Raw genomic sequence first — 57,671 nt, 5'->3', positions numbered from 1 at the left:
GTATTCGGCGACGATGCGGTCATAGACGCTCTGATCGTAGTTGACCAGATCCATTTTATTGACCGCAACGATCACATGTTCAATCTTGAGTAAATGGGCGATCGTTGAATGGCGTTTGGTTTGCACCAGCAGATCAACGCTGCCATCCGCATTCAGCTTCACTTTCGAGACATCGACCAGAATAATGACGGCATCTGCCGTCGATGCACCTGTCACCATGTTACGAGTGTATTGCTCGTGACCCGGTGTGTCAGCGATGATGAATTTACGTTTAGGGGTTGCGAAATAACGGTAGGCGACATCAATCGTAATGCCTTGTTCACGTTCCGCTTCCAGTCCGTCCGTCAGCAAAGAAAGGTCTATCGTATCTCCCACGGTGCGCTTATGTTTGGCGCGTGAAATCGCATCGAGCTGATCCGCAAAAATACCTTTGCTGTCAAACAGCAGGCGACCAATTAAAGTACTTTTACCATCATCCACCGATCCTGCCGTGATGAAACGTAACAAGCCACGTTCTTTGTTGACATTGGCGTTTATTTGTTCAACGGCACTCATTAGAAATATCCTTCTTTTTTACGTTTTTCCATCGATGCTTCTGATGTCTGGTCATCCATGCGGGTTGCGCCGCGTTCGGTAATTTGTGTGATCGCTGTTTCAGCAATAATCGCTTCGACTGTCGCGGCATCAGAAGAGACCGGGCAGGTGCAGGAGATATCGCCGACAGTACGGAAACGTACGATCTGCGTTTCTACAGTTTCGCCTTCACGCGGCGGCGTCAGATCGGTCAGCGGCACCAGCAAGCCGTTACGCGGAATGACCTGGCGTTCGTGGGCGAAATAAATTTGCGGCAGTTCGAGTTTTTCACGCGCGATGTATTGCCAGACGTCGAGCTCGGTCCAGTTTGAAATCGGGAAGACGCGCATGTTTTCACCCGGATGTACGCGGGTGTTATACAAATCCCATAATTCAGGGCGTTGCGCTTTCGGGTTCCATTGACCGAACTCATCACGGAAAGAAAAAATACGTTCTTTCGCACGTGCTTTTTCTTCATCGCGGCGGGCACCACCAATGCAGGCGTCGAATTTGTGTTCAGCGATCGTTTCCAGCAGCGTGACCGCCTGGGCCGCATTACGTGAGTCGGTCGCCGGATTACGCAAACGCACGGTGCCACGCTTGATGGAGTCCTCGACAGAACCAACGATCAGTCGCTCACCGAGTTCCGCAACGCGCTTGTCGCGAAAAGCGATCACTTCTGGAAAATTATGACCCGTGTCGATATGCACGAGAGGAAACGGAAATTTACCCGGGCGGAATGCTTTTTCCGCCAGACGCAGTAATACGATGGAGTCTTTGCCACCGGAAAATAAGAGGGCAGGGTTACTGCACTCAGCAGCGACTTCGCGCATGATGTGGATGGCTTCAGACTCCAGCCAGTCCAGATGGCGATTACTCGCAGCATCAATAAAATGGTTTTCGACGACAGTATTCATGATCACTTCTCGTTTCTTTGTAAACTCAGGGTCTGCAATTTCAGTCCGCTTGCTTAATTTGTTTAGTTTGCCTGTTTTATGCGGATTAGTTTGCCATCAACGATATGCAAACCACATTCTTTTGACTCAGGATTTTCCCACCACCAGCGACCGGCGCGTACATCTTCACCTGGCTGTATCGCCCGTGTGCAAGGCTCACAGCCTATCGAAGGATAGCCTTTGTCATGCAAAGGATTGTACGGCACCTGATTGCTGCGGATATAGTGCCAGACATCTTCCTCAGACCAGTCTGCGAGCGGATTGAATTTCTGCATAGCGTGGGCAATATCATCTTCCTGTACCGCCAGTTCGGTACGGGTCGCTGCTTGCGCACGGCGTTGTCCGGTCACCCAGGCTTTGTTTCCTGCAAGCGCACGATTCAGCGGTTCGACTTTACGAATACGGCAGCATTCTTTACGCATTTCCACGCTGTCATAAAATGCATTCAAGCCGTGTTGCTGGACATAAGCGTCAACGGCTGCGGCCTCCGGCTTGAATAGCGTGATCGCAGTACCGTAAGTATTTTTAACTGCATCCTGCATCCCCAATGTTTCTGCGTGAAGGCGACCGGTTTCCAGAGAAAATATACCGATGTTCAGTTGATTGCGCAAAATGAGATCGGTCAGCACCATGTCTTCTGCTGCCAGACTCGATGCGAAAACTGCCGGCGTAAATTCAGCTGCAATTTCTTCCAGCGTTGCTTTGGTTGCGGCCAGACGTGCCTCAAAATCACTCATTTGGCAACTCCGGTACGTTCAGCACGACGGAACAAGGGATTTTTCTCATCCCATGAAGTCTGATATTTTTCAGAGAAGTCGGTCAGACCTTTAATCGCGTCATGGATATTTTTGTCGGCACGTACGGCAAAGGCATTGATGCCTACGCGCTGCATGTAGAACAACTGGTCACGCAGGACATCGCCGATCGCGCGCAATTCACCGTTAAAGCCAAAGCGTGAACGCAGGTTATAAGCGATGGAATAACCGCGCCCGTCAGAGAATTTAGGGAAATCCACCGCGAGCAGGCTGAAGCGAGCAATGTCGCCCTCTAAATCTTTTGCCTGTTCGTCGCTGGAAAACCAAACCCCAATATCTGCGCGCTTTTCGAGCACGTTTCGTTGTAACAGCCAGACTTTGAGCGGTACTATGACTTTGCCTGCAGGTACATCGACTGCATCCGGTGTTTCATTTTCTGCCAGCCGTAATACTGCCCAGTCATCCTGAACGATGGCTTTGTCTTTGATAATTTCTTGCATCATCTACTTTCGTCTATCGCAGTTTAATAAGCCACCGGCGTACCAGCGTCTTCACCATAGTGTTCGGTTGTTTTGATCGGTGTCGCATACACAAAGTCTTTGAATGGCGTGATGCCCAGGCGTTGTGCAGTGTCTATGAATCGCTCGTTATCAACGCGGTCACGGATATAGACCTGAATGATGCGATCGATCACTTCTGGCATTTGCCCTGCAGAGAACGATGGCCCGATGATTTTACCGATTGCTGCATTATTGCCCTGGGCACCACCGATGGATACCTGATACCACTCGCTGCCATCTTTATCGACGCCGAGGATACCAATATTGCCGACATGATGATGACCGCAGGCGTTGATGCAACCGGACATATTTAATTCAAGGTCACCGATATCATGCAGATAATCAAGGTCATTGAAACGATCCGTGATATCGAGTGCGATAGGAATTGATTTCGCATTTGCCAGCGCGCAGAAATCGCCGCCCGGGCAGCAGATCATATCGGTCAGCAGACCAATATTCGGTGTGGCCAGACCATGCGCTTTCGCCTCTTGCCACAAATCGAACAGCTCTGATTGCTGCACGTCGGCCAGCACCAGATTTTGCTCATGTGTGACGCGCAGTTCGCCAAAGCTGTAACGATCAGCCAGATCTGCCACAAAGTCCATCTGATCTGCCGTGGCATCGCCGGGCGGAACGCCAGGCTTTTTCAGTGACAGCACAACGCTCGCGTAACCCGCGACTTTATGCGGTTTTACATTGCGTTTGACCCAGTTAGCGAAGGCCGTGTTATCTGCTTGATGTTGTTCGTAAGCAGCATCGCTTACCGGCAGGCTGGCGTATTCAGGTGCCGTGAAAAAGGACGAAACGCGGCGGAACTCAGTCTCGGTCAGGGTCGCCGGGCCATCTTTAATTTGCGCCCATTCTTCTTCTACTTGCTGTGCAAAGACATCCGCACCAATGGCTTTTACCAGTATCTTGATGCGTGCCTTATATTTGTTGTCGCGGCGACCGTATTGATTGTAAATACGCAGTATCGCTTCCAGATATGTCATCACATGCTGCCATGGCAGAAACTCACGAATGACGGTACCGAGGATAGGTGTGCGGCCCATGCCGCCGCCGACCATGACTTTAAAGCCGATCTCACCGGCATCGTTCTGAACTACTGTCAGGCCGATGTCATGCACCGCAATCGCTGCGCGGTCTTCTTTCGCACCATTAATCGCAATTTTGAATTTACGCGGCAAATAGGCAAATTCCGGATGAAACGTGGTCCATTGACGCAGAATTTCAGCATACGGACGCGGATCAATCAGCTCATCCGCTGCCACACCGGAAAATTCGTCGGACGTGATATTGCGCATGCAGTTGCCGGAAGTTTGAATTGCGTGCATTTCAACGGTCGCTAATTCTTCCAGTATGTCCGGTGAGTCTTCCAGATTAATCCAGTTGAACTGAATGTTCTGACGTGTCGTGAAGTGGCCATAACCACGATCATATTGACGGGCAATAAACGCAAACTTGCGCAGCTGATCTGAAGACAGCATGCCATACGGAACCGCAATACGCAGCATGTACGCATGGCGCTGATGGTATAAACCATTTTGTAAACGTAAAGGCAGAAACTCTTCTTCTGTCAATTCGTTGGCGAGACGGCGACGTACCTGATCGCGATATTGCGCAATACGTTCTTTGATGATTTGGTGATCGTGTTGGTCGTAACGATACATCTTTATTATCCTTAAAATACGCTTTGGATCGCGCTGTCTGAATGATTGATTACAGTATGAGTTTGGCGGCAACCAGCGTCAGCGTTGTCGCGAGTATGCCACGTAACAATTTTTCCGGTACCGCCCGTGCAGCGAGCGAGCCTATGGTGATGCCGGGGAGGGAGCCGATCAGTAATGCTCCCAGCAATGCCCAGTCTATCGATCCCAGCCACCAGTGCCCGAATGCCGCAATTGCGGTCAGCGGAACGGCATAGGCGATATCTGTACCGGCAATATGTGCTGACGACATTCGCGGATACAGCATCACCAACAAGGTTGCGCCAATGGCGCCTGCACCGATGGAAGAAATGGTGACCAGTGTGCCTAGCAGTGCACCGGAAAGTATGGTGGCCACATCCAGTTTGCGCCCATGTAATTGTTTTTCCGGATGATCATTCAGCCAGGCTAGCATTTTGCTTTTGAATAGCAGCGCAACCACAGTCAATAATACTGAGCCCGCGATAGAGTAACGGATGACCTGGCCAATTTCTTTGTTCAGTCCGCCAAAATACTTGAGGCCGAAGGTAGCCAGGATCGCTGCAGGCAACGCACCTAAGCACAGCAGGCGCACAACGCGCCATTCAACAGTGCTGCGGAAGCGGTGGGCGAATGTGCCGGTGGCCTTGGTAATCGAGGCAAATGCCAGGTCGGTACCCACCGCAACAGTAGGGGACACGCCAAACAACAGGGTCAGCAGAGGCGTCATCAATGAGCCTCCACCTACGCCAGTCAGTCCGACCAGTGTGCCAACCACAAAACCGGAAAATATATAAGTTAAATTCATGTCGCCCCACGTTAAGTACATGTGATCGTAATGAAATTCAGCTCTATTCCAAACTACTTAGTATTTATTTGCTTATATGTTGTTTTGATATATCGATATTTGCTGAGGTTTGATGGTGATTTTGCTATGTCTCTTAAATGTAACGTGAAAATGCAGATAGAAGCAGGGAGAATGAAGGTGGCTAGTGTTTTATTGCTGTCACGGTATGCCTTCAGATTGTCTGAGGCTTTCCAGAGCGCGTTGGAATTCCGGAGATTGCCGCAACACGTCGCGCCCGGCTGCTTGTAGCTGTTCGACGTAATCTGGCGTAATCGTGAATGCTGTCGGTACTTGCAGCAGCGACTGACGCAAATGACGATCTTTAATGTCGCGCAGGCTGACGTTAATCAGATGCAGTTCCGCATCGGCTGAAAAAGGGCTGTCTTTTTTTCCTCGATTTTCGATAATTTCCCGCTTCCAGCGGGCAACGTCATCGTTTAACATTCCCAGTGTGATCTTGGTATCCCGGGAACCGACGCCAAATAACAAGGCGTCTGCGACTTGTCCTGTTGTCGGTACTTTATCGCTCTGATCTATCTTTTCACCTAAGTCGCGCTCGGAATTAATCGAGATCAGAATCATGCGTCGTATCGAGCCGGGCGGGGCTTTACGAAAACTCTCCTGTACTGAACCATCAGCGACGATGCGATCCAGCATTGCTCTTACCCCCAGATTATCAGTCAGCCCGCCATCGACCAGATGCAAATACGGACGCGCTGCGGCGTCTTTATAACTGGCTTCGTTGGCTTTCAGTATGCGTGAGCGGTAATTGCCTTCATCCTCGTTTTTTTTCTCAGTGGAAGCGTTGACGGGCTGTGCCGGACAATTATTCGCGTAATTGCGCAAGGTCAGCGGTGTCAGCACAATCGGTACCGCGGATGAGGATGCCACTGCGAAAGAGAGCGGCACACTGTCGAGATCGGAACAAATCAAGGCAAACTGTTCCGGTGTGAATTCAAATCCAGCACCCGTTGTCAGATCCGTCGCGGTGACCAGTAATTCATTGACATGCTGTTTCTTCTGTAAATCGCCAAAAGTCATACCGCGGTACAGGTGATCGAGCTGCTCACCTAAAATATGACTGCGGCCATACCATGGCGAGCCGAGCTGATACATCTGTCTGGGAGAAAATACAGTCTGAATCAGACCTTTTTCAAAATTTGACAGCAAAAACTCAGACTCAAAGCGAGTGAATGTTTCATCGCCAAAAGCGGCGTAGTAGGTTGCCAGAATACTGCCGCCGGAAACGCCACTGATCAGACCGACCTTATCGAGTATCGTCGTTCTTTTACCTTCCCACAGAAAACTGGTGTCCTTCAATTCTCGCATCACGCCAAGACCAAAAGCGGCAGCGCGGGCACCGCCACCGGATAAGGTCACCGCCGCGACGATAGAGGGGCGGTTTGCCAGCAGGTCTTCTCGTTGTGCCACGGCAGAGCCTGATTTGGCGACTTCATTTTGCCAAGGATGAAAAGTGGAGCATGCACTTAACAACGCAAGCACGCAAGTCAGTAAGCAACGTTTGATGATCGGAAATAGTGTCATATTTATTCCAGATGAATTTCCGGAATTGTACTACTCAGTCGATACTGTTCGGCAACATCACCATGGCTGTTTTGCGTAAGAGCGTTAAGTTTTGTTTGATGGCCGAAACGATGTATACCATGTTGTCGTGGCGTTTTTTGATTTCCGAACGCTTTTTTGACTGGATCAGCGTCAGATCTGGCGGCAATATTTTTTTGCAAATCAGTTCGTAATCGCCGTCTTTCCGTTTTGCCGCGCCAATCTCAGACCATAGGGCATCGTAGTCGGACAATACCTTTCCCTGCTTAATCGATCGATGAACAACACGGTGTGTGTTTGCAACCAGGCGCAGGGTGTCGCAACCGAATTGAATTCCCACCTGTTCAACGAGTCTGATCAGTAAATTTTTAGGGCGCATGCCATAAATATCGCGCGTGCTGCTGCGGATCAACTGCACGGCGTTCTGTTCGCGGGATCCTTGTATGCAGCCAATATAAATATGCATGCATCCGCTTTCCCGGAAAAAAGTGAATGCGCATGAGTAAATCAATACCTGATTTTGTGATAACTGCAGTACGAGTTCCCCCTCGCGTTCCATAGGATCAATCGCGCGTAAATGTATACCGTAGGTGTTTCCCGTTTTTCCTGTGAAGCACGCCAGATCAACAGGTTCTCTGGAGGCTTTCCTGATCATTTCGTGTAAGCCTTGTTCCAGGATAAATGCGTAGTGCTGCTGTATAACCTGAAAGCGTGCATCGTGATTCAATAGTGTCGAAATATACGGACGGTAGGGCTTATTAATAAATCGTGACCTGACGCTGACAAGATCGCTGTATAGCTGCTGTGAATTCAATAAGTGCAGCCACTGATGCGTCAGGTTTGACCATAAGACGGCCCTTCCATATAGCTTCAGCATTGCACGGAAGCGCACCGTGCCACTTAATCCAGCGAGACAGTCGGCCAAGGTAACGAGTGAGGTTTCAACCGGAACAGATTGGTGTTCGCCCACCTGAATAGTGGTATCAAATGCATTCATTATTCGTCCAGTACGCCACCACCCAGGGATTTATAAAGCGCAACGGTATTGCTGTACTCTTGCTTACGGAGTTCCAATAACGATCGTTGAGCCGTGTACAGTGTCCGTTGCGCATCCAGTAATTGCAATCGGCTGTCTTGTCCGGCGTGATATCTGATACGGGTCAGCTCCAGATTTTTTCTGGCACTGTCGGAAAAACGCTGTTGCGCTTCGATCTGGCTGGCGTACGTCGCTTGACCCGCGAGTGCGTCTGCCACCTCACGGAATGCGGTCTGTATCGCGCGTTCATAGTCTGCAATGGCTGATGATTTTCGTATCTCGGCCAGCTTTAATTCCGAACGCAAACGTCCATGTTGAAAGATTGCTTGTGTCATTTGCGGTGCGAATGACCATGCGTGTTGATTGCCACCAAACAGATTGCTCAGCGAGGAGCTGCTGTATCCGACTGAGGTCGTCAGCGATATACGTGGGAAAAAAGCTGCTCTGGCAGCGCCTATGTCGGCGTTGGCTGCAATCAGATTTTGTTCCGCCTGTAAGATGTCCGGGCGCAAGCTTAACAGGTCGGAAGGAAGGCCTGCGGGTATCTGTGGCGGTAAAGCGCTATCGCTAAAACGGTCAGAATTCGCCTCGTCATGGACAAAGTCGCTACCTGTCAGCAAACGCAATGCATTGTGGGTTTTGCTGAGCTGACGTTGCCGCTCCGATAAATCCGCCTCGGCGCTGGCGACTTGCCCTTCGGCGACTGTCACGTCAGCACTACTGACTTGCCCCGCCGTTTTTAAGCTACGTGTGAGTTTCAGTGACGTGCGCCAGTCGGCTAAGGTCTTTTCCGTCAGATCGAGTTGTTGCCTCGCCAGCAGATTTTCGTAATAAGCGTCAGCCACCGTGCCGATCAGCGATATTTTCGCGGAACGTTGCCCTTGTTCGCTGGCCAGATATCTCGCGAATGCCGCATCGCTTAATGATTTCACGCGGCCAAAAAAATCCAGCTCGAAAGCAGTGATCGTTAATCCCGCCGTGTGCTGTGTGTTGATGCTTGCTGCTGCACTATCTGTCATCGCGGTACGCTGGCGGATACTCCCGGCAGTGGCATCTATTGTTGGCAAACGAGCGCTATTCTGTATCTGAAATTGTGCACGCACAGCTTCTACGTTCAGACTTGCGATGCGCAGATCACGATTGTTTTCCAACGCGAGTTGGATCAGATATTGCAACTGTGCGTCAGCAAAGACACGGCGCCAACCGGTTTCAGCGATGCTCTTGCCTTGCATTGGCTGTTGTGTAGAGTAGGTGTCCGGTATCGGCGCGGCCGGCCTGACCAGATCAGGTGTCAGCGAGCAGGCGGACAGTACCAGAATTAATGCTGAAAAAATGATGTACTTCATATTAACTTTCAATCACTGGAGCAGAACTGGCCGTTTTGTCAGCATCTGGCTTTTTATTGAACCGTTTTGCTATACCTTGCGCTGCACTTAGCACCACCACAAAGAAAACGGGCGTGAAAAAGATCGCCAGCACAGTGGCGCTGATCATGCCGCCGAGTACGCCGGTACTGATGGCGTGTTGAGTCTCTGCGCTGGCACCAGTGGCAATGACGAGCGGGAATACGCCCAGACCGAATGCCAGTGAGGTCATCAGAATAGGCCGTAAGCGTAATCTCGCCGCTTGCAGCGCCGCGTCAGACAGGCTCATGCCTTGCCCGACCAGTTGCTTGGCAAATTCAACAATCAGAATCGCATTTTTGGCAGACAAACCAATGATCGTGATCAGCCCGACTTTAAAGAAAACATCGTTTGGCAACTCGCGCAGGACTACGGCGAGGATGGCACCAATCAGACCGAGTGGGACAACCAGCATGACTGACAACGGAATCGACCAGCTTTCGTACAATGCTGCCAGTACCAAAAAAACGACCAGCATGGAAAGTGCCATCAGCATAGGTGCCTGCGATGCCGACTGACGTTCCTGCAAGGATTGACCAACCCACTCAAGAGTAAAGCCAGGTGGCAATTGCGCCGCAAGGCGTTCCATTTCATTCATCGCATCGCCGCTGGAAATGCCAGGTGCAGCACTGCCTGAAATCCGCGCCGATGGATAGCCCTGAAATCGCACTAATTGAAGAGCTGCCTTGCCCCAGACCGGCGTGACGAGTTCTGCGAGTGGCACTACCTGACCAGCGTTGCCACGTACATACAGTTTCAAGACGTCATCAAGCTGCATCCGTGATTTGGCGTCTGCCTGAACGATGACTTGCTGTACGCGTCCTGCATTCACGAAGTCATTTACATAAGCAGAGCCCATTGCCGTCGACAATGTGTCACTGATACTGGTAAACGATACGCCCAGTGTTTCGGCTTTCTTTCGGTTGATATCGAGTCTGACATTGCTGCCTGGTTGCACTCCATCGGGGTAGACGGCGGTTACCAATTTGCTTTGTGATGCTAGCTTCAACAAGGTATTTTGCGCATCACGTAAAGCGTCTTCACCTTTGTTTGAACGATCCTGCAGGCGTAGCGTAAAGCCAGAAGAGGTGCCGAGTTCATCAATCGCCGGTGGCATCAGGCTGAAAACTGTGCCTTCTGTAATACCGGACATCGCAAGCTGCGCCCGGCTTAGTTCGTCTGCCGCTGTCGCGCCATTCCGTTGTGACCAGTCTTTTAACATCGTAAAGGCCATTGCCGTATTGGTTCCGGCACCGGAGAAACTGAATCCGAGGATAGACTGATTCGCATCGATTCCCGGACGGGAAGCGACATGCTTTTCAAAGACCTTCACCACATCCAACGTGCGTTCCGTCGTTGCGTCGGAAGGCAGCTGGAATGAGGTCATGAAGTATCCCTGATCTTCTTCCGGCAAAAATGAGCTGGGGAGCAGGCCAAATGAAAACACCAGTGCAATAACGATAGCGGTGAACATCAGCATGGTTCTGCCAGTTCGCTTCAGCAGAGTAACGACCCATGCAGCATAGCCGCGGGTCATGCGTTCGAACTGGCGGTTGAACCAGCCGAAGAAGCCTGAGCTTGCATGAGCATCAGCGTTAATTGGTTTCAGGATCGTCGCGCACAGCGCGGGTGTCAGGGTCAGTGCAAGAAATGCAGAGAACAGAATCGACACCACCATCGACATTGAAAACTGCCGGTAGATCGCGCCCACAGAACCACTGGCAAGTGCCGTCGGAATAAAGACTGCAGTCAGCACCAGCGTAATACCGACGACTGCTCCGCTGATTTCCTTCATCGCTTTGGCGGTTGCTTCTTTGGGCGATAGACCTTCTGTCGCCATTAATCGCTCTACGTTTTCTACGACAACAATCGCATCATCCACAATGATGCCGATAGCCAGTACCATGCCGAACATCGTCAGTACGTTAATCGAGAAGCCAATTAACAGCATCAGCGCAAATGTACCTAGCAATGCGATAGGGGCGACTATCGCGGGGATCAGCGTGTAGCGCACTTTTTGTAGGAATAAATACATCACCAGAAATACCAGCACCATTGCTTCAAGCAAGGTTTTAATCACTTTTTCGATTGATATTTCAACGAATGGTGCCGTATCAAAAGGAATAGAGTAGTTGATTGCAGCCGGCATCGTCTTTTGCAGTTCCGCCATTCTTGCGCGCACCGCTTTAGCGGTTTTGACCGCGTTTGCTCCCGGCGAGAGTTGAACTGCAGCCGCTGTCGCCACTTTGCCGTTTTCGCGATTTGAAAAGCTATACGATTGTGCGCCGAGTTCAACTTTGGCGATATCAGAAATCGTCACTTTGCTACCATCAGCGTTAGCGCGCAAAACGATAGAGCCAAACTGGGCCGGCGTTTCTAACTGTCCATGTGCTTCCAGCGGAAAGGTGACGCGTTGCCCGGTCATCGCCGGTGAACTTCCGATGGCCCCGGGCGCAATCTGAATGTTTTGTTGTGCGACTGCTGTCGTCACGTCACTCATGGATAAATTATAAGATTGCAGCTTGGCCGGATCGACCCATATCCGCATCGCTTTTTCCGCGCCGAATAACTGCACTTTGCCAACGCCCTCAATCCGGCGCAGTTCCTCCACGATGTTACGGGCGAAATAGTCGCTCAGATCGGCCTCGTTGAGATTACCCTCTTTGGAGCTCAACCCCACGATCATCAGGAATCCCGCTGAGGCCGATTCCACACCGAGCCCATTCTGACGTACGACCTGCGGTAGGCGAGGTTCTACCGTTTTGATCCGGTTTTGCACATCGACCTGTGCCATTGCCGGATCTGTGCCGGGTTTAAAAGTGATGGTGATCTGTGCGCTGCCAGAACTATCAGCAGTGGACTCAAAATAAAGCAGATTTTTAACACCTGAGAGTTCGCGTTCAATCACGCTGACAACGGCATCGTTCAGCGTTTTTGGTGTTGCCCCCGGATAGTTGGCGCTGATGCTGACGCTGGGTGGCGCAATCGAAGGAAAGCGTGCGATCGGCAATTGCGGAATCGCAATGATTCCGGCCAGAGCGATGAAGATGGCAATGACCCAGGCAAAAATCGGGCGATGAATAAAAAATTGCGGCATGATCATTCCCTGTATTTATTTCGAACGCGCCGCAGATGCTGGCGTCGTTTTCCACTGCTGTGCATTGACTTCGCTTCCCGGTTGCAAACGTTCCACACCTTCAACGACGACAAGCTGGCCTGCGCTGATACCGCTGTTGACGACATAGTTCGATCCGACAAGGGCACCCAGTTCAATCGGTTTCTGAGTAACTTTTTTACTGGCTTCCACCACCCACAGATATGCCTTCCCCGCACTGTCACGCTGGACTGCCTGCTGCGGAACTAATACCGACGCGGTTGCTGTTCCTTGTGGAACGCGGGCACGTACATACATTCCGGGTAATAACTGGCGGTCGCGGTTATCTACTTCGATACGCATTACGATCTCACCGCTGCTTGCGTCAACATTCACTCCAGAGAACAACAGTGTGCCGTTGACAGGGTAAGGATGGCCTTCTGCATCCAGCACCTGAACTGGGATTTCCTTTGCTTCGTTGTTCTTATCTTTCGCAAGCAGATAGGACATGGAGCTTAATTTTGATGCAGGCTTTCTGACGTCGACATAGACGCGATCAATTTGCTGAATTTTTGCCATGGGATTGACATCGCTGGCCGTGACCAGCCCGCCTTCAGTCAGCAATTCCTGACCAATGCGTCCGGAAATGGGCGCTTTGATGCTGGCATAGTCAAGATCCAGCCGACGTCGTGCAAGGGTTGCTTTAGCTTGCGCAACATCTGCCGCAGCCTGCGCCGTCGCGGATTGCGCATCGTCCAATACCTGGCTGCTGACCGCATCACTTTCGGCCATCTGTTGCAGTCGTTTGCTTTGCAGTGTGGCGCGCTCAAGAACTGCCTCTGATCGTCTGAGAGCAGCGGCTGCTATATCAAATTCTGCTTTCAGTGGTGCTGCATCAATTTGAAATAGTTGTTGTCCGGCACGCACTTCAGCACCTTGCTGAAACAGACGTTTCAGAACGATGCCGCCGACTTGCGGGCGAATTTCTGCGGTGCGATAGGCAACCACACGGCCTTGCAGCTCATCATGTAAAACGACATTCGCTGTTTGAATTTTCGTTGCTGCCACAATCACGGGCGGGGCTGCTACTTCGGGTGTTGATTTGTTGCATGCGGCGAGCGTAATAGCACTGACAGCAGTGAGCGTCGCTATCATTAATCGCTGTTTAACAAACGTGTGCGTCATGGTGATGTACCTTCTTTAGATATCCAGAGTCAGACTGGTCAGCCGCAAGCTTAATAAAACAGCGTGGGGTTTTCGTGGTGAATTTATGGAGTTATGATGGAGATCGCTATTTTTTCTGAACACTTATGAACCATCCTGCAGTTAATTCCGTTAGCACGAACAAACCAGAGCTTGGTGGCGCCTTAATTCTCATCGCTGAAGATGAGCCGGAAATTGTCGAAATCATCAAGGCTTATCTGCATCGGGATGGCATGCGTACCGCTCATGCAAAAGATGGACGTGCTGCATTAGAGTTGCATCTTGCAATCAAGCCGGATCTGGTTTTACTGGATGTCAAAATGCCCCATGTTGATGGTTGGCAGGTGTTGTCCGAGTTGCGACGAAGAGGGAATACGCCAGTGATTATGTTGACTTCACATGATCAGGATATTGATAAGCTGATTGCATTGCGTGTCGGTGCCGATGACTACGTCGTCAAACCGTTTAATCCGGCGGAGGTCGCCGCACGGGCATTGGCGGTTTTGCGGCGTACGGGTAGTGGCGGCGCGACGGAGCGTGGCCTGTTGCGCTGCGGACCGATAGAAGTCAATCTGGAAACGCATCAGGCTTACGTACAGATGAAGGACGAAGTTCTTCCGCTGCCTCTTACGCTGACCGAATTCCGCTTGCTGGCACACATGGCGCGCGCACCGGCAAGGGTGCATAGCCGCGCGGAATTGCTGGTCAGCTGCCTGCCAGAAGGTGACAGCCTGGAGCGTACCGTTGATAGCCATATCAGCAAATTGCGTAAGAAATTAGAAGCCGCAGATGTACCGCATTTACTGGTCAGCCTGCGCGGCGTCGGTTATTGCCTGAAGAGTCCATCGTGAGCACTGAATCGGATTTCAGCCGACAGATCATTCGCTGGACATCGGCGGTTGTGCTGAGCATCATCGCCATCGTTTTAATCAGTACGTATGTGTTTTATGCTTTACTGATTCAATGGGTTCCCAGTTTGTTTACAGACGTTGATCCAATGTCGCTGCCAACATGGCCGGAATGGATTTATATGGCAACGATTACTGTTGTCGGTCTTGTGTTTGGCATCGCTGCGGCAAGGAAACTGGCCAGGCGCATATTGATTCCGCTTAACTCCATTGCTGACAGTGTTAAACGTATTGCCGACGGCGATCTGTCTGCCCGCGCAGTTGCAGGAGATCGTACCTTGGGCGAAACCGCCGCCCTCGTTGATGGTTTTAATTCTATGGCAGAACGCTTGCAGAGTACTGCGCATGAATTAACGACCTGGAATGCTGCGATTGCGCATGAATTAAGGACGCCGCTGACGATACTACGCGGACGCTTGCAGGGCATGGCTGACGGCGTATTTCCGCCGGAGGAAACGCAGTTTCGTAATCTCTTGAATCAGGTCGATGGGCTTACCCGTCTGGTCGAAGATTTACGCGTCCTCAGTCTGGCCGATGGCGCTTATCTGAGCCTGAGATTGGAAGATGTGGATATTGCATCCGAAGTCAGTCAGGTGCTTGAACTCATGGCGCCATCACTGACTGCTGCCGGGTTTTATCTTGATATGAAGGTAGATAACACTGTCATCGTTTGCGACCCGTCGCGCATACGACAAGTTATCGTTGCTTTGCTTGAAAATGCGCGTCGTTATGCGTCTCCCGGCAAGTTACTGATTGAGTCCAGACTGTCGCAAAACGCATTTCATCTGTTGGTGGCTGATGAAGGACCGGGCATTCCTGAGCATCTGATTCCTTTTATTTTTGAAGCATTTCAACGCGGCGATGATTCCCGTTCGCGCGAAAGTGGCGGCAGCGGGTTGGGTCTGGCGGTGGTGCGTGCGATTGCACAGGCACATAAGGGGCAGGTCAGCTATTCTCAACACGCCGGTGGCGGCTCTGTATTTCAGATCACTTTGCCGAGAGCGCATTGAGGTGTAGGTCAGTGTCGTGGCAGTGTGCCTCTGCCTGACATGATGCCGCTTTCCGGACTTCACTATCATCATCCATTCCTGAACTGAAATACACCGGCAGAGCATTTTGCGTATAATCTGTCCGCCGATTATGTCGGCAGGTCGTACGTCTTCAGGGCGGGGTGTAATTCCCCACCGGCGGTAAAATTTGCCAGATATTTTTGGCAAAACAAGCCCGCGAGCGCTTGCAGTGAATGATCATCGTAGTTGTACTGATGGTGTTGCAAGGTCAGCAGATCTGGTGTGATTCCAGAGCCGACGGTGATAGTCCGGATGAGAGAAGATACGCCTGATATCAGTGCTCGCGCCAGCTTGCGAGCGCTGGCTTTGGGCTATTCAAAAATCCCCTGAAACGTCTTTTGCACATTTTTTTGCGGAGCGTTTCAATTATGTTGAGTAACACAAACAGTCTTACTGCAGTATCCGGTTCAACTACTGCATCATCTTCAGTCGCTACGACTGCACAATCTTCCCGGCGTTTTGTTTATTCCGACAGCCCGTTTGCTGAGCGTTTACAGCGCGCTCTGGCTGACCTTCGGAATGGGCGGCCAGTTTTATTGATGGACGATTTTGATCGTGAAAATGAGGCCGATTTGATCATCGCAGCGGAAAAAATTACTACCGAGAGCATGGCCAGATTGATCCGTGATTGCAGCGGTATCGTTTGCCTGTGCCTGAGCGACGAGCGCTTGCAGCAGCTTGATTTACCACCGATGGTGGCAGCAAATGGCAGTCGTTTTGGTACGGCATTTACGGTCACGATCGAAGCAAAGCATGGTGTGACTACCGGCGTTTCTGCTGCGGATCGGGTCACAACGATTAAGGCTGCTATCGCAGACGGTGCCGTGCCTGGCGACCTGGCGCGGCCCGGGCATGTTTTTCCTTTGCGGGCAGTGCCTGGTGGTGTATTGCAGAGGCGTGGACATACCGAGGGTTCTGTGGATCTGGTGCGTCTGGCTGGAATGCAGGCGGCAGCGGTATTATGCGAACTGATGAATCCGGATGGCAGCATGTCACGTGGTCAGGATATTCTGAATTACGCTGCGGCGCATGATATTGTGATCCTGAGTATTGATGAACTGGCACAGCATATAAGCAATTTACAAGCTAGCTGAGTCACCGCATTTATCAGGCGTTGAAATGATGATTTTTTACGGTGAATGGTCTGTTGATACAACAAAGGATGGGAGGTGTTTTAATGGGTGATCAACACAGTTGTCATAAGCGATCTCTCGTCGCCGTATTGTGTGCATTCCTTTTACTGTGGGTATCGTTTGCAGCATTCGCCGCACCCGCATCCTGGTATAAGTGGAAAAGCAAAATCAAAGATGCAGAGGTTTGTTCGCAGACTTCGCCGGGCGAGGGTTGGGAGCGTACCGCAGGCCCTTATCGTGATGGGCGTTGTGAAAAACTGAAAAATGAATGACTGTTTTTCCTGCCTGTCCGAATAATTTGAAGAAGAAAATCATCTGAAAATAAAGCCTCCGCCAGTCATTAGCGGGGGCTTTTTTACGTGCTTATTCCGGCACTGATCTACGTTCGCTGATTAGTGTCGCCAGCGCGGCGACAGTACCGAAAGAAATCGTTAATCGTTTTTTATATAAATAATCGCGTTTTAATTCGTTTTCCACTCTTAGAGATTTCGCTACAGTTTTGTCATAACGATGTGCGGTAAATACATCGATTGCTTTGAAAGATATTTATGACAGATTCTACGATGACTCCCAACGATGCATTTTCTTCCGCCAGTTTCACGTCTGGTGATCACAGCGATGATGCTGCAAGCCTGCTCTCCCATGCAAAAGAGGATGCCCGCCAACAACAATTGCCTTTTGCCGGCAGTCTGACTCCGGTTGATGCCTGGCGTCTGGTACAACTCGGTGCCGCTACTCTTGTTGATGTCCGCACGAATGAAGAACGTAAGTTTGTTGGTCATGTTCCCGATAGTCAGCACGTTGCCTGGGCAACAGGCACAGCACTGACCCGTAATCCGCGCTTCGTGAAGGAGTTCGAGAGCAAACTCAAAGACAAGGCTGCCGTATTTTTGTTGTTATGTCGTAGCGGTAAGCGTTCGGCGGCAGCGGCTGAAGCATTGAGCAAGGCTGGATTTGTGAACGTCTTCAATATCACCGAGGGGTTTGAAGGTGAGATCAATGAGACGCAGCAACGTGGTCAGCTCGGTGGCTGGCGTTTGCACTCCTTGCCCTGGGTTCAGGATTAAGCACATATCAACGACCACACGGAATTTGCTGGCATTGTGGTCGTCGACTTCTTTTGTCTGCAAGTTGTTTCACACCTGAACTGATCAGAGTTATGACTAACAATAAAATTAATAATCAAGTTCATGCGCCTGCAACACAGCGAGCGTCGTTATTTGGTATAGAGCAGGTCGTCAGTGAACTGGCATCTGTGCGTCAGGCCTGGCGCAGCCGTCAGGTGCGCCCATCGGAACCGGGTGGTCGTGAACTGCCATCGCGGGATGCGCTGACAAAAATACTTGAAGATCTGCGCGGAGCGCTGTTTCCCATGCGTCTTGGGCCACCGGAACTGCGTCAGGAAAGTGAAGATTTTTACGTCGGGCATACCCTTGATTCGGTGCTGCATTCACTGCTGACGCAGGTGCGGTTGGAGCTGAGTTACGCATCGCGCTATAACAATCATCATGAGCTGCATACCGAAGACCGGGCAGTGTCTATCGTGCGTACTTTCTCACGTTCTTTGCCGCAGATACGCAGCCTGCTTGATAGCGATGTGATTGCCGCTTATCAGGGCGATCCTGCCGCCCGCAGTGTCGATGAAGTTTTACTATGCTACCCCGGCGTGCTGGCCATGATTTATCACCGGGTTGCACATCAATTGTATTTGCTGGGCGTGCCTTTACTGGCACGTATCGTCGCAGAAATTGCACACAGCCAGACCGGCATTGATATTCATCCCGGTGCGCAGATTGGCCCCGGCTTTTTCATCGATCACGGTACCGGCGTGGTGATTGGTGAAACCGCAGTAATCGGGCAGCGCGTGCGTATTTATCAGGCCGTGACACTTGGAGCGAAACGTTTTCCCGCCGATGAAGCAGGCAATTTGCAGAAAGGTTTACCGCGCCATCCCATCGTTGAGGATGACGTCGTCATTTATGCCGGTGCGACCGTCTTAGGGCGGATCACGTTGGGACGTGGTGCGACGATTGGTGGCAATGTCTGGGTCACGAATGACGTGGCACCCGGCAGCCATGTCAGTCAGGCGAGTTTGCGCCATGAACAAAATGCCGAAGCGCCTCATCCGGATTGATGATGAAAGAGCTTTGCAATTGCTTTGGCATTGCCGTTCGTCAGGCGCGCGATGCACATCAGTGGTCGCAAGAAGTGCTGGCGGAAAAGGCGAATCTGAATCGGTCTTATATAGGCGAGATTGAGCGCGGAAAAGTGATTCCGTCTTTGGTGACGATGGAAAAACTATCGCAGGCATTAGGCCTCCGTATGTCAGAACTGCTGGCTCGCTGTGAGGACGTGCGCCATGCCCAAGCAATGCAAAAGATGTCCTTGGTGGCGATAGCATGTTGAATGAGGGCGATGGGCATCAGACACTGTCTTATCCGATGAATTGTTTTTTTGTTGTTATTTTTTGCAGTCCGATAAATCCACTTACTCATGGAGTGACCTATGTCTGATGTACCTTCGCCGAATTTTGCACTGGGCGATAATGCTGCCCGTCAGTTAGCCAATGCAACCAAAACCGTTCCGCAGTTATCGACCATTTCTCCACGCTGGCTGGTGCATCTGCTGCAATGGCTGCCGGTTGAAGCAGGTATCTACCGTCTCAATAAAGTAAAAAATCCTAAGGATGTGCGCGTTGCCTGTTCTCAGCGCGACGAATCCGAATTACCACAAACTTTTGTTGATTATGAAGAGCAACCGCGCGAATATTTCCTGAATGCGGTTGCCACGGTACTGGACGTGCATACCCGTATTTCCGATCTGTATAGCAGCCCGCACGATCAGATTAAAGAGCAATTACGTCTGACCGTAGAAACAATCAAAGAGCGTCAGGAAAGCGAGCTGATTAATAACCCGGATTACGGTCTGCTGGCGAATGTGCATGATGATCAGCGCATATCGACGCTGACTGGCGCACCGACACCGGACGATCTGGATGATCTGCTGACCAAGGTATGGAAAGAGCCAGGCTTTTTCCTTGCGCATCCGTTGGCGATTGCTGCGTTCGGCCGCGAATGCACGCGTCGCGGCGTTCCTCCACCGACAGTCAGCCTGTTTGGTTCGCAATTTCTGACTTGGCGCGGCGTTCCTCTGGTTCCATCTGACAAATTACCGATTGAAGATGGCAAAACCAAAATCATTTTGCTGCGCGTTGGTGAAAAACGGCAAGGTGTGGTTGGTCTGTTCCAGCCCGGGCTGGCTGGTGAACAAAGTCCTGGTCTGTCAGTGCGTTTTATGGGCATTAACCGTAATGCGATTGCCTCCTATCTGATTTCTCTTTACTGCTCATTGGCAGTGTTGACGGATGATGCCCTGGCTGTGTTGGACGATGTAGAAATCGGTAAATACCATGACTATCCTGACACCTACAAATAATAGTCAGATGTCTGCGGACGGTGTGCCGGATGAGGCACTGCTGAATCGCATGGCATCTGAATTCTTCGCGCTGGTGCCGGGTGCTGCTCAGGCGGCTTCGCAATTTCTGCCGGGATTGTCGCATCTGAACGAGCCGCAGCCAGCAACGGTGTCTCCTGCCGGGAAAGCACCTGTGATCGAGCCGCAAACCAGTTCGTCTGCACATGTAGCACCAGTGGTGGAGCCGGGCATCGCGCAGGGTGTGCCGTCGGTCTATGCGGCGGCCTTGCCGCACAATGGTGGTAGCAGCATTGCACCATCCCGGCCTCAGGCTGGTGGGGCAGGTTCGCCGTATTATTTTTTAAGCGGGGAACATGCTTATCCATCTGCGGATACGGGGCTGGACAGTCTGGCGACGCAGGCGACAGGAAGCGATCAGGTCAGCGCCCGCGCTTTTGGCTTGCCCGGACAGGATCAGTTGCAGCGTTTGCTAGGAGAGTTGTATCCGGCAAAAACCGCGTCAGCCATACCAGCCGCACCGGCAAATGAATTGTCGGCCACGTATTATTTTCAGCAAGGCGAGCAAAATTATTGGGATGCTGCTCCCCGCGCTGCGAATCCTGCTTTGGCCGCACCATTTGATATTCATGCCGTACGGCGCGATTTTCCGATATTGGCCGAGCGTGTGAATGGTAAACAACTGGTCTGGTTTGATAATGCCGCGACGACGCAAAAGCCGCAATCGGTGATCGACAGGCTCAGCTATTTCTATGCACACGAGAATTCCAATATTCATCGTGCTGCACACGAATTGGCAGCGCGCGCAACCGATGCTTACGAAGGTGCGCGCAATACCGTGGCACGTTTTCTGGGGGCGGCGTCGCCAGAGGAAATTATCTTCGTTCGCGGTGCAACGGAAGCGATTAATCTGGTCGCCAATACTTTCGGTAAAAAGTTTATCGGTGCCGGTGATGAGATCATCGTGTCGCAACTTGAGCATCACGCCAACATCGTTCCCTGGCAACAGCTGGCGGCAGAAAAGGGCGCAGTGATACGGGTGATTCCGGTGGATGACAGCGGCCAGATTCTGCTGGATGAATATCGCAAACTGCTCAACAGCAAGACCCGTCTGGTGTCGGTGACGCAGGTGTCGAATGCACTGGGTACCATCACACCGGTACAGGAAATCATTGCGCTGGCGCATAGTGCCGGAGCCCGCGTATTGGTGGATGGTGCGCAGGCGGTGTCGCACCTGCGCGTCAATGTACAGGCGCTGGATGCCGATTTCTATGTGTTTTCCGGACACAAAGTATTCGGCCCCACCGGCATCGGTGTTGTCTACGGTAAGAAGGCTTTACTGGAGCAATTACCACCGTGGCAGGGTGGCGGCAATATGATTGCGGATGTGACGTTTGAACGCACCCAATATCAACCTGCACCAGCGCGTTTTGAGGCTGGTACCGGCAATATTGCCGATGCCGTAGGTCTGGGGGCTGCGATCGACTATGTGGAACGTATCGGTCTTGAAAAAATTGCTTTGTACGAACATGCTTTGCTTGAGTATGCAACCCATGGCCTGAAAAGCATACCTGGCGTACGCCTGATAGGCACGGCTCACGCGAAGGCGAGTGTCGCATCGTTTGTCCTCGCTGGCTATAAGACCGAAGAAGTCGGACATGCGCTGAATCAGGAAGGCATTGCGGTACGTTCAGGCCATCATTGCGCACAACCGATATTGCGTCGTTTTGGTGTCGAGGCAACCGTGCGTCCTTCGTTTGCGTTTTACAATACTTGCGATGAAATAGACCGCCTGATCGCGGTGGTCAAACGCTTGTCGGCGACCCGCCGGAGTTGAGCAAAAATGACTGACTGCCGTTAATAAATCAGCGTCGCGGCGTCAGTCGATAAGCATGGTTGCTGTAAAAAAAGCCGTATCCTTGTGTCTTTCAGGGATACGGCTTTTATTTATTGTTTCTGTGATGTTGCCGCTGGCAGGTATTCCAGTTTCAATCCAACCGCAGTGCGAGCCGGGAAGCCTTTCCAATACGTATGCTCGGGCTTTTTGTTGCCACTTTCATCTGCGCTCCACTTTCCATCTCTGGCGTTTTCCGTCAGTGCGAGAAAAGCATCCATGCTGTCGTCATGTTTCAGATATTTCCCCAGAAATGCCGTGACAAAATGCTGGGAAATATTATTCATCCGGGTGTTATCCCACACTGCGTCGATATAACTTTCAGCCGGAATACGTTTCAGTGTCGGCACTGCCTGCCATGATTCCTTTGGGGCAGGAATTGGTGCGCCTGCGCTGTGATTGGCATTTTCAAATGTCAGCAGATAACGCCCTGTATTGATGCTGGATTCAAACAGATTACGCACACCGGGCGAATAACCAGAGACATCATCGGCACTGCCGGCAATATAAAAGAGCGGTGTTCTGATGGCGGCCAGGGCCTGCGTATCCCATAAGCCTGCATTCCAGCCCCAGGGGGCAAATGCGACTGCCGCTTTAATTCGTTTGTCGATGGATGCCAGGTAACGTGGATCATTTGCGGCGCGACTCTGTAGCGCGCCATTCGGCACGGTTGGTGCACTCACGCTTTTCGCGCTGACGCCGGCACCTAAACTGTTGAGCACACCGTAACCACCCATGGAATAGCCAATCAGCGCAGTGTTAGTTGCATCAATGATTCCTGTTAATTTCCCGGTTTTGTCCTGTTCGTTTAACAGTGCCATCTGATTTAATACGAATAACTGATCGAGGGAACGATTTAATAAAGTGCTGGAAAAATTTTTAAACTCATGAAACGTACTGTCGGTATGGTCGATGGCCACTACGACATAGCCTTTGCTGGCAAGGTTTTCTGTCAGGTGACTGAGCAGAAAGCGGTTCCCCGGATAACCATGAGAGACGATCACCAATGGAAATACACCTGCATTTTTTTCGGCAGCGGCATCACGTACTGCTTTCCCTGTCAATGTCACCTCTGTTTTTCCATCGCGTAAAAACGTGCGGAATGTTGTCGCCGATGGCGAGTGGTCAGCAGCGACGGCCGGATACCAGATTTCCAGTGTCAGCGGCCGGTTATAGCGAGGGATAGCCTCACCTGGTTTCGCATTCAGAATATCCAGTTGCCCCGGATTGCTGACCTGTAGTGTTGTGACGCCGACAGGATAGCGGCCATACGCAGCCAGTTCTGGTGCGTCTGGGCGGATCTGATCAATCCGGTTATCGATTGCAAAAGCTGGATTGATCTGGGCAAGGCAAACCGCCGCGGTAATCCCAGACAGGGCAATGCAGATGTGTTTTTTGAATGTCATATTTCTGGCAGTAAGCAAAAATGTTTTTACTCGAAATGCCCTGACTCAGGCGGAGTAAAGAGATGTTGAGTTTAAGTAATGCGTGATGCGGTAAATCGTCGGTAGTGACAATGCATGCTGCCATCCTTGTGAACAGCTATTCAGGATGGCAGCATGTGCTGAAGTAGTGATCTCAGACCGCAACCTCAGATGTGTTCAGAATTTCCAGCCATAAGCGACGCCAACTATATTTTCGCTGAGCGAGACATTGGCATTGCCAGCCCCAAAAGATGCGGGGATGGAATTACTGCCATTGACGGTCTTTTTGAAACCATGTGTATATGAAAAACTCAGCTCGCTGCCATTTGCCACTTTGTATGTAGCGCCCAGCGTCAGATGATCCTGCACTACTCCCGGTGCGAGAATATTGAAAAAAGTTTCGCTGGCAGGTACAGGCTGGCCGCCATGATTGTAGCCCGCACGCAGGGTCAGATCCTTGCGGTAATCATAGACTGCTCCCACTTTGACGACAGTGATGTCGCGCCAGCCAAAGCCTGCCCCTTTTTCAGAACCGAGTGGATTTCCAGCAAATAAATTTGCCAGAGGATTGGCGATAGAGCTGATGTCGCCATACTTGATCTGTTGCAGATCGGCTGCCAGCGTTAATTGCGGATGTACTTTGTATGCCAGGCCAATACCGTAATTTTCCGGAATGTCAAAACCACCACCTTGTGCGAACAGACCACGGTATTTTTCAAAATTACCGGTTTTGACTTTTGATGCCCATGTCGCGCCCAGTGTCAGCGCAGGAGTGATTTGTCCACTCCAGCCCAGGCGCAGTCCCCAACCAGTCGAACTGTCATTGCCATTGTCGGTCAGGTTTTTACTGTCGATAGAGGCAGATGAAAAAACACTGACTCCCTTCGCTGAAAAGCGTTGATAAGCAAAATTGATGGCAGCACCAAACGCATGCTGGTCATTGACTTTGTAAGCCAGCGAAGGCGAAATGAACAGCTGTTCCAGATTAACGCCAGCGCTGCCCTTACTGCCAAATCCGGCGTAAGGATTTTTGCCATAATCGGTATTCATGCCGCCATTGCCGTAAGCCGCAATACCAACACTGACATCCTGATTCAACTGTCTGGTGTAGCCCAATTCAGGCAGCCAGAAATTCTTTTTGTCATTCCCTTCGTAGCTGCCATTAACGCCGGGAACACCGTTTCCGGTTATGTCGGTGCTGCGGCTGGGACTAAACCAGCTGAGCCCGCCATCAATACGGTTTCCTGTCCACGCAATGCCTGCAGGATTGCTCGCCGCTGCCAGGCTATCTTGTGGTAACGCGATGCCCACACCGCCAGTGGCTTGAGTTCTGATACCGTAGCCATGAGAAAAATAGCCATCGGTAGCGAAGGCCGTGGATACCGTCAGCAGGCTCAATGCCAGCACGTTGAATTGTAATTTTGCGTGTTTCATAAAAGTCTCATTAGAGATGGAGCAGGCAGATTTCAGTCTGACCGCGCTCCTGGTTGCATGCGGTTTGATGTTCAAATGAGATTTAATCTTCGAAAGGAAAAGCGAGGAACGATTATTTTTAAATTTGCATATATGATTCAGCATCGGCTAATTTCTACGACGACTTCGTCACAGGTAAAACTGAGCAGCGCAATTTTCAGAAGAAAAAATGCGACAAAAATATCCGGAATTTTTGTCGCATAAAAAATACAAGATGCATTGAACTCAGTTATTTCGCATACCGGTTTTTCGGAAACGCCAGACCAAGGTGTTCGCGTAAAGTGGTTCCGGCATAACTGGTACGGAATAAGCCGCGTCTTTGCAATTCGGGTACAACCAACTCTGTGAAATCTTCCAGGCCGCCGGGCAGATATGGCGACATGATGTTGAATCCATCTGCTGCACCATTTTCAAACCAGAGCTGTATCTGGTCAGCGATGTGTTCCGGTGTGCCTATCAGTGTGAAGTGACCGCGCCCGCCAGCGATGCGCAAATACAGTTCACGTATCGTCAGATTTTCACCCTGAGCGAGCTGTGTCAGTAATTTTTGGCGGCTTTGCTGACCGTTATCTGTGAGCGGTAATTCCGGCAATGGTTCATCGACAGGATAAGGTGTCAGGTCGAAATTACCTATCATTCTTCCCAGCAGGGCGATGCCATCTTCCGGCGTGACCAGATCTTGCAGCAGCTGGAATTTCCGTTGTGCTTCTTCCTGTGTTTTTGCAACGACAGGAAACAGACCCGGCATGATTTTCAAGTCGTCACGATGACGTCCGGCTTTTTCCACTCGTGCTTTCAGATCCTGATAAAAGGCTTGCGCTGAGGCGAGTGTGGGATGCGCAGTGAAAACCACGTCGGCAGTTTCAGCGGCCAGATTTTTTCCGGTTTCCGAGCCGCCCGCCTGCACGGTAATCGGCTTTCCCTGCGGGCTGCGGCTGACATTGAGCGGTCCTGCGACAGAAAAGTGTTTGCCGTGATGCTGCAAGGTATGCAGTTTTTGCGGATCAAACTGGATAGCAGTTTGCTTATCGTTCAGAATCGCATCATCTTCCCAGCTATCCCACAAACCTTGTACTACCTGATGAAATTCCTTTGCCCGTTCATAGCGCTCTGCATGTCCTACATGTTCTGTGCGGCCAAAATTAGCTGCTTCGGCGGCATTATCCGAGGTCACCAGATTCCAGCCCGCACGACCTCTGGAAATTCTGTCCAGTGAAGCGAATTTGCGGGCAACATGATAAGGCTCATTGTATGTTGTAGTGGCGGTGCCTATCAGTCCTATGCGATCGGTAACGGCGGCAATCGCAGAGAGCAAGGTCAATGGCTCCAGTCCGCCGACGCCGCTGGTCAGCGCAACGCTGTCGGCGAAAAAGACAGCGTCGAAGCAGGCACGTTCCGCAGTTTTTGCCAGATGCTGGTACAGCCTGAGCGGGTCTGTGCCGGTATCGGCCTGCGGATGCCGCCAGGCGGCAACATGATGTCCGTTATGAAGTAAAAAAGCGCCGAGTTTCAGTTCGCGTTTTGTCATGATCTCAGAAATCCTTTCTGGCCGTGATGCCGAAATAGCGTTGATCGTCGCGGGGGACTGCACGGGTGACGTAGCCGCTGCCGTTGACCAGATTCGTCGCGTAACTCTTATCGCCCAGATTTTTTCCTATCAATGCAATTCGCCAGCCATTGTCGGATGAGGATAAGGCGATGCTTGCATTAATCAAACCGACGCTACCCTGTATCGTGTTAACCGACTGGAATAAGTCGTACTGCACTTTGCTTTGCCAGCTGTAGTCGGCAGACAGCTCCAGATGCAAGCCATTGGCCAGTGGAATGCCATAGCTGGCACGGCTGAAGCTTTTCCATTTAGGTGAGAACGGTAAGGTCTGACCATTCAGCGTGCAGGAGGCCGCGGCTGCCGCAGGGCAGTTGAACTGATCAATTCTGGCGTCGATATAGGCCAGTGATGTACTCAGATTTAAACGGGAAACAGGGCGCGCTTCAACGTCAATTTCTACACCACGCGTCGATACTTCGCCCGCATTGATCAGACGGGTGACAACTGCACCGGCGACAGTGTCATAAAAATTCGCCTGATAGTTTTTATAGTTGGTCTGGAATGCGGCCAGATTCACACTCAGCTTTTTATCGAAACCGATCGCCTTGATGCCGATTTCATAGGAGTCAGATGTTTCCGGTTTCAGCGCGAGCGTGTCGCGATTGAGCATGTTGAAGAATACATTGTAAGCAGGGCCTTTGTAGCCACGCGACACGGTTGCATACGTGCTGATGTCTTTGCTCAGATCATATTGCAAGCCTGTGCGGCCGGACCATGCACTTTCGGACGTTGATCCGGCATTGTTGGTGGCCGGTTGTACGCCGGCAAATGCTGTTGTCTGCGTTGAGGTGCGGGCATGGTTGTAAGAAAGCTCGTCACGTGTCCAGCGCGCGCCGGCAATCGCTTTCAATCCATCGCTGATCACGTAGTTGCCTTCGCCGAACAGGGAATAGCTATCGCTCGTAACACTATACGGTGCAAAACCGGAATTGATCGACGTTGCTGACGTCGTGACGATGCGTTGATAAGTTTCCTCATCTTTGCCATGCAGATAATAAGCACCGAGAACGTAATCGACGATGCTGTCTTTAGGTGAGGCCAGCCGTAATTCCTGTGAAAACTGGCGATAGTGCAGCGTGCCGATATCACGGGTCGCCGGAAAAGCCGTGCTGATACGACTGAGATCAGCGCTGTTGCCGATGGCCGATGTGGTCGTGTGCTGTTCATTGTCCCACTGACGTGCTGCGGTGATGGAGGTGAGTGTGTAACCCTGGTTGCGCCAGTCAATTTGCGCGGAAATCCCTTTGTTGAAATCGCTGATATCACTTGGAATATCGGTGCGGATCTGGCGATTTTCAGTGCTTGCGATCACTGGTGCAATCGCTTGTGAAAACGGTGCGCTGGTGGATTTGTAAGCGACAAATGTCGGTGAACTGTTTGAACGCAGATAGTCGGCAACCAGCGTGATATCAAGGTCGCTGTTCGGCGTTACCAGTACTTTCGCACGTAAGCCCTGACGGTCGAATCCATTCACCTTATTACCGCTGGTGACGTTATCGACATTACCGTCATATTTCGTGTCCAGCGCAGTCAGCGAGGCGCGTACTGTTTCCGGTACCAGCGTGCCGGAAACACCTGCCCGTAAGCGCCTTTCATTACCTTCAAAATACGAGGCGTCAATGAAGCCGGCAGTGTCTTTGCCAGGTTTGCGGCTGACGACATTGAGCACACCCGAAGACGCATTTTTGCCAAACAAGGTGCCCTGCGGGCCACGCAATATTTCGATGCGGTCGATGTCGAGTAAGTCCAGTGTTGCCTGCCCAGGGCGGGCAAAGACGACACCATCCACGACGGTGGAAACAGTCGGTTCGACGCCGGGTGACGTGGAAATCGTGCCTATCCCGCGGACGAAGATAGTGCTGTCTTTATTGCCGCCTTGCTGACGGAAATTCACACTCGGTAATTCTGCGGCAATACTGTCGATGCTGTTGCGATTCGCTTGTTCAAGCAGGTCGCCGTTGAGTACCGATACAGCGACAGGCACCGAACGTAAACTCGCTTCCCTGCGTGTGGCTGTCACTGTGACTGATGGCAGACCCGCCTGATCGTCACTTGCCGGAGGTGCCGCATTTTCAGCAGCAGCGGTGCTGATGGAAATTGCGGCAATGCTCAGCAAGCTGCCTAGTTGCTGAGCACGGCGACGCTGCAATAATTTGTTTTTTGTATTGATCTTCATGGTCGTCCTTTAATCCCTCAATCTTGGTAAATGCCATTCTGCAAAGCGCTGCTGCGTTGACGATCTGCGTGCTCATCCTTTTCGTGTGTGATAACAGCAGTCTTACTGTGCAACGGCCTCTTAGTTGAATCGGTAATAAGCAACGAAGGAAATGCGACTTCGCTGCTGCCATCGGTGCTGTTAGAATTTGCATGGTACCGATACCATTTTTAGTTTCTTTGATGGCGATATCCAAGTCAAAGAATTAAAACAAGCATCTAAATGTCTTTTGAGAATATGCAGAAATGACGCAGGAAAACGGAACCCGAAAACGACGTGGCTCAGGCCGCGCGACCATACACGATGTCGCTAAAGCTGCTGGCGTCGGCTCAATTACCGTGTCACGCTATTTCAAGCAACCCGACACGGTATCGGCGGCATTGCGAGAACGCATCCGCAGTGCAGTCAGCGCTTTGAACTACGTGCCGAATCTGGTGGCGGGAGGTCTGGCTTCGACCCACGGGCGGATTATCGGCATGGTGATACCGAATATTTCCGGCCCGATTTTTGCCAATACCATACAGAGTTTCAGTGATGTGCTGACAGCGCATGGCTATCAGCTGTTGCTGGCATCGAGCTATTTTTCTGAAGCACAGGAAGAAAGCGCAGTACGTACTTTTCTGGGATGGTCGCCAGCGGCGCTGGCGGTCACCAGTCAGTATCACAGCAAGGCAACCGGGCAATTACTGGCGTCAGCCAATATCCCCGTAGTTGAAACCTGGGATTACGCACCGCGGCGCAAACATATACAAGTCGGTTTTTCGCATACAGAAGTAGGGCGTCAGGCTGCCCGTTATTTGCTGGGCAAAGGATATCGCCGGATTGCGTTCGTACAAAACAGCGTGGCGAGCGATGAAAGTGCAATCGACCGGCGTGATGGATACGCTGAAGTGATGCGTGAGCATGGCTTGAAGCCCTGGATGTTTATACCAACCGCGGCCACACCATTTGAGGCAGGAAAGCAGGCAATGGAAGCGCTGGCCTTACGTCAGCGCGGGGCGGCAGAAGCGATTATTTTTGCTAACGACAATCTGGCGGCATCAGCGATTCTTGCCGGGCAACGCGCAGGTATACGCATGCCGGAACAATGTGCGATCGTTGGTTTTGGTGACTATGCCATGTCCTCCATGTTGCTGCCGAGTCTGACGACGATACGGCCACCGGCGAAAGAAATTGGTGAGATTGCCGCCCTCAGAATTCTGGAAAGTCTGGGCGAAATTCCTTTATCCGGGCGTTTACAAAGATTGAATTTGCTGGCTTGTGAATTAGTGGAACGCGAAAGCGCCTGAGCGATAGGCTTACAACTGAGTGGCACAAGCAAGTGTCACAAATGAGAAAGAGACATCATGAAAAAATTAGTGAAGCTGAGTCTGTTTTTATACAGCCTGCTCCTCACCGTTACTGCTGCCGCGGACGATAAAGTGATAGGCATCGGCTTTCAGAAAGGCAGCGGTTTGCTGTCTGTGTTGAAAGCGCAGGGAACATTGGAAAAATCGCTGAGTGTGCAGCAGCTCAAGGTGAAATGGATAGAGTTTCCAGCCGGGCCGCAATTGCTGGAGGCTTTACATGCGGGGAATGTGGATTTTGGTCTGACTGGCGCACCACCGCCGATTTTTGCACAAGCGGCCGGGGTCGATTTACTCTATGTCGGTGCTGAACCCGCGTCGCCATCTGCTGAAGCGATAGTGGTCGCTAAGGATTCTCCATTAAAAACGGTGGTTCAGCTAAGAGGAAAAAAAGTCGCCTTTCAAAAAGGCTCCAGTTCAAATTTGCTGGTGTTAGCGGCACTGCGCAAAGCGGGTCTGAGCATGCAGGATATTCAGCCCGTCTATCTTGCACCGGCAGATGCGAGAGCGGCGTTTGTGAGTGGCAGTATCGATGCGTGGGTCATCTGGGACCCTTATCTGGCAGCGGTTCAGCACAGTTTGCCAGTTAGGGTGCTGGCTGACCATCAAGGCTTGTTGCCGGCGAATAGTTTTTATGAAGCCTCCCGTCGCCTTGCGGAAAAATCGCCAGCCGCGCTGAATATCATTCTGAACCAGTTGGCGCAGACCGGTGCTTGGGCGCGAGCGAACCCACAATTATTGGCTGGTATCATCGTGTCGCAATTAGGGTTGCCGCCCGCCGTTATCGAAACCTGGCAGGCGCGCAGTCGCTATGGGGTTGTGCCTGTCAGTGCAGATATTGTTGCGCGTCAGCAGGAAATCGCCGATCTGTTTTATCAAAATAAGCTCGTCCCCAAACCTGTCAATATCCGCCAGCAAGTGTGGCTGTGGAATCCCAAATAATCAGGCGTGTTTTTGTATTTCTTTTATATTTTTTGTATTAACATCAGGCGGGTTTAGTCGTTTTTTTAATTTCTTCCGGAGCCTGTCTATGTCTTCACGTCGTACTGTTGTTGCCCCCTGCATTTTTGCCGGAACCATGCTTGCCGTGTTGAGCTTTGCGTTTCCAGCGCTGGCTAAAGATTTGCCAGTCAAATCGGCGAAGACCATGCCGGAACTGATCAAGGCATCATCGCCTGCAGACTGGCGTGCGCTGAATCCGGAAAGCACCTTGTATCTTGAATTGGAAAAAGGCCGTGTCGTGATCGAGCTGGCACCGGATTTCGCTCCGCAACATGCGGCGAATATCAAGACACTGATACGCGAAGGTTATTTCGATGGTTTAGCCATTGTGCGTTCGCAGGAAAATTATGTCGTGCAATGGGCGGACCCGGATGAAAAGCGCGAACTGAAGACCGCGAAAAAAAATCTGGAACCGGAATTTACAGTGCCTTATTCTTCACAATTGCCATTCACCCGTTTGCCGGATGCAGATGGTTATGCGCCGCAGGTGGGACATGCGAATGGCTTTGCCGCAGGCAGAGATCCTAAGATGGGCAAAGCGTGGCTGGCACATTGCTATGCCAGCGTTGGTGTCGCACGCGGGAATGAATCGAATAGCGGTAGCGGCACATCTTTGTATGTGGTGACCGGCCATGCACCACGTCAGTTAGACAGAAATATCACGGTAGTCGGGCGCGTCATGCAGGGCATGGAATTGCTGACCACGTTGCCACGCGGCACAGGTGCTCTGGGCTTTTATGAAAAGCCGGAGCAACGCACACCGATCGTCGCAATGAAAGTGGCTGCTGATGTGCCGGAAGCAGAACGCAGCAAACTGGAAATCATTCGTACTGAATCTGCGACGTTTAAAGCGATTGTCGCAGCGCAGAGAAATCGCGGCGGTGAATGGTATAAAGTCCCTGCCGGATATATAGATTTATGCAATGTGCCTTTACCGGTAAGGCAGCAAAAAAACTGAAAAAGTACTGAAGTTTTTCTTGCTGTTGAACTGTTTCAGTCAGTATCCACAAATAAAAAAAAGCACATTGGATGTGCTTTTTTTTATTGCGAGGGGAAATTCAGTTTGGCACTGGCGTATTTTTTTCTGCCTTATTTTCTGTCGCCGCGCCCGCCGGTTTTCTGAGTGCATCCAGACCTGGCGGGTTGGCATTGAACCACAGCCACCCAGTATCGATAGCACGATGTCTGAGACTCCATTGATTGAAACTGGCACGTACAAGTATCACAGACAATAAGCAGATAGACAGCGCGCAGACAATACCGAAGGCGTATAACAGGACTTTCCAGTACGGCACACCAGGTGCCGCACTTTGCGCAAACATCAGAATAATGCCTGTGAGTGCAAACAGACAAATCAGGGACTTGCTCAGGGTAGATTGCAATCGCAGCACGTTGATACTCCTTAAGTTAGTTGAACAAACTTAGTTCTCAATTCCCGGGAAAAATTTAACGATCAACAGAGGCATCAATTTACCCAAGATGAGAAAAAGACCTGAGCTTGCGCCCATCAATAAAATACTTAAAGCCATTTGCGCGCCGCCAGCCGAAGGGGGAATATACGAACGTATCACGAACCAGCATATTCCAGACATCGACAGACTAAGAATGCCGATTGTTAGTTGAAACCATTTGCGAAGTTCGATTGGCATTGATTTTTCCATGGTGGAAATTTTCATTTGAAATGCAGCTAAGTCAGGTTATATCAGTAGTATCAATAAAACAAGTGCAAAATGTACTGGCTATTTCATATATTGATCAGTGATCACATCCAGAGTTTTATCCTTTTTCATTTCTTCCATGGCTTTATTGAAGGCGGTGATGATCCTGGAATAATCCTTTTTCTTATTGAATGCCAGATAGCTAGGGACAGATTCAACACTGGGACTCAGTTCTCTGACTTTGTCCGCTACGCCCGCTTTTTTGGCGGCGCTCAGAAATACATCCCGATAACTCGGCGCCAGGTCAAAGCGTTCTGCTGCCAGCATCTTGACCAAGGAATCTATGCTGGTTGTTTTGCTGACGTTACTCCACGCACCTGTATTGATCATGCCATCAATTTTTTCGCCGTAACTGGTGCTCTGAATGACACCGATTTTTACCGGTGCTAATTTTGATAAGTCGCCGTCAAACTGGATAGTGGAGTTTGTGCGAACGAACAGCGCTTCAATCTGGGTCATGACAGGGATGGCGGTGAAGCTTAGAAATACTTCACGCTCGGGGGATTTGAACGAAGAAAATACGCCATCAACGGTGCCATCGCGCGCTTCGGAAAGGCAACGCGCCCACGGTTTTAATTCTATTCTGATTGGATAGCCAGCACGGCGGAACGCCTCTGTAACGATATCGACCAATAGCCCTGCTGGTTTGCCATTTTCAATATAGGCCGTTGGCCGGCTATCTGCCGCGGCCAGAACCAGCATCTCGGCCTTTACTGGCCGGATTGCGGAAACAGCGAGCAAGGAAATAAAAAAAAACGCCAGAAGCCGGTGCGTCCATTTTGCATTGGTATCAGTTTTCTGATGCATCTGATGGCGCTCCTCAGTGGCTAAGGATCTGGTTTGGTCTGACAAAAAAACGCGCAGGCATCTATCAAAGAACAGAGACTGACAGCATTTGCCAACGATTTTTAATATAACTTTTGAAACATCCTACCTCAAAAAAGCTTGATCAATTTTATTGATGGAACGGAACGGGCAGGCGTATCGGTGCCAGTACGTCTGCCCGCAAGAGCGTTTGCATTGATGTGCGTAGTATCACTGCGCCGGATTATGGCTCTCCGCGTGGATTTTTTCTATCGCGGCAATCAGCTCATCGCTGAGTTCGACTTCGTAAGCATCAATATTTTCTTTGAGTTGTTTCAGGCTGGTCGCACCGATAATGGTGCTGGCGACGAACCAGCGTGAATAACACCAGGCGAGCGCGAGTTGGGTTGGCGTCAGGGCATTCGCGCGTGCCAGATCGGCGTAGCGTTTTGCCGTTTCTAATACCAACGGACGGGTGTAACGCGGGCTCCAGCTGGGCGGGAACAAGGTTAGCCTGCCGTGAGCATTGAGGTCATCGGCATATTTGCCGGTCAGCTGGCCGAATGCCAGCGGGCTGTAGGCGAGCAGGCCGACATTGTCGCGGAAGCAGGTTTCATCCAGCCCTTGTTCATAGGCACGGTTCATCAGGTGATAAGCATTCTGTATCGAAGCGATGCGTGGGGCGTTTTGTTTTTCTGCCTGATGGATAAATTCGCTGACACCCCAGGAGGTTTCATTCGAGACGCCGATGGCGCGGATTTTTCCGGCTTTGACCAGTTCATCCAGTACGCTCAGTGTCTCTGCAATTGCGGTATGCGGGCGTTCCAGCGCCGGGTCAAATTGTTTTTGTCCGAAGATAGGCGCGTTACGACTCGGCCAGTGCAACTGATATAAATCGATGTAATCGGTTTGCAGCCGTTTGAGGCTGGCGTCAACCGCGGCGCGGATATTGGCCGCATTCAGATCATTGTGGCCGTTACGTATCCATGGCATGCCACGGGCAGGACCAGCGACTTTGGTGGCGAGAATAATATCGCGGCGTTTGCCGGATTTTTTGAGCCAGCTGCCGATGTATTGTTCAGTTTTTCCTTGCGTTTCGGCGCGCGGCATGACCGGATACATTTCTGCCGTGTCGATAAAATTGATGCCGCGTTCTAAAGCGTAATCGAGTTGACTGTGCGCTTCTGCTTCGGTGTTTTGTTCACCGAATGTCATGGTGCCGAGGCAGATTTTAGACACTTTTAATTCACTGTTGCCGAGGTGTGTTGTTTGCATTTTTTCTCTCAACGATCATTCATCAGACATTGTTCCAGCATTTTTAAATTAATACGAGCGTACGTTGTGCAACGCTGCGGCACATTCCCTGATCAGCGCCGGGCCTTGATAAATCAGGCCGGAATACAGTTGTACCAATGAAGCGCCTGCCTGTATTTTCGTCACTGCATCCTCGCCGGAAAAAATGCCGCCGACGCCGATGATGGGCAATTCTTCACCGAGTTCTGCTTTCAGTGCGCGGATCACGCGATTCGATAATTCAAACACGGGTTTGCCTGATAAACCGCCAGCTTCTTCTGCATGGGGCAGACCTTGCACCGCATCGCGGGTGATCGTGGTATTGGTGGCGATGACGCCATCCATCTTGTGACGCAACAGCGCGTCGGCGATGGTTTTGATTTGCTCGGCATCGATATCCGGTGCAATTTTCAGCGCCACCGGCACATAGCGTTTGTGTTGATCCGCCAGACGTTGCTGGGCGTCTTTCAGTTGCGACAGCAAGCTGTCTAGCTCGCCCGCACCTTGCAGTTGGCGCAGGTTTTTGGTGTTCGGTGACGAAATATTCACCGTCACATAACTCGCGTACGGATACACTTTTTGCAGGCAGTGCAGATAATCTTCGGCGGCACGTTCTATCGGCGTGTCGGCGTTTTTGCCGATGTTCAGGCCGAGCACGCCTTGCTTTTCCTGATAAAAGCGCGATGACTGCACATTGTTGACGAATGCATCAACGCCGCCGTTATTAAATCCCATGCGGTTGATGATCGCTTCTGCTTTTGGCAGGCGGAACATGCGTGGCTGCGGATTACCCGGCTGCGCACGCGGCGTGACGGTGCCGATTTCTATCGAGCCAAAACCGAGCGCCGCCAGCCCGTCGATGTAGGCGCCGTCTTTGTCCAATCCCGCCGCCAGCCCGACAGGATTCGGGAAATGCACCCCCATGACAGTACGCACATCGGTGGCTGGTTTGCTGATTAAGCCTCCAAGACCGAGATTACAGAGTCCGCGCAGGGCAGGCAAGGCAAAGTGGTGGGCGGCTTCCGGTTCCATTGCGAACAGTAGCGGACGTGCCAGCGAGTAAAGTAAGTTATTTGCCATGATATTTATAAAAAATTGGGGGTATATAAGAAAAAAGCCGAATTGTCAGCGTAAATAGTGGGCTTTAAAAAATACTGGGGGGAGTATATTTGAGCTGTTTTTCCGTATTTTGATCTGTTTTCAGATGATTCTCAGACTGATTACGCCGCCAGCGTTTGCCAGTGCCCATGCATCAGCGCGTCAAGCGGCCTGAAATTGGTTTTGTAAGCCATCTTGGCGCTGGCGGCAATCCAGTAGCCAAGGTAAACGTAGGGTAGTTTTAATTCTTTGCTCTGCCGTATTTGCCACAAGACGTTGTAGGTGCCATACGAGGCGGCTGCTTCATCCGGTTCAAAAAACGTGTAGACAGAAGACAAGCCGTCGCTCAGTACATCGATGATGCTGACCATTTTCAGCACGTTGTGTTCATCGCGGAATTCAACCAGTCGTGTATTGACCCGGCTTTGCAACAGGAACTGCGCGTATTGTTCACGGCTATCTGTATCCATGCCGCCGCCAGCATGACGCTGATTCTGGTAGCGCTGATACAGTTCATATTGCTCGTGTGAATACGTGAGTGTCGTGATGCGCGGTACCAGGTTGGCGTGTTTTTTCCATGCCCGACGCTGGCTGCGGTTTTCGTTGAACTCATCGACCCGCACTCTGACTGGGGTGCAGGCATTGCAGGCATCGCAATGTGGTCGGTAAATAAAAATACCGCTACGCCGGAAACCTTTTCTGACCAATTCTGAATAAGTGTCTGCATTGATCAGATGCGCCGGCGTTGCTACTTGCGAACGCGCCTCCAGTCCTTCCAGATAGCTGCAAGGGTAGGGCGCGGTTGCATAAAACTGTATGCTGGCAAAAGGAAGTTCGTTGAGTTGCGTCACGGTGATTTACTTTGCTGTCATTGATATAGCGCCCTCAGCGGTTGCCATTCCTTGATCATCGGTTGTGTGGTTGCCTGTGCTATCCATTGGATAAAGTCGGCACGGGCGATAGGTTTCGCGCCTAGTGAAGCCAGGTGCGCTGTCTCTTGCTGGCAGTCTATCATTTTCACCCCGTGTTCACGTAAGAAAAATACCAGATGACTCAGCGCAATTTTGGAGGCATTCGATACCCGCGCAAACATGGATTCGCCATAAAACATGCGACCGATGCAAACGCCGTAAGCACCGCCGACTAACTCACCATCGAGCCAGACTTCGGATGAATGTGCATAGCCTAGCTGATGCAGGCCGCAGTAGCCCGCCACGATGTCTTCGGAAATCCAGGTGCCGTTGCCATCTTTGCGCGGTGCAGCGCAGGCGCGCATGACTTGTTCAAAGGCTGAGTCAAAACGAATTTCCCAGCGGGTATCGGTACGGATTTTTTTTAAACTTTTTTTCAGACTGTCTGAAATTCTGAAGTCAGACGTTTGCAGCACCATGCGCGGGTCGGTGGACCACCACAATATCGGCTGGCCTTCAGAAAACCACGGAAAAATACCTTGTTTGTATGCCATCAAAAGGCGCTGCGGCGACAGATCGGCACCTGCCGCAAGCAGACCTGCAGCACCATCGCGATCGGTGAGTGCCGTCGCCGGGTCTGGAAAGGGCGATTCCGCTTCTAACCAGGGAATCATTGTGATCCTTTCTGGTATTGCACTAAAACAGCGCTTTTTATGAGTGCAAAATGCCTGTGCATGGTGCGTGTTAAATTGATATTATCCATAAAATTCAATAACTTAAGATGTTTGCACCAAATTGGAATATTTATTGCTTTATCTGTGTGAAACTAATTAAGAAGTGCACACTTAAGGGGAGGTATCAGCATGAACGTACAAATAGATGGCGCCAATGCTTTGTTTATTTTGCTTGGCGCAATCATGATTCTAGCAATGCATGCGGGATTTGCGTTTCTGGAGTTAGGTACCGTGCGTAAAAAAAACCAGGTCAATGCGCTGGTGAAGATTATTGTCGATTTTGCGGTATCGACGATTGCTTATTTCTTTGTCGGTTACAGCATCGCTTATGGTATCCAGTTTTATTCTGGCGCCGAAGTGCTGGTGGCAAAAAATGGTTTTGAGCTGGTGAAGTTTTTCTTTTTACTGACCTTTGCAGCGGCGATACCGGCGATTATTTCCGGTGGTATCGCTGAGCGCGCCAAGTTTTATCCGCAATTGATTGCGACTGCGGTACTGGTTGGTGTTTTATATCCTCTGTTTGAAGGCATCGCCTGGAATCATCGCTTCGGCATTCAGGACTGGCTGAAAGCGGCTTTTTCTGAGGAGTTTCATGATTTTGCCGGTTCTGTGGTGGTGCACGCTTTTGGCGGATGGGTCGCGTTGCCTGCGGTGTTGCTGCTTGGCGCGCGTCGTGGCCGGTATATGAAAAATGGTGCGATCTCAGCGCATCCGCCTTCCAGTATTCCTTTTCTGGCGCTGGGCGCGTGGATATTAACGGTGGGCTGGTTCGGCTTCAACGTCATGAGCGCGCAGACACTGGATAAGATGAATGGCCTGGTGGCGATTAATTCCCTGATGGCGATGGTGGGCGGTACGCTGGTCGCTTTGCTGATGGGGAAAAATGATCCCGGCTTTGTGTATAACGGCCCACTGGCCGGGCTGGTCGCGGTTTGCGCCGGCTCTGATCTGATGCATCCTTTGGGGGCGTTGATCACTGGCGGTGTGGCCGGTGCTATTTTTGTCTGGATGTTTACCTGGACGCAAAATAAGTGGAAGGTGGATGATGTGCTCGGCGTCTGGCCTTTGCATGGCTTGTGCGGGGCGTGGGGCGGAATTGCTGCCGGGATTTTTGGTCAGAAAATGCTGGGTGGACTGGGCGGCGTCAGTTTATTATCGCAAGTCTTTGGTACCGTGCTCGGCATTGTGATTGCGTTTTCCGGTGGTTATGCGATTTATGGTTTGCTGAAAAAAACTATGGGCATACGTCTGGATCCTGAGCAGGAATTTGAAGGTGCTGATTTGTCGATCCATAAAATTTCATCGACGGCAGAGCGCGAATCCAGTTGGTGATTTCGGTTGAAATTCGTTGCGAAATTGGCTGGACATCAACAAAATTAATAATGTGTGGTTATTAATAATGTGTGGTTAATAAAAAAAGGGTGGAATTTCCACCCTTTTTTGTTCAGTTTCATTTTTATCCCGGTTTATTGTTCAGCCTTCTTGCTGCATAGGTTTAAATATGTCATGAGCATAGAGCCGATAACATTCGCCCTTCTGCGCGCGGCTATAGTTTTCAAAGAAAAATTTCAGGGTGTAACTGATGGTGGGGAAGGCAATATCATCCCAGGGAATTTCTTTTTCGGAAAACAGTTGCACTGCTAGACTTTCAACTCCAGCCGCATAATTCAGATCGAGTAAAGTGGCACGATAAAACAGGTGCACTTGATGCACGTGTGGCACATTCAGAATAGAAAATAAGTCATGCAACTGGATATTGGCTCCGGCTTCTTCCTCAGTTTCTCTTTGTGCGGCCTGCGCGGTGGTTTCATTGTTTTCCATGAATCCGGCCGGTAAGGTCCAGTAGCCATAGCGCGGCGCAATCGCCCGTTTGCACAGCAGGATTTTTAATTCACCATCCGCTTCCCATACCGGAATTGAGCCAACGACCATCTTTGGGTTTTGATAGTGAATAGCGCCGCAAGACGTGCAGACGAAACGTTCACGGGTATCGTCAGCGGGTATCTTCAGCTCGACGGGGGCCGCGCAGTCGGAACAGAATTTCATGGTGAATGGCGAAAAAATTAAGCAATTTCAGCAGTGTATCAATTCATTGTGCGTTTGGCGTGCTTTGGCCGGTAATTGAAATCACATGGCGAAAGATTTGCGCAAAGCAGCAAAAACGTGTATAGTCTATCTCTTCAGACGCGGGGTGGAGCAGTCTGGCAGCTCGTCGGGCTCATAACCCGAAGGTCGTAGGTTCAAATCCTGCCCCCGCAACCAGAATTACAAAAAAAGCCGCGTTATTACGTGGCTTTTTTACTTTTAACGATGATTTATTTTTGATTGTCTTCCTGAATCTGGACTACAATTTAGCATCTACTAATTTGATGGGTTGGACGTGCAGATTTGCGTCCTGAAAATACACCCTGATCTGGCCCGCTTGATGGGCGTCGACACCTGAATGGGTTGCGACAAAATTAAATGCATAAAGGTGTGGGTTGAAGCTGGGTTGTTCATGCTTCGTCCTGCTGTATGACATCTATTAAACCCGTGTAATTATATTTGCATGAATACTGCTGAGGCAAAGCGAGTCCTCGAAACAGCCTTGTTATGCGCGCTTGAGCCGCTGACGGTGAATTCTATGAAGAAGCTGTTTCAGGAAACTGACGATCAAGGTGATGTGGTTGGTGCTGATACCATCAAGTCGATGCTGGAAGATTTGCGTCTCGATTGGTCGGATAAAGGCATAGAGCTGGTCGGTCTGTCGAATGGCTGGCGTTTTCAGAGTCGTCCTGAAATGCGCTCCTATATCGATCGGCTGAATCCTGAGAAACCGCCCAAATACTCAAGAGCAACGATGGAAACCCTGGCCATTATCGCTTATCGCCAACCTGTGACGAGGGGTGATATCGAGGAAATTCGCGGCGTGACTGTTGCTTCGCAAATGATCAAGGCACTGGAAGATCGTTGTTGGATTGAGGTGATTGGTCATCGCGATGTTCCGGGTCGACCAGCATTGTTTGCAACGACCAAGCAGTTTTTAAGTGATCTTGGTCTGGCATCGCTGGATCAATTGCCGCCTTTGCAGCAAATTACCAAGGATGCGTCGGAGGACTCTGTTGAGTTATCCATGGCTGAGCCTGTATTGAGTGGTCTTGCGGATCAGTTGGGCGCAGGTGTGCAAGAGAGTTTAAGTTTGATGCAGTCCTCTTCTGATGAGATTGCGTCTGAGCGGGAAGTTCACGGCGACGTCGTCGATGTTGAGCTTTCTGCTGTTGGAAAATTAAGTGGTCAGGCTGCCGAAGAGTCGGTGCCAGATATGGAACCGGGTGCTGATCAGCTTCAGCAGCCTCAAATAGAATTAAAGAATGAATCCAATGAATCCTGAAGATGTGAAAGCCGATCAGACGCAAAGCGATGCTGATAATGGGAAGCAAGTGAAGCGCGGCGTGCGTGGTCCTCGCAATATGCGCAGAACGCGTGCCAAGTCTGATGTTGCTGCGCCGGTCGAAGCGACTGGATCTGGAGTTGCTGAGTCTGGCGCTGCTGCGCCTGATGCTGGTGAACGTCCGGCTCGTACGCCGAACCAGAATCGTCAGCGCAAGCCGCGCGCCGATCGTCCTGATGGTGGGCCGTCGTCTTCGCGCGCTGAGCGTCCTTCTCGTGAGGCTGGTTCTGCCAGTGCAGGTGTGCGCGGTAATGGGCGTCGTCCACAGCGGGCGAAAGGTGGTCGTCGTGATGTTGTAACTCCGGATGATGTATTTTCATTCGTCACTTCTGAAGCGTTTGATGCGGATGCCACTGAGGATGATAAATCGAAGGGCCGGGGGCGCAACGCTAAACCTGTGCGCCGCGACTTGACTGCTGATGATGATGCGCCGAAGTTGCATAAGGTGTTGGCAGAAGCGGGTCTTGGTTCGCGTCGAGATATGGAAGATTTGATTGTTGCCGGGCGTGTTTCAGTTAATGGCGAGCCAGCGCATATTGGTCAGCGCATATTGCCGACAGATCAGGTGCGTATCAATGGTAAGCCGATTATGCGCAAAGTGAGTAAAAAGCCGCCGCGCGTCCTGATTTACCATAAGCCTGCCGGTGAAATTGTCAGTACGAATGACCCAGAGGGGCGCAATTCGGTATTTGAAAGTCTGCCGACGATGAAGGTTGGTAAGTGGTTGGCGGTCGGTCGACTGGATTACAACACGGAAGGGTTGTTGTTATTTACAACCTCTGGTGATCTGGCGAACCGTCTGATGCATCCTCGATATGGCATCGAGCGCGAATACGCCGTGCGTACCCTGGGTGAGTTGGAAGAGGGTATGCGTCAGCGTTTGCTGGCAGGTGTTGAGCTGGAAGATGGTTTGGCGCAGTTCTCCAAAATTACCGATGGCGGCGGTGAGGGTGTGAATAAATGGTATCGGGTGATTATCGGTGAAGGTCGTAATCGCGAGGTGCGGCGTATGTTTGAGGCGGTTGGCCTGACTGTTTCACGTCTGATTCGTACTCGTTATGGTGCGATGACATTGCCTGCCAATCTGAAGCGTGGTCGCTGGGAAGAGTTGGGTGAGGATGCGGTGCGTAGTCTGCTGAAATTAAGTGGGCTCGAAAAAGCGGCTTCTGATAAGCCTGCGGCAAAAAGTGGCAAAACCTATGGCAATAAAGTGCCGTTTGGTGTAACACCTTTTACGCAAAAACAACCCTCTTTCCCCATGTCCGGTGGGCGTGGCGAATATGGCGCTGGTCGTGGCGGCAGCGCAAATGGCAATAAGTCTGGCGGTGCTGGCAACTACGGAAATGGTGCCGGAGGTGCTGGTAATAAACGCAGCAGGCAGCCTGATCCGCTGCAAACAGCACTGGGATTTCCTGATGCTGGTCAGCAGCGACGCGGGCCGACAGCCAGAGGAAGTGGGCAGGCGATAGGACAAGGGATCGCGGCGCGCAGACGTTCACGTGGCGCTTGATTTTGTGGTATGAATTGTCGTGGTTTTGTCCTGTTTTCCATTGCGACGGGGTAAATAATCGTTTATAATCTGGCAGTTAGTAGATTATGCCTGGTACGTTGTTTGGCTCGGGTGCTACGAAAAAAGATGGGCAGTTGCCCATTTTTTTTTGGTCTTATCGTTTGATATGCCTGAGTTTTAGTATGTGTACAGGTTTGTGACTTTCGGAGAATAGTTTGGTTTTGTTGGATTTAATAGAGAAGACTGTCAACGGCACTGGATATGATCTGGTGGATTTTGAACAGGCTGAACGTGGCTTGTTCAGGGTGTACATCGATTTTTTGCCGGACGACATTGAGAAGGGCAATATCACAGTCGAAGATTGTGAGAAAGTCAGTCATCAATTGTCGCATGTGCTGACGGTTGAAAATGTTAATTACAATCGTCTGGAAGTGTCTTCGCCAGGCCTCGACCGGCCGCTGAAGAAACTTGCGGATTATGTGCGTTTTGCGGGTGAAAAAGCGACAGTGAAATTACGTATGCCTTTGCCCGGTACGCCAAACCGTAAAACTTTCGAAGGCATTTTGCATGAGCCTGAAGGTGATAATCTGAAGCTGGAATTTGAAGTAAAAGATGGGTCGGCTCTGCTGGAGTTTTCGCTCGCCGATGTGGATAAGGCACACCTGGTGCCACAAGTGGATTTTAGGAGTCGCAAAGCATGAGTCGTGATTTGTTGTTATTGGTTGATGTGCTGGCACGCGAAAAAAATGTCGATGAAGAAGTTGTTTTCGGCGCGCTCGAGCATGCTTTGGCGCAAGCGACAAAAAAGCGTTTTCCAGGTGAAGTAGATATTCGCGTTGAAATTGATCGCGACACTGGTGAGTTCCGCTCGTTCCGCCGCTGGCATGTGGTTCCTGATGAGGCTGGCTTGCAACTGCCAGATCAGGAAATTCTGCATTTCGAAGCGGTCGAAGATGACGCCGAAATTCAGATTGGTGACTATATCGAAGAAGAAATCGAATCCGTTGATTTCGGGCGCCGTTTTGCACAAGATACCAAGCAAGTGGTATTGCAGCGCATTCGTGATGCTGAGCGTGAACAAATTCTGGCGGACTTCCTTGAACGCGGCGATTCTCTTGTTACCGGTACGATTAAACGTATGGAGCGTGGTGACGCGGTGGTCGAGTCTGGTAAAATTGAGGCTCGCCTGCCACGCGATCAGATGATTCCTAAGGAAAATCTGCGTGTTGGTGATCGTGTCCGTGCATATATTTTGCGCATTGATCGCAATGCTCGCGGACCACAGGTGATCTTATCCCGTACAGCACCCGAATTCATCATGAAATTGTTTGAGCTGGAAGTACCCGAAATTGAACAGGGTTCTCTGGTAATCAAGTCTGCAGCTCGCGACCCAGGCGTTCGCGCAAAAATCGCTGTTTATACTGCCGATAAACGTATTGATCCTATTGGTACCTGCGTTGGTATGCGTGGTTCCCGCGTTCAGGCTGTGACTGGTGAACTCGGCGGCGAGCGCGTTGATATCGTGTTGTGGTCCGAAGATCCAGCTCAATTTGTCATTGGTGCATTGGCACCGGCGAATGTGTCGTCCATCATGGTGGACGAAGATAAGCATGGTATGGATGTGGTGGTTGACGAAGAAAATCTTGCGATTGCCATAGGCCGTAGCGGTCAGAATGTACGTCTCGCAGCCGAATTGACTGGCTGGCAAATTAATATCATGACAGCAGAAGAATCTGCCAACAAAGCAGAGCAGGAAACTGCCGGTATCCGTGCTTTGTTCATGGAAAAACTGGATGTTGATCAGGAAGTTGCTGAAATTCTGGTTGAGGAAGGATTCTCCAGTCTGGAAGAGATCGCTTATGTGCCTATCACTGAAATGCTGGAAATTGAAGCATTTGACGAAGATACGGTTACTGAATTGCGTAACCGTGCACGTGATGCGCTTTTGACGGAAGCGATCGCTTCTGAAGAAGGCCTGGAAGGCATGGATGATGAACTGATCAACCTTGAAGGTATGACACGTGTGACCGCTGGCAAGCTGGGGCTGGCTGGCATCAAGACGCTGGCAGCTTTTGCTGGTTTGGCATACGACGAATTTGGCGCGATTTTGGCATTGTCTGCCGACCGTTCACGCCATTTAATTAAAGAAGCATTTGAAGATGTGACCGATGATGAGATGAAACTCATCGACGCTAAATATGATGATCAGGCCAAGGCTTTGTTAGCCAATGCCTGGAAACTCGTAGAAGCAAAGTAATTCACGGGTTTCATATTCATAACGCGCACATAGAAAAAGAGGACTGAATGGCGAGTAACAACGTTGCCCAATTTGCCACCGAGCTGAAAATGTCAGCGGATTTGTTGCTCACGCAATTGCGTGGGGCAGGTGTCGAAAAAAATTCGACGTCAGATTCATTGACAAAAGAAGATAAAGACCGATTGCTGGAACATTTGCGTCGTTCGCATGGATCTTCGGTTGACATTGAAAAGAAAAAAATCACTGTAACTCGTAAAGAGACAACGGAGATTAAGCAGGCGGATGCTACAGGCAAATCTCGCACCATTCAGGTTGAAGTTCGTAAGAAGCGTACGTTCGTCAAACGCGATGAAGTGGTCGCGGATGACGCGGCGGCGCGGACTGTAGCAGCAGAGCCTGAAGAGCCAGCGGTCAGCGAGGAAGATGCGCGCCGCGAGGCTGAGTTGATTGCACGACAAGAAGCTGAGCTGCGTGAAAAGCAGGAGCGACTTGCTAAGCTGGAAGCCGAAAAAGAGGCGCAGGCAAAAGCGATGCGAGAAGCGGCTGAAGCTGAAGCGGCAAAAGCGGCGGCAGATCAATTAAAGGCAGAGCAAGCGGCGGCGGCAGCTGCAGCAGCAAAAACTGTGGAAGTGAAGCCTTCCCAGTCAGATGAAGAGAAAAAACGTTTGGACGCAGAAGAAGCAAAGAAAAAAACTGCCTTAGAAGCAAAAGAGGCGGCTGATCGTGCAGCAGCAACAGAAAAAGCAAGAAAAGCAGTGGCTGACGAAGTTGCGCAGATCAAAGAAATGATGAATGCAGCGCGTCGGCCTGTGAAGGCTGCACCACCTGCGCCTGCAGTTGCCCCTAAGGCTGAAGGTACTTTGCATAAGCCTGCCGATAAAAAAGCCGGCGATAAAAAGCCAGTTGCGGCAAGTGCAGACAAGAAAGACGAGAAAAAACCGGCTGTTGGTGATAAGAAAGCGATTAAATCCGCGAATGTATCTTCAACCTGGCAGGAAGATTCTAAAAAACGTAGCGGTGGCCTGAAAACCCGCGGTGATACTTCCGGTGGTCGCGACGGCTGGAAAGGTGGTCCTAAAGGACGCCGTAACAGTCATCATGAAGAGCGTGAATCGAATTTCCAGGTGCCGGTCGAAGCGATTGTGAAAGATGTATTTGTGCCGGAAACACTGACAGTTGCAGAGTTGGCGCACAAAATGTCTGTTAAAGCATCTGAAGTCATCAAACACTTGATGAAATTAGGTCAGATGTGCACGATTAACCAGGTTCTCGATCAGGAAACAGCAATGATTCTGGTTGAGGAAATGGGGCATAAAGCATTCGCTGCAAAACTCGATGATCCTGAGGCTCTGTTGACGGACGTTGCAGAACACGCCGAGTACGAATCCTTCCCGCGCGCTCCGGTAGTGACGGTAATGGGGCACGTTGATCACGGTAAAACATCGTTGCTGGATTATATTCGTCGTGCCAAAGTGGCGTCTGGCGAAGCCGGTGGTATTACTCAGCACATTGGTGCCTACCACGTTGAAACTCCGCGTGGCATGATCACTTTCCTCGATACGCCGGGCCATGAAGCATTTACTGCGATGCGTGCACGTGGTGCACAAGCGACCGATATCGTGATTCTGGTGGTGGCGGCCGATGATGGCGTGATGCCGCAAACAAAAGAAGCGATTGCACATGCAAAAGCGGCTGGCGTGCCACTCGTTGTTGCTATCAATAAAATTGATAAACCGGGTGGCAATGCAGATCGCGTGACTCAAGAACTGATCGCTGAAAGCGTCGTTCCAGAAGAATACGGTGGCGACTCACCATTCGTTCAGGTGTCCGCAAAAACCGGTCTGGGCATAGACTCACTGCTGGAAAACGTTTTGCTGCAAGCGGAAGTGCTGGAATTGAAAGCACCGAAAGATGCGCCAGCCAAAGGTCTGGTTGTTGAAGCCCGTCTGGATAAAGGTCGCGGTACGGTTGCTACTATTCTGGTGCAGTCCGGTACTTTGAAACGCGGTGATGTGGTGCTGGCTGGTTCTTCTTATGGCCGCGTCCGTGCGATGCTGGATGAGAATGGCGTCAATATTACCGAAGCTGGCCCATCGATTCCTGTAGAAATTCAGGGGCTGACAGAGGTACCAGCTGCTGGTGAAGAAGTCATGGTGATGGTTGATGAGCGCAAAGCACGTGAAATTGCTTTGTTCCGTCAAGGTAAATTCCGTGATGTTAAGCTGGCTAAGCAGCAGGCTGCTAAACTCGAAAACATGTTTGAAAACATGGGCGAGGGTGAAGTTAAAAATCTGCCTATCATCGTCAAAACCGACGTACAAGGTTCGCAGGAAGCACTGGTTCAGTCTTTGCAGAAATTGTCTACCAGCGAAGTGCGTGTGCAGGTTGTGCACGCGGCAGTTGGCGGCATCTCTGAAAATGACGTTAATCTGGCGGTTGCTTCTAAGGCCGTTATTATTGGCTTTAACACCCGCGCTGATGCGTCTGCACGTAAGCTGGCAGAGTCGAATGGTGTGGATATTCGCTACTACAACATCATATACGATGCTGTCGATGAAGTGAAAGCGGCCTTGTCTGGCATGCTGGCTCCGGAAAAACGTGAGCAGATCATCGGTATGGTTGAAGTTAAACAGGTGTTCCTGGTCAGTAAAGTCGGTGCTATCGCAGGCTGTCTGGTGACTGATGGCGTGGTCAAGCGTACATCGTCAGTTCGTCTGTTGCGTAACAATGTCGTTACCTGGACTGGTGAGCTGGATTCCCTGAAGCGTTACAAAGATGATGCTAAAGAAGTTCGCGCCGGTATGGAGTGTGGTTTGTCGCTGAAAGGCTATAACGACATTCAGGTTGGCGATAACCTAGAAATATTTGAAGTACAGGAAATTGCACGTACTCTGTAATTCAAGCCAACCCCGGCCCAGGCCGGGGTTGTAGTTTGTAGAGGCAAAAAATAATTTATGGCAAAACATAGTAAAAATATACCGGGACGTGGTTTGCGCGTTGCTGATCAGATTCAGAAAGATCTGGCTGAAATTATCTGGTCTGAGTTAAAGGACCCGCGCGTCGGCATGATCACGCTGACGGAAGTGCAGCTCACGCCCGATTACGCACACGCAAAAATTTTCTTCACGACCTTGGCGGATGATGCTGTCGCAATCAAAGCAACCAATGATGCACTGACACGTGCCGCTGGTTTCCTGCGAGCCCAATTGGGTTTGCGTTTGCATATCCACACTCTGCCGCAATTGCACTTCATCCACGACACCTCAACAATACGTGGCATGGCCATGTCTAAGCTGATTGATGAAGCGAATGCCACTCGCGCTAAAGACGACGGCGAAAACTGATTTCTGACCGGAGTTCGCCCCGGCTTTCCAGACTTATGACAACTCAGATTAAAAAACGCCCCCGTGTTCCTGTGCACGGCGTCTTGCTATTGGATAAACCGGTTGGTTTTTCCAGTAATGACGCATTGATAAAAGCAAAGCGCTTTCTGAATGCGATGAAGGCAGGTCATACGGGCACGCTGGATCCATTTGCAACCGGCTTACTGCCTTTGTGTTTTGGTGAAGCGACCAAATTTTCGCAGGATTTGCTGGAAGCGGATAAAACGTATACGACAGTTGTGCATCTTGGCATTACTACCACAACCGGTGATACTGAAGGCGATGTGCTTGAGACGAAAAGCGTTGATGTCACTGAAGAGCAGATACGGCAGGTGTTGGCACAATTCACAGGCCCGATTGCGCAGGTTCCTCCTATGTATTCGGCACTGAAGCGTGATGGCAAGCCTTTGTATGAGTATGCGCGGGCGGGTGTCACACTGGAACGCGAAGCGCGCAATGTGGTGATTCATGAGTTGGAATTTCTTGGCTATGATGCTCCGTTGCTCAGCCTCAAAGTAAAGTGCAGCAAAGGGACGTATGTCCGCGTACTGGGTGAGGATATCGGTGCTGCGCTCGGATGCGGTGCGCATCTGAAAGAATTGCGCCGTATTCAGGTCGGCCATCTGGTATTGGAGAAATCGATTACGCTGGACTATCTGGAGTCTCTGCCTGAAGAACAGCGTTTGGCTTTGCTTGACCCTGTGGATGCTTTGCTATCTAGTTTTCCTGCAGTGCATTTGAATGAAGAATTAGCCGTACGTTTTCTGCATGGACAACGGCTGGCGCTTGGCAAAGAAGCCGTTAAGCTGCCGCAAATGACTGGCAGAGTCCGTGTGTATCGCGATACTGACGGGAAATTACTGGGTTCTGCTCAGCTACAGGAATTCGGTATTCTTGCACCGGAGCGCCTGATTAATACGCAGGAATAATATTTATCCGCACAAAGGAATGATCTGATGATGTTGTGCGGCAGGCGTGATGGATGCCTGAAGTGCCTATCATCATTTCCGTTGTCATCGCTTTGTAGCAACTCCTTGAAATAATAGGCGTTTTATGCTTTTGCGTTGCAGCATGTTATAATCGTCGGTTATCCGATTTACCCCAAATGAACGTTACCATGTCCACTACAAAACGCGCTATTCGTAACATCGCCATTATCGCTCACGTCGATCACGGCAAAACCACACTGGTTGACCAATTATTGCGTCAATCCGGTACTTTCCGCGAAAACCAACAGGTCGATTCCCGCGTGATGGATTCGAATGATATCGAAAAAGAACGTGGTATCACGATTCTGTCCAAAAACTGCGCAGTGGAATACAAAGGCACGCACATCAACATCGTTGATACCCCGGGCCATGCTGACTTTGGTGGTGAAGTGGAACGTGTATTGTCCATGGTTGACAGCGTTTTGTTGCTGGTGGATGCGCAAGAAGGCCCAATGCCACAAACACGTTTTGTGACGCGTAAAGCACTCGCGCTGGGTCTGAAGCCTATCGTCGTTGTGAACAAGATCGACCGTGAAAATGCTGATCCGCAAAAAGCAGTTAACGCGACTTTCGAATTGTTCGACAAGCTCGGTGCAACTGACGAACAACTGGATTTCCCGATTGTTTACGCATCCGGTTTCAAAGGTTATGCAGGTCTGGAAGACACAGTGCGTGACGGTAACATGGAGCCATTGTTTGATGCGATCCTGAAACACGTTCCTGCGCGTGAAGATGATCCGAATGGCCCGTTGCAATTGCAAATCACGTCACTGGAATACTCGTCTTACGTTGGTAAGATCGGCGTTGGTCGTATCTTGCGCGGTAAAGTGAAAGCCTTGCAAGATGTTGTCTGGATGAACGGTCCTGACGATAAGCCAACGAAGGCACGTATCAATCAGGTACTGACTTTCAAAGGTCTGGATCGCGTGCAAGTGGATGAAGCACTGGCTGGCGATATCGTGCTGATCAATGGCATCGAAGAAATCGGTATCGGTTCGACTATCTGTGCGCCAGATGCGCCAGAAGGCTTGCCTATGCTGAAGATTGATGAGCCTACTTTGACGATGAACTTCATGGTCAACAGCTCGCCGCTGGCCGGTCGCGAAGGTAAATTCGTGACAACACGTCAGATCCGCGATCGTCTGGAAAAGGAATTGAAATCGAACATGGCGTTGCGCGTTGTGCAGGCTGAAGGTGATGATTCCACATACGAAGTTTCTGGTCGTGGTGAGTTGCATCTGACAATTCTGATCGAAAACATGCGTCGTGAAGGTTTCGAGTTGGCCGTATCCCGTCCACGCGTGGTATTCAAAATGGTGGATGGCGTACGTCATGAGCCATACGAAAACCTGACCGTTGACGTTGAAGAAACGAACCAGGGTGGCGTGATGGAAGAGTTGGGTCGTCGTCGTGGCGATCTGCAAAACATGGAACCGGACGGTAAAGGTCGTGTGCGTCTGGAATACCGTATTCCAGCACGTGGTCTGATCGGCTTCCAGGGCGAATTCATGACATTGACACGTGGTACAGGTTTGATGAGTCACGTGTTTGATGACTACGCACCAGTGGATAATACCAAAGGCGAATTGGCTGGCCGTCGCAATGGCGTGTTGATTTCTCAGGATGACGGCGCGGCTGTTGCTTATGCGATCTGGAAACTGCAAGATCGCGGCCGTATGTTCGTCAGCCATAACGATCCAGTGTACGAAGGTATGATCATCGGTATCCATTCCCGTGACAATGACCTCGTGGTTAACCCGATCAAAGGTAAACAGCTGACTAACGTTCGTTCCTCCGGTACGGATGAAGCGGTGCGTCTGGTACCACCAATTCAAATGTCTCTGGAATATGCGGTTGAGTTTATTGAAGACGACGAACTGGTTGAAGTGACACCGAAGAGCATCCGTTTGCGTAAGCGTTTCCTGAAAGAACACGAGCGTAAAAAAGCTTCCCGCGAAGCGTAATCCCGACAGGGTTTATCCGGACAATAAAAAACCGCAGCTTAGTCTGCGGTTTTTTGTTTAATAAATCCAGGTTTATAGGCTATGCATTTTTCAGGCAGGTGGTTGGATTTGCCGTCGCACTATTCAGACTCTCCCCCTCCATAAAAATAATTTGGGGTGGCTGCTTCGACGAGTCGAAGTGTTTTCCTCAATTGCCAGTTTTGGGGCTGTGTGAGTGATGCGCAGGCTGAACGGTTTGCCTTTATGTAAAAGAGATACGTTCACCTCTGTATTTATAGAGAATTCATCTTGTGAGTCGCTTGTTTTAGCAAAATATTTTGATCTGGTAAGTTGATTCAGAATGAACGCTCAACTTTCACAATAACGATCATATCTGGCTTCCTGTCGGCCTTGGCGAGCTTGGCAGGCAAATCTTTAAGCTTTTCTGACCAGTGGCCAACATAATAAATTTCCTTGAAAGTCGCGTTAAAGTATTGCTTTAAAGAGCCTGCGAATGAATCACCAACAACCCAAATATATTTGTCTGACAGTGGTTTCTGGTTATAAATAATCTCGGCTGTGCCGAATGCTGATTCATGTTCATTTGGAATTTTATATTTATTCAACTGTGGCTTATTTTTCCAGATCACTTCCCAATTATCTTCTTTGTGCAGTGGAAAATTTTTTAAATTAGAAAGACCGATCAGGTCTCCAGCGTAAGTTGATTTATATTGAAAATTGACACCAGGCGTAGGTAAGTTAAACAATTTTGTGAAACCGGAATACGCCAAAAATGCGCCTTTGTTATTCCAGTGAGACTCCGTCATCCAATAAACAAGTCCTGCAGATTTTTTCGCGTTTAGTAAATCATTTGTCGGATCATAAATCGTTAAATTGGGAATGGTTTTTAGTTCGTCCAAAAAGAAGCTTATATATCTCTTTTTGGATGGAACTAGTTCATCGGGCAAATATTCCGGATAAATACTGGATTTATCTGGCCCAACAAGTAAAACAGTTTTTATATTGTATTGGGCGCTCACCGTGGCAATACTTGAAAAACTCTCTTTTATGGTTGCAATATCGCTGCCGGTGGGAACAACGGCAAGTTGAAGCTTCTCAACCAACTTACCGTGAGCGTTACCTAAAAATAACCAGTCGCCTTTTCCTCTGAACCATGTTTCAGAAGCGCCGAAAGCATGCTCAAAATCTCTTCTTTTGATGGTTGATTTGTCATATCCATGCGATTGCGCGAGAGCGGCTTGACTAACAAATAAAGCAGAAACTCCCGTTGCGATAATGAGGCCGCAAAGGATTGCGAGCGTGACCTTATTTTTATACATCCCAAGCCTGAAGGGTTTTCTAATTACTTTTACTGGCAACCATGCGAGCAGGACGGAGAGTGGGATAGCGATAATTCTCGCGTCAAGACTTGGCGAGCCACTTTTTACGATTCTTATAAAAGACAGGATTGGCCAGTGCCACAGGTAAAGAGGAAAGCTGATCAAGCCAAACCAGATAGCCACTTTATTCGATAATACAATACGGTTACTCCATGCCTGAGCTCCCGCAAAAATGATCAGCATGGCACCTGCTACAGGAATTAATGCCCAATTCCCCGGAAATGGCATGTCGCTGTTGATATGCGTAAAACCGTACGCCAAAAACATGAAGCCTGCGAAAGAAAATATATTGGATAAGGTTTTGCCGTCACTCTGACGCTTGCTGCTATAGAAAATAAAGTTAAAAAACTTGTCAAGTCTCTGTGTAAACTTGGAGAAATTTTCGTTTTTGTACACAGAAAGCCAAGCCAGTAAACTTCCGGATAACAGTTCCCAAAAGCGTGTATGCGGCGAGTAGAGGGTTGTCGTGGGATACTGCTCAATTCCCTTAATATTGAAGAAAAAAGAAATACTGGCAAAGAGAACGATGATGATAAAAATATTGAGTTTTCGCTTCCAGGGAAACCAAAGCAGTAGTGGCCAAAAGATATAAAACTGCTCCTCTATGCCCAGACTCCATAAGTGTAGCAATGGTTTGGTATCTGCTGAATTGTCAAAATAACCAGCTTCACGCAATAACAGCAGATTTGACATAAAACCTGCGCCAGCAGCGATATGTTTGCTTGGCTGGATTAACTCATCGCCCAGAAGCGCAAACCAGCCAAAAACAAAGCAAGCCACTAAAACGCATATCAGGGCAGGGAAGATGCGTTTAATGCGTCTGGCATAAAACTCCTTAAAACTAAAAGTACCTTTTTCCAGGTTCTCAAGAATGATCGTCGTGATGAGATAGCCTGAGATCACAAAAAAGATATCTACACCTATAAAGCCACCTTTTACCCATTCTGGAAATGCGTGAAAAGCGACGACGGCTATAACAGCCATTGCGCGTAATCCATCAATGTCGGGGCGATATTTGGGGTGGGAAAGAGGCTGGCTTGGAGATGTCATTAATACTCGATTACAGATGGTCCATTTGCTTCAAGATAACTACAGATAACTGATCATAAAGGCTGATAAAAAAATGCCAGATTATACATTCAACTTGATAATATTATCTACTTAATAATGTTTTTTTATTTCAATTTGTTGCTATCGTTTATATCAAGTTCGCCAACTGGAGCTACGTTGTTTTGCCCCGCCATTCGTAAATTGGTCGTAAAAAATTTGCTGAAATGATGGTACTAAGTTGTGGTGCTAAGTGGAGCTACTTGTACGAAAAACTATTTTCTCTTCTGGTCGTTCCAGTCGGCACATTCAATTGTTACTTCTTCATTTTGCGGGTTTTCCTCATTGTCATCTCTGCTTTATTCCGGTTACATTGGAAAGTTTATGTTGATACGAGTCCCTCAATATGCTGCGTACTGGCTCAGTATCGTTCGCTCGAAAGAGGTTAAGGAGGGGAGTTGCTACAAATGAGAACGAAGATATGGGGATGAAATGAGTCAGGGTTGGTCGAGGCGTAAGCAAGCCATATTGCTGATGATTGCCGCTGCCACTTTGTGGAGTACTGCCGGTGTTGCCAGCCGCCATTTGCAAAGCGCGGCAGGGTTTGAAATTGTGTTCTGGCGTAGCCTGTTTGCGGGGATTTTTGTGGCTGGGCTGATGCTGCATCAGTATGGTCGTGGCTTTGCTAGTCGTTTAAAACTGATGGGCAGTACGGGTGCGGTGTCTGGCCTGATGTGGGCGATCATGTACAGTTGTTTCATGACTGCGCTGACGCTGACCACGGTAGCAAATACCTCGGTGATGGAAAGTCTGGCACCACTGCTCACCGCTTTGCTGTCGTGGCTGGTACTGAAAGAGCGGATTCCGGTTGCCAGCTGGATTGCGATTGCGCTGGCCGGTTGCGGCATGGGCTGGATGTTCGCCGGCAATTTGTCGGTGACTGACAGTCGCGGCGTGCTGGGTATGCTGGTGGCGCTCGGTATTCCGCTGGCGTCATCGGTGAACATGATTCTGCTGAAACGCCGTTCACATACGGTCGATCTGATTCCGGCGGTGTTTCTGGGTGGGACATTTTCTGCGCTGGCGATGTTGCCCTTGTCGTTGCCATTTCAGGCTTCAATGCAAGACGTGTTGATCCTCGGCGCACTGGGTTTCTTTCAACTTGGATTGCCGTGTTCGCTGATGGTGAAGGCTTCCGCCCACCTGAAAGCACATGAAGTGGCGCTGCTGGCCTTGCTGGAAGTCTTGCTGGCGCCGTTGTGGGCGTGGCTGGGGGCGGGGGAAGTGCCCGCAACCGCCACACTGGCCGGTGGTGCGCTGGTGCTGGCCGCTTTAGTCGGGAATGAAATCCGTACTTTGCGACAGAAACACACTTAATCGCAGTAAAATAGCAGGTTATTTACCCAATTTTCCGCTGGCGCTAGTTACGCTGCGGTCTCGTTACGGAATGTTGTTATCATGAAATCTCCTGAACTCTTACTGCCAGCAGGTTCGCTGGAAAAAATGCATGCCGCATTCGACTTCGGTGCCGATGCGGTGTATGCCGGTCAGCCACGTTACAGTCTGCGTGCGCGTAATAACGAATTTTCTACGCTGGACGTCTTGCAGCAAGGCGTCAGCGACGCCCATGCACGTGGCAAATTGTTTTTTGTTGCCAGCAATATTTTCCCGCATAACTCCAAGCTCAAAACCTATCTGCGCGACATGGAGCCGGTGATCGCCATGAAACCGGATGCATTGATTATGGCCGATCCCGGTCTGATCATGATGGTGCGCGAAAAATGGCCGGAAGTGCCGGTGCATCTGTCGGTGCAGGCGAATGCGGTTAACTGGGCGGACGTGAAATTCTGGAAAAAAATGGGGCTGACCCGCGTGATTCTGTCACGTGAATTATCGCTCGATGAAGTCGAGGAAATTCGTCAGGAATGCCCGGACATGGAACTCGAAGTATTCGTGCATGGAGCGTTGTGCATCGCCTATTCTGGCCGCTGCTTATTGTCTGGTTATTTCAATCACCGCGATCCGAATCAGGGTACTTGCACCAATTCCTGTCGTTGGGATTACAAGGTCGAAAACGCCGCTGAAAACGAAACCGGCGATCTTGCACGGATTCCGGTGGAAACGATTAAATTCGATTTCAACAAGGCGCTGGAAGACGCCAATCAATCGTTCTCAGCGATGGGCGATATGCCGCGTCACCCGCTGGCAGACCGTCCTTATCTGATTGAAGAATCGACCAAGCCAGGTCAGCTCATGCCTATTCTGGAAGATGAGCACGGCACTTACATTATGAATTCGAAAGACTTGCGCGCCGTTGAACACGTTGAGCGTCTGGCGAAAATCGGTGTCGATTCTTTAAAAGTTGAAGGTCGTACCAAGTCGCTGTATTACGTCGCACGTACTGCACAGGTATATCGTCGTGCGATTGATGATGCGGTGGCTGGTCGTCCGTTTAACCCGCAATTGCTGGGTGAGTTGAATGGTCTGGCGAATCGCGGTTATACCGACGGTTTCTATCAGCGTCATCACACGCAGGATCATCAGAACTATATGGAAGGCGTGTCGCAGGCACATCGTAGTCAGTATGTTGGTCAGGTGCTGAACGTCGCCGATGGCTGGGCAGAGGTTGAAGTGAAAAACCGTTTCGCCGTCGGTGATCAGATCGAAATCATTTCACCGAATGGCAACGAAATCGTGACGCTGTCAGAAATGCGTAACAAAGAAAATCAATCGCTGAACATCATTGGCGGTGCAGGTCATACTGTGCGCATTCCGCTGGATGCGAAATACGAAAAAGCCTTGCTGGCGAAAATGTTGTAAGCGAAAAATTGCGTCATTATTGATGCAGTATTAAAGCAGTATTGAGGAAAAATTCGGATACTCCCCCCTGTTTTTCGTAAAAACACCCTGATGTCCTTATAAACAAAGGGGGTTTTTAGATACTCCGGGGGAGTATTTTTTTAGCCGCTGGATGGCGTGGTTTCTCTTTTCGCACATAGCCTGTGTCCTATCTACTCATACTTGCGCTGACGCTGACTTACTATCTGCTGCTCAGTCTGCTGTGTTTTCTGGTTTATTTTTACGACAAACAAGCGGCGATACAGCGCAGATCACGCGTCCCGGAGAAAAATTTACTGTTGCTGAGCTTGATCGGTGGCTGGCCGGGGGCGCTGCTGGCGCACAAATTTTTACGCCACAAGTCGATGAAGCGACCGTTTCTGCGCTGGTTTTTTCTGATGCTGGCGTTGCATTGGCTGTTGTTGTTTGCATTGCTTGCCGCCTGCGTATTTTTCGCAAACGCACATTAAAAAAGTGGCGGTCGTCACATTGATCTGTCTGCGTGATCTTCCATTGGAAACGTGATAAAACAAAGATGCCGCGCATGTCTGCAAATTTTTCTTACCCTTCATTTCAGCTCATTGACTTCTCTATGGATTTGTTTGACCGCCTCACTGATGATGAACTGCCCATCGTATATGCCACGGCTTTATATACTGCGCCGCTGAGTCAGACCAAAGCGCTGGAGTTAATGCAGCTACGCGGCGCGAAAACCCTGATGGGTAATCCCTACGATGCGAAGCTGCTCAAAGATCTGATGCTGGATTTGTGCAAGCGTCAGGTTTTGCGGCAGGAAATCGGCTTGGGTTATATCTTGCGTGATGACTGGCGCATGCCCGTATTGCTGCGTTTGCAGCAGACCGGCGGCATGAAATTGTGGATCAGCCAGATTCGTGATTTATTGAAAAAGCACGGCGAATATCAGCACTGGAAATCCTACGATGCCGAATTTTACAGCCGTGAAATGCTGTTTTCGGTGCTGCTCGGCAGAACTGATGAGGCCTTGTTATGGCGTGAAAAATTCCTCAGTGTGAAAAACGATCATGCGCTTATTCCTGGCGCAGAATTTTTCCAGCATGAGGATGGTATCCGCTTATTTTCGCAACTCCGGCCGATTGATCAGGGCATGGTGCTG

Annotated in this window: 49 protein-coding genes, 1 tRNA gene and 1 riboswitch (2 of these 51 only partly in view); of the genes, 26 read left to right on the top strand and 24 right to left on the bottom strand. The window is 50.3% G+C overall.

All coding sequences use genetic code 11. The annotated features are described in order from the left end of the window. The 11 genes from Undi14_RS14885 to Undi14_RS14835 all read right to left on the bottom strand — a co-directional run. On the bottom strand, positions 1 to 555 hold the beginning of the coding sequence (locus Undi14_RS14885; RefSeq protein ID WP_200181203.1) for a sulfate adenylyltransferase subunit 1. 765 nt of this gene lie to the left of the window's left edge; the window shows 555 of its 1,320 coding nt (coding positions 1-555); the start codon lies at positions 553 to 555; its stop codon lies off the left edge, out of view. Beyond that, positions 555 to 1,490: a sulfate adenylyltransferase subunit CysD gene (gene cysD, locus Undi14_RS14880; protein ID WP_200181201.1), complete on the bottom strand. Its 936-nt coding sequence runs from the start codon at positions 1,488 to 1,490 to the stop codon at positions 555 to 557. The genes Undi14_RS14885 and cysD overlap by 1 nt, the downstream gene beginning before the upstream one ends. Positions 1,491 to 1,552: 62 nt before the next feature. After that, positions 1,553 to 2,266: a phosphoadenylyl-sulfate reductase gene (locus Undi14_RS14875; RefSeq protein ID WP_200181199.1), complete on the bottom strand. Its 714-nt coding sequence runs from the start codon at positions 2,264 to 2,266 to the stop codon at positions 1,553 to 1,555. After that, positions 2,263 to 2,784, bottom strand: a complete 522-nt coding sequence (locus Undi14_RS14870; protein WP_200181269.1) for a DUF934 domain-containing protein — start codon at positions 2,782 to 2,784, stop codon at positions 2,263 to 2,265. The genes Undi14_RS14875 and Undi14_RS14870 overlap by 4 nt, the downstream gene beginning before the upstream one ends. A gap of 23 nt (positions 2,785 to 2,807) precedes the next feature. Beyond that, entirely contained in the window at positions 2,808 to 4,514 is a 1,707-nt protein-coding gene (locus Undi14_RS14865; protein WP_200181197.1) for a nitrite/sulfite reductase, read from the bottom strand. A gap of 49 nt (positions 4,515 to 4,563) precedes the next feature. Beyond that, positions 4,564 to 5,337, bottom strand: coding sequence for a sulfite exporter TauE/SafE family protein (locus tag Undi14_RS14860; RefSeq protein WP_200181195.1), 774 nt, complete (start codon positions 5,335 to 5,337; stop codon positions 4,564 to 4,566). Positions 5,338 to 5,535: 198 nt separating this feature from the next. Further along, positions 5,536 to 6,921 carry a patatin-like phospholipase family protein gene (locus Undi14_RS14855; RefSeq protein WP_200181193.1) on the bottom strand — a complete coding sequence of 462 codons (1,386 nt, stop codon included), beginning with the start codon at positions 6,919 to 6,921 and terminating at the stop codon, positions 5,536 to 5,538. Positions 6,922 to 6,955: 34 nt separating this feature from the next. Next, on the bottom strand, positions 6,956 to 7,936 hold the full coding sequence (locus Undi14_RS14850) for a DUF535 family protein (protein WP_200181191.1): 981 nt from the start codon (positions 7,934 to 7,936) through the stop codon (positions 6,956 to 6,958). Next, a complete protein-coding gene (locus tag Undi14_RS14845) occupies positions 7,936 to 9,321 on the bottom strand; it encodes an efflux transporter outer membrane subunit (protein WP_200181189.1) in 1,386 nt (461 codons plus the stop codon). Before Undi14_RS14845 ends, Undi14_RS14850 begins: the two co-directional genes overlap by 1 nt. Position 9,322: 1 nt before the next feature. After that, complete coding sequence (locus tag Undi14_RS14840) at positions 9,323 to 12,475, bottom strand: efflux RND transporter permease subunit (RefSeq protein WP_200181187.1); 3,153 nt, start codon at positions 12,473 to 12,475, stop codon at positions 9,323 to 9,325. Positions 12,476 to 12,490: 15 nt separating this feature from the next. Beyond that, on the bottom strand, positions 12,491 to 13,657 hold the full coding sequence (locus Undi14_RS14835; protein ID WP_234030619.1) for an efflux RND transporter periplasmic adaptor subunit: 1,167 nt from the start codon (positions 13,655 to 13,657) through the stop codon (positions 12,491 to 12,493). A gap of 125 nt (positions 13,658 to 13,782) precedes the next feature. On the opposite strand from Undi14_RS14835, the gene Undi14_RS14830 reads away from it, so the two are divergent. The 9 genes from Undi14_RS14830 (at position 13,783) to Undi14_RS14790 (ending at position 22,055) form a co-directional block, all read left to right on the top strand. Further along, complete coding sequence (locus Undi14_RS14830; protein WP_200181185.1) at positions 13,783 to 14,526, top strand: response regulator; 744 nt, start codon at positions 13,783 to 13,785, stop codon at positions 14,524 to 14,526. Continuing rightward, complete coding sequence (locus tag Undi14_RS14825; protein WP_200181183.1) at positions 14,523 to 15,593, top strand: ATP-binding protein; 1,071 nt, start codon at positions 14,523 to 14,525, stop codon at positions 15,591 to 15,593. The genes Undi14_RS14830 and Undi14_RS14825 overlap by 4 nt, the downstream gene beginning before the upstream one ends. A 143-nt stretch (positions 15,594 to 15,736) precedes the next feature. Continuing rightward, a riboswitch (FMN riboswitch) is annotated at positions 15,737 to 15,921 on the top strand. A gap of 100 nt (positions 15,922 to 16,021) precedes the next feature. Further along, a complete protein-coding gene (gene ribB, locus Undi14_RS14820; protein WP_200181181.1) occupies positions 16,022 to 16,747 on the top strand; it encodes a 3,4-dihydroxy-2-butanone-4-phosphate synthase in 726 nt (241 codons plus the stop codon). Between the two features lie 83 nt (positions 16,748 to 16,830). Continuing rightward, positions 16,831 to 17,058, top strand: coding sequence for a hypothetical protein (locus Undi14_RS14815; RefSeq protein ID WP_200181179.1), 228 nt, complete (start codon positions 16,831 to 16,833; stop codon positions 17,056 to 17,058). A gap of 276 nt (positions 17,059 to 17,334) precedes the next feature. Next, on the top strand, positions 17,335 to 17,853 hold the full coding sequence (locus Undi14_RS14810; RefSeq protein ID WP_234030618.1) for a rhodanese-like domain-containing protein: 519 nt from the start codon (positions 17,335 to 17,337) through the stop codon (positions 17,851 to 17,853). Positions 17,854 to 17,945: 92 nt separating this feature from the next. Then, positions 17,946 to 18,920: a serine O-acetyltransferase EpsC gene (epsC, locus tag Undi14_RS14805; protein WP_200181177.1), complete on the top strand. Its 975-nt coding sequence runs from the start codon at positions 17,946 to 17,948 to the stop codon at positions 18,918 to 18,920. Next, entirely contained in the window at positions 18,920 to 19,192 is a 273-nt protein-coding gene (locus Undi14_RS14800) for a helix-turn-helix domain-containing protein (protein ID WP_370589960.1), read from the top strand. The genes epsC and Undi14_RS14800 overlap by 1 nt, the downstream gene beginning before the upstream one ends. 99 nt (positions 19,193 to 19,291) lie before the next feature. Beyond that, complete coding sequence (locus tag Undi14_RS14795) at positions 19,292 to 20,221, top strand: family 2A encapsulin nanocompartment shell protein (protein WP_186885682.1); 930 nt, start codon at positions 19,292 to 19,294, stop codon at positions 20,219 to 20,221. Beyond that, positions 20,196 to 22,055: a family 2A encapsulin nanocompartment cargo protein cysteine desulfurase gene (locus Undi14_RS14790; RefSeq protein WP_200181174.1), complete on the top strand. Its 1,860-nt coding sequence runs from the start codon at positions 20,196 to 20,198 to the stop codon at positions 22,053 to 22,055. Before Undi14_RS14795 ends, Undi14_RS14790 begins: the two co-directional genes overlap by 26 nt. 110 nt (positions 22,056 to 22,165) lie before the next feature. On the opposite strand, the gene Undi14_RS14785 is transcribed toward Undi14_RS14790, so the two are convergent. From Undi14_RS14785 to Undi14_RS14770, 4 genes are all read right to left on the bottom strand, one after another. Continuing rightward, positions 22,166 to 23,518, bottom strand: coding sequence for a dienelactone hydrolase (locus tag Undi14_RS14785; RefSeq protein ID WP_200181172.1), 1,353 nt, complete (start codon positions 23,516 to 23,518; stop codon positions 22,166 to 22,168). Positions 23,519 to 23,713: 195 nt separating this feature from the next. Further along, positions 23,714 to 24,970: an OmpP1/FadL family transporter gene (locus tag Undi14_RS14780; RefSeq protein WP_200181170.1), complete on the bottom strand. Its 1,257-nt coding sequence runs from the start codon at positions 24,968 to 24,970 to the stop codon at positions 23,714 to 23,716. A gap of 268 nt (positions 24,971 to 25,238) precedes the next feature. Continuing rightward, complete coding sequence (locus Undi14_RS14775; protein WP_200181168.1) at positions 25,239 to 26,537, bottom strand: LLM class flavin-dependent oxidoreductase; 1,299 nt, start codon at positions 26,535 to 26,537, stop codon at positions 25,239 to 25,241. A 4-nt stretch (positions 26,538 to 26,541) separates the two neighbouring features. Further along, positions 26,542 to 28,794: a TonB-dependent receptor gene (locus Undi14_RS14770; RefSeq protein WP_200181167.1), complete on the bottom strand. Its 2,253-nt coding sequence runs from the start codon at positions 28,792 to 28,794 to the stop codon at positions 26,542 to 26,544. Between the two features lie 284 nt (positions 28,795 to 29,078). Between Undi14_RS14770 and Undi14_RS14765 the strand changes: the two genes are divergently transcribed. From Undi14_RS14765 to Undi14_RS14755, 3 genes are all read left to right on the top strand, one after another. Further along, complete coding sequence (locus Undi14_RS14765) at positions 29,079 to 30,122, top strand: LacI family DNA-binding transcriptional regulator (protein WP_200181166.1); 1,044 nt, start codon at positions 29,079 to 29,081, stop codon at positions 30,120 to 30,122. 57 nt (positions 30,123 to 30,179) lie between these two features. Next, on the top strand, positions 30,180 to 31,121 hold the full coding sequence (locus tag Undi14_RS14760; RefSeq protein WP_200181165.1) for an aliphatic sulfonate ABC transporter substrate-binding protein: 942 nt from the start codon (positions 30,180 to 30,182) through the stop codon (positions 31,119 to 31,121). An 88-nt stretch (positions 31,122 to 31,209) separates the two neighbouring features. After that, the gene (locus Undi14_RS14755) at positions 31,210 to 32,139 is read left to right on the top strand and encodes a peptidylprolyl isomerase (protein WP_200181164.1); all 930 of its coding nucleotides are present in this window, start codon (positions 31,210 to 31,212) and stop codon (positions 32,137 to 32,139) included. Between the two features lie 100 nt (positions 32,140 to 32,239). On the opposite strand, the gene Undi14_RS14750 is transcribed toward Undi14_RS14755, so the two are convergent. The 7 genes from Undi14_RS14750 to aat all read right to left on the bottom strand — a co-directional run bounded on the left by Undi14_RS14750 (position 32,240) and on the right by aat (position 37,679). Next, a complete protein-coding gene (locus Undi14_RS14750; protein ID WP_200181163.1) occupies positions 32,240 to 32,572 on the bottom strand; it encodes a hypothetical protein in 333 nt (110 codons plus the stop codon). Between the two features lie 30 nt (positions 32,573 to 32,602). Then, on the bottom strand, positions 32,603 to 32,857 hold the full coding sequence (locus Undi14_RS14745; protein WP_200181161.1) for a hypothetical protein: 255 nt from the start codon (positions 32,855 to 32,857) through the stop codon (positions 32,603 to 32,605). 63 nt (positions 32,858 to 32,920) lie between these two features. Next, positions 32,921 to 33,706, bottom strand: coding sequence for an ABC transporter substrate-binding protein (locus tag Undi14_RS14740; RefSeq protein ID WP_234030617.1), 786 nt, complete (start codon positions 33,704 to 33,706; stop codon positions 32,921 to 32,923). A gap of 228 nt (positions 33,707 to 33,934) precedes the next feature. Then, complete coding sequence (locus Undi14_RS14735; protein ID WP_200181159.1) at positions 33,935 to 34,978, bottom strand: aldo/keto reductase; 1,044 nt, start codon at positions 34,976 to 34,978, stop codon at positions 33,935 to 33,937. 48 nt (positions 34,979 to 35,026) lie between these two features. Next, on the bottom strand, positions 35,027 to 36,076 hold the full coding sequence (locus tag Undi14_RS14730; protein ID WP_200181157.1) for a quinone-dependent dihydroorotate dehydrogenase: 1,050 nt from the start codon (positions 36,074 to 36,076) through the stop codon (positions 35,027 to 35,029). A 140-nt stretch (positions 36,077 to 36,216) separates the two neighbouring features. Then, the gene (locus Undi14_RS14725) at positions 36,217 to 36,945 is read right to left on the bottom strand and encodes an arginyltransferase (RefSeq protein WP_200181155.1); all 729 of its coding nucleotides are present in this window, start codon (positions 36,943 to 36,945) and stop codon (positions 36,217 to 36,219) included. A gap of 17 nt (positions 36,946 to 36,962) precedes the next feature. Continuing rightward, entirely contained in the window at positions 36,963 to 37,679 is a 717-nt protein-coding gene (gene aat, locus Undi14_RS14720) for a leucyl/phenylalanyl-tRNA--protein transferase (RefSeq protein WP_200181154.1), read from the bottom strand. A gap of 189 nt (positions 37,680 to 37,868) precedes the next feature. Here aat and Undi14_RS14715 point away from each other — a divergent pair, with 189 nt between their 5' ends. Next, positions 37,869 to 39,071, top strand: a complete 1,203-nt coding sequence (locus Undi14_RS14715) for an ammonium transporter (RefSeq protein ID WP_200181153.1) — start codon at positions 37,869 to 37,871, stop codon at positions 39,069 to 39,071. 141 nt (positions 39,072 to 39,212) lie between these two features. Here the strand turns inward: Undi14_RS14715 and Undi14_RS14710 are convergent, their stop codons facing one another. After that, positions 39,213 to 39,785, bottom strand: a complete 573-nt coding sequence (locus Undi14_RS14710) for an NUDIX hydrolase (protein WP_200181152.1) — start codon at positions 39,783 to 39,785, stop codon at positions 39,213 to 39,215. A 139-nt stretch (positions 39,786 to 39,924) separates the two neighbouring features. Between Undi14_RS14710 and Undi14_RS14705 the strand changes: the two genes are divergently transcribed. The 9 genes from Undi14_RS14705 to typA all read left to right on the top strand — a co-directional run bounded on the left by Undi14_RS14705 (position 39,925) and on the right by typA (position 51,272). Then, positions 39,925 to 40,001: transfer RNA gene (locus tag Undi14_RS14705), tRNA-Met, on the top strand. Positions 40,002 to 40,287: 286 nt separating this feature from the next. Then, positions 40,288 to 41,109, top strand: coding sequence for an SMC-Scp complex subunit ScpB (gene scpB, locus Undi14_RS14700; protein ID WP_200181151.1), 822 nt, complete (start codon positions 40,288 to 40,290; stop codon positions 41,107 to 41,109). Then, complete coding sequence (locus tag Undi14_RS14695) at positions 41,090 to 42,679, top strand: pseudouridine synthase (protein WP_200181150.1); 1,590 nt, start codon at positions 41,090 to 41,092, stop codon at positions 42,677 to 42,679. The genes scpB and Undi14_RS14695 overlap by 20 nt, the downstream gene beginning before the upstream one ends. A gap of 215 nt (positions 42,680 to 42,894) precedes the next feature. Further along, complete coding sequence (gene rimP, locus Undi14_RS14690) at positions 42,895 to 43,380, top strand: ribosome maturation factor RimP (RefSeq protein ID WP_186885702.1); 486 nt, start codon at positions 42,895 to 42,897, stop codon at positions 43,378 to 43,380. Next, positions 43,377 to 44,936 (top strand): transcription termination factor NusA, encoded by a 1,560-nt coding sequence (gene nusA / locus Undi14_RS14685; protein WP_186885703.1) that lies wholly within the window; start codon positions 43,377 to 43,379, stop codon positions 44,934 to 44,936. The genes rimP and nusA overlap by 4 nt, the downstream gene beginning before the upstream one ends. A gap of 47 nt (positions 44,937 to 44,983) precedes the next feature. After that, positions 44,984 to 47,833, top strand: a complete 2,850-nt coding sequence (infB, locus tag Undi14_RS14680; protein ID WP_190480822.1) for a translation initiation factor IF-2 — start codon at positions 44,984 to 44,986, stop codon at positions 47,831 to 47,833. A 57-nt stretch (positions 47,834 to 47,890) separates the two neighbouring features. Continuing rightward, on the top strand, positions 47,891 to 48,280 hold the full coding sequence (rbfA, locus tag Undi14_RS14675) for a 30S ribosome-binding factor RbfA (protein WP_186885705.1): 390 nt from the start codon (positions 47,891 to 47,893) through the stop codon (positions 48,278 to 48,280). Positions 48,281 to 48,315: 35 nt separating this feature from the next. Beyond that, a complete protein-coding gene (gene truB / locus Undi14_RS14670) occupies positions 48,316 to 49,248 on the top strand; it encodes a tRNA pseudouridine(55) synthase TruB (RefSeq protein ID WP_186885706.1) in 933 nt (310 codons plus the stop codon). Positions 49,249 to 49,436: 188 nt separating this feature from the next. Beyond that, positions 49,437 to 51,272, top strand: a complete 1,836-nt coding sequence (gene typA, locus Undi14_RS14665) for a translational GTPase TypA (RefSeq protein ID WP_186885707.1) — start codon at positions 49,437 to 49,439, stop codon at positions 51,270 to 51,272. A gap of 335 nt (positions 51,273 to 51,607) precedes the next feature. On the opposite strand, the gene Undi14_RS14660 is transcribed toward typA, so the two are convergent. Beyond that, complete coding sequence (locus Undi14_RS14660; protein ID WP_200181148.1) at positions 51,608 to 53,701, bottom strand: acyltransferase family protein; 2,094 nt, start codon at positions 53,699 to 53,701, stop codon at positions 51,608 to 51,610. A 489-nt stretch (positions 53,702 to 54,190) separates the two neighbouring features. On the opposite strand from Undi14_RS14660, the gene Undi14_RS14655 reads away from it, so the two are divergent. The 4 genes from Undi14_RS14655 to Undi14_RS14640 form a co-directional block, all read left to right on the top strand. Beyond that, the gene (locus Undi14_RS14655) at positions 54,191 to 55,075 is read left to right on the top strand and encodes a DMT family transporter (protein ID WP_200181146.1); all 885 of its coding nucleotides are present in this window, start codon (positions 54,191 to 54,193) and stop codon (positions 55,073 to 55,075) included. A gap of 81 nt (positions 55,076 to 55,156) precedes the next feature. Beyond that, the gene (gene yegQ / locus Undi14_RS14650) at positions 55,157 to 56,518 is read left to right on the top strand and encodes a tRNA 5-hydroxyuridine modification protein YegQ (protein ID WP_200181144.1); all 1,362 of its coding nucleotides are present in this window, start codon (positions 55,157 to 55,159) and stop codon (positions 56,516 to 56,518) included. A 182-nt stretch (positions 56,519 to 56,700) separates the two neighbouring features. Next, the gene (locus Undi14_RS14645; RefSeq protein ID WP_200181141.1) at positions 56,701 to 57,006 is read left to right on the top strand and encodes a DUF1294 domain-containing protein; all 306 of its coding nucleotides are present in this window, start codon (positions 56,701 to 56,703) and stop codon (positions 57,004 to 57,006) included. A gap of 74 nt (positions 57,007 to 57,080) precedes the next feature. Next, positions 57,081 to 57,671 carry the 5' end (the start) of a DEAD/DEAH box helicase gene (locus Undi14_RS14640; protein WP_200181139.1) on the top strand. 3,540 nt of this gene lie beyond the right edge of the window, so the window shows 591 of its 4,131 coding nt (coding positions 1-591); its start codon is at positions 57,081 to 57,083; its stop codon lies beyond the right edge, outside the window.

The sequence above is a fragment of the Undibacterium sp. 14-3-2 genome, from assembly GCF_016595265.1.
Classification (GTDB): domain Bacteria; phylum Pseudomonadota; class Gammaproteobacteria; order Burkholderiales; family Burkholderiaceae_D; genus Undibacterium; species Undibacterium aquatile.
The sequence above is the reverse complement of the archived record's forward strand: the minus strand, read 5'-3'. Positions and strand labels throughout refer to the sequence as shown.

Bases quoted from the DNA above. Each gene is read 5' to 3' on its own strand.
- Undi14_RS14695 (WP_200181150.1), top strand. From the start codon at position 41,090: ATGAATCCAATGAATCCTGAAGATGTGAAAGCCGATCAGACGCAAAGC.
- Undi14_RS14655 (WP_200181146.1), top strand. From the start codon at position 54,191: ATGAGTCAGGGTTGGTCGAGGCGTAAGCAAGCCATATTGCTGATGATT.
- Undi14_RS14790 (WP_200181174.1), top strand. From the start codon at position 20,196: ATGACTATCCTGACACCTACAAATAATAGTCAGATGTCTGCGGACGGT.
- Undi14_RS14870 (WP_200181269.1), bottom strand. From the start codon at position 2,784: ATGCAAGAAATTATCAAAGACAAAGCCATCGTTCAGGATGACTGGGCA.
- Undi14_RS14745 (WP_200181161.1), bottom strand. From the start codon at position 32,857: ATGAAAATTTCCACCATGGAAAAATCAATGCCAATCGAACTTCGCAAA.
- Undi14_RS14795 (WP_186885682.1), top strand. From the start codon at position 19,292: ATGTCTGATGTACCTTCGCCGAATTTTGCACTGGGCGATAATGCTGCC.
- rbfA (WP_186885705.1), top strand. From the start codon at position 47,891: ATGGCAAAACATAGTAAAAATATACCGGGACGTGGTTTGCGCGTTGCT.
- Undi14_RS14710 (WP_200181152.1), bottom strand. From the start codon at position 39,785: ATGAAATTCTGTTCCGACTGCGCGGCCCCCGTCGAGCTGAAGATACCC.
- typA (WP_186885707.1), top strand. From the start codon at position 49,437: ATGTCCACTACAAAACGCGCTATTCGTAACATCGCCATTATCGCTCAC.
- Undi14_RS14660 (WP_200181148.1), bottom strand. From the start codon at position 53,701: ATGACATCTCCAAGCCAGCCTCTTTCCCACCCCAAATATCGCCCCGAC.
- Undi14_RS14715 (WP_200181153.1), top strand. From the start codon at position 37,869: ATGAACGTACAAATAGATGGCGCCAATGCTTTGTTTATTTTGCTTGGC.
- Undi14_RS14830 (WP_200181185.1), top strand. From the start codon at position 13,783: ATGAACCATCCTGCAGTTAATTCCGTTAGCACGAACAAACCAGAGCTT.
- Undi14_RS14800 (WP_370589960.1), top strand. From the start codon at position 18,920: ATGATGAAAGAGCTTTGCAATTGCTTTGGCATTGCCGTTCGTCAGGCG.
- Undi14_RS14760 (WP_200181165.1), top strand. From the start codon at position 30,180: ATGAAAAAATTAGTGAAGCTGAGTCTGTTTTTATACAGCCTGCTCCTC.
- Undi14_RS14735 (WP_200181159.1), bottom strand. From the start codon at position 34,978: ATGCAAACAACACACCTCGGCAACAGTGAATTAAAAGTGTCTAAAATC.
- Undi14_RS14845 (WP_200181189.1), bottom strand. From the start codon at position 9,321: ATGAAGTACATCATTTTTTCAGCATTAATTCTGGTACTGTCCGCCTGC.
- scpB (WP_200181151.1), top strand. From the start codon at position 40,288: ATGAATACTGCTGAGGCAAAGCGAGTCCTCGAAACAGCCTTGTTATGC.
- Undi14_RS14755 (WP_200181164.1), top strand. From the start codon at position 31,210: ATGTCTTCACGTCGTACTGTTGTTGCCCCCTGCATTTTTGCCGGAACC.
- Undi14_RS14770 (WP_200181167.1), bottom strand. From the start codon at position 28,794: ATGAAGATCAATACAAAAAACAAATTATTGCAGCGTCGCCGTGCTCAG.
- Undi14_RS14775 (WP_200181168.1), bottom strand. From the start codon at position 26,537: ATGACAAAACGCGAACTGAAACTCGGCGCTTTTTTACTTCATAACGGA.
- Undi14_RS14850 (WP_200181191.1), bottom strand. From the start codon at position 7,936: ATGAATGCATTTGATACCACTATTCAGGTGGGCGAACACCAATCTGTT.
- Undi14_RS14740 (WP_234030617.1), bottom strand. From the start codon at position 33,706: ATGCATCAGAAAACTGATACCAATGCAAAATGGACGCACCGGCTTCTG.
- Undi14_RS14810 (WP_234030618.1), top strand. From the start codon at position 17,335: ATGACAGATTCTACGATGACTCCCAACGATGCATTTTCTTCCGCCAGT.
- Undi14_RS14815 (WP_200181179.1), top strand. From the start codon at position 16,831: ATGGGTGATCAACACAGTTGTCATAAGCGATCTCTCGTCGCCGTATTG.
- Undi14_RS14835 (WP_234030619.1), bottom strand. From the start codon at position 13,657: ATGACGCACACGTTTGTTAAACAGCGATTAATGATAGCGACGCTCACT.
- epsC (WP_200181177.1), top strand. From the start codon at position 17,946: ATGACTAACAATAAAATTAATAATCAAGTTCATGCGCCTGCAACACAG.
- Undi14_RS14865 (WP_200181197.1), bottom strand. From the start codon at position 4,514: ATGTATCGTTACGACCAACACGATCACCAAATCATCAAAGAACGTATT.
- Undi14_RS14855 (WP_200181193.1), bottom strand. From the start codon at position 6,921: ATGACACTATTTCCGATCATCAAACGTTGCTTACTGACTTGCGTGCTT.
- Undi14_RS14840 (WP_200181187.1), bottom strand. From the start codon at position 12,475: ATGCCGCAATTTTTTATTCATCGCCCGATTTTTGCCTGGGTCATTGCC.
- nusA (WP_186885703.1), top strand. From the start codon at position 43,377: ATGAGTCGTGATTTGTTGTTATTGGTTGATGTGCTGGCACGCGAAAAA.
- Undi14_RS14860 (WP_200181195.1), bottom strand. From the start codon at position 5,337: ATGAATTTAACTTATATATTTTCCGGTTTTGTGGTTGGCACACTGGTC.
- yegQ (WP_200181144.1), top strand. From the start codon at position 55,157: ATGAAATCTCCTGAACTCTTACTGCCAGCAGGTTCGCTGGAAAAAATG.
- Undi14_RS14785 (WP_200181172.1), bottom strand. From the start codon at position 23,518: ATGACATTCAAAAAACACATCTGCATTGCCCTGTCTGGGATTACCGCG.
- Undi14_RS14730 (WP_200181157.1), bottom strand. From the start codon at position 36,076: ATGGCAAATAACTTACTTTACTCGCTGGCACGTCCGCTACTGTTCGCA.
- aat (WP_200181154.1), bottom strand. From the start codon at position 37,679: ATGATTCCCTGGTTAGAAGCGGAATCGCCCTTTCCAGACCCGGCGACG.
- ribB (WP_200181181.1), top strand. From the start codon at position 16,022: ATGTTGAGTAACACAAACAGTCTTACTGCAGTATCCGGTTCAACTACT.
- Undi14_RS14765 (WP_200181166.1), top strand. From the start codon at position 29,079: ATGACGCAGGAAAACGGAACCCGAAAACGACGTGGCTCAGGCCGCGCG.
- cysD (WP_200181201.1), bottom strand. From the start codon at position 1,490: ATGAATACTGTCGTCGAAAACCATTTTATTGATGCTGCGAGTAATCGC.
- Undi14_RS14875 (WP_200181199.1), bottom strand. From the start codon at position 2,266: ATGAGTGATTTTGAGGCACGTCTGGCCGCAACCAAAGCAACGCTGGAA.
- Undi14_RS14780 (WP_200181170.1), bottom strand. From the start codon at position 24,970: ATGAAACACGCAAAATTACAATTCAACGTGCTGGCATTGAGCCTGCTG.
- infB (WP_190480822.1), top strand. From the start codon at position 44,984: ATGGCGAGTAACAACGTTGCCCAATTTGCCACCGAGCTGAAAATGTCA.
- truB (WP_186885706.1), top strand. From the start codon at position 48,316: ATGACAACTCAGATTAAAAAACGCCCCCGTGTTCCTGTGCACGGCGTC.